This is a genomic window from Pseudoduganella sp. OTU4001 (assembly GCF_038440195.1).
Classification (GTDB): Bacteria; Pseudomonadota; Gammaproteobacteria; order Burkholderiales; family Burkholderiaceae_D; genus Rugamonas.
Window position 1 is genome coordinate 1 of record NZ_JASATG010000019.1, and the last position, 57671, is coordinate 57671.

At 63.9% G+C, this 57671-nt stretch carries 50 protein-coding genes and 1 tRNA gene (1 of these 51 running past the window's edge); 17 read left to right on the forward strand and 34 right to left on the reverse strand.

The genetic code is table 11. The annotated features are described in order from the left end of the window. On the forward strand, positions 1-2867 hold a 2867-nt coding region (locus tag AAHE99_RS17165), incomplete at its 5' end, for a DUF2339 domain-containing protein (protein WP_342118573.1). Beyond that, positions 2864-4204, forward strand: coding sequence for a DUF3999 family protein (locus AAHE99_RS17170; protein ID WP_342118574.1), 1341 nt, complete (start codon positions 2864-2866; stop codon positions 4202-4204). The genes AAHE99_RS17165 and AAHE99_RS17170, both read left to right, overlap by 4 nt. Here the strand turns inward: AAHE99_RS17170 and AAHE99_RS17175 are convergent. The 3 genes from AAHE99_RS17175 to AAHE99_RS17185 are packed head-to-tail and all read right to left on the reverse strand — an operon-like array spanning position 4197 to position 8307. After that, positions 4197-5252 (reverse strand): saccharopine dehydrogenase family protein, encoded by a 1056-nt coding sequence (locus AAHE99_RS17175; protein WP_342118575.1) that lies wholly within the window; start codon positions 5250-5252, stop codon positions 4197-4199. The genes AAHE99_RS17170 and AAHE99_RS17175 overlap by 8 nt on opposite strands. Further along, a complete protein-coding gene (locus AAHE99_RS17180) occupies positions 5252-6841 on the reverse strand; it encodes a GMC family oxidoreductase (protein WP_342118576.1) in 1590 nt (529 codons plus the stop codon). Before AAHE99_RS17180 ends, AAHE99_RS17175 begins: the two co-directional genes overlap by 1 nt. Next, positions 6841-8307 carry a flavin-containing monooxygenase gene (locus AAHE99_RS17185; protein WP_342118577.1) on the reverse strand — a complete coding sequence of 489 codons (1467 nt, stop codon included), beginning with the start codon at positions 8305-8307 and terminating at the stop codon, positions 6841-6843. The genes AAHE99_RS17180 and AAHE99_RS17185 overlap by 1 nt, the downstream gene beginning before the upstream one ends. An 81-nt stretch (positions 8308-8388) precedes the next feature. Between AAHE99_RS17185 and AAHE99_RS17190 the strand changes: the two genes are divergently transcribed. Together AAHE99_RS17190 and AAHE99_RS17195 are read left to right on the forward strand one after the other, a co-directional pair. Then, the gene (locus AAHE99_RS17190; RefSeq protein ID WP_342118578.1) at positions 8389-9027 is read left to right on the forward strand and encodes a TetR/AcrR family transcriptional regulator; all 639 of its coding nucleotides are present in this window, start codon (positions 8389-8391) and stop codon (positions 9025-9027) included. After that, positions 9024-9917, forward strand: coding sequence for an alpha/beta fold hydrolase (locus AAHE99_RS17195; RefSeq protein ID WP_342118579.1), 894 nt, complete (start codon positions 9024-9026; stop codon positions 9915-9917). Before AAHE99_RS17190 ends, AAHE99_RS17195 begins: the two co-directional genes overlap by 4 nt. Here AAHE99_RS17195 and AAHE99_RS17200 read toward each other — a convergent pair whose 3' ends face one another. Both AAHE99_RS17200 and AAHE99_RS17205 read right to left on the reverse strand, forming a co-directional pair. Continuing rightward, positions 9918-11309, reverse strand: a complete 1392-nt coding sequence (locus tag AAHE99_RS17200; RefSeq protein ID WP_342118580.1) for a DUF1254 domain-containing protein — start codon at positions 11307-11309, stop codon at positions 9918-9920. A 22-nt stretch (positions 11310-11331) separates the two neighbouring features. Then, positions 11332-12132: an SDR family NAD(P)-dependent oxidoreductase gene (locus tag AAHE99_RS17205; protein WP_342118581.1), complete on the reverse strand. Its 801-nt coding sequence runs from the start codon at positions 12130-12132 to the stop codon at positions 11332-11334. A 117-nt stretch (positions 12133-12249) separates the two neighbouring features. On the opposite strand from AAHE99_RS17205, the gene AAHE99_RS17210 reads away from it, so the two are divergent. Then, complete coding sequence (locus AAHE99_RS17210; protein ID WP_342118582.1) at positions 12250-13311, forward strand: AraC family transcriptional regulator; 1062 nt, start codon at positions 12250-12252, stop codon at positions 13309-13311. Here the strand turns inward: AAHE99_RS17210 and pth are convergent. From pth to AAHE99_RS17230, 4 genes are all read right to left on the reverse strand, one after another. After that, entirely contained in the window at positions 13277-13861 is a 585-nt protein-coding gene (gene pth, locus AAHE99_RS17215) for an aminoacyl-tRNA hydrolase (protein WP_342118583.1), read from the reverse strand. The genes AAHE99_RS17210 and pth overlap by 35 nt on opposite strands. 45 nt (positions 13862-13906) lie before the next feature. Then, complete coding sequence (locus tag AAHE99_RS17220) at positions 13907-14314, reverse strand: hypothetical protein (RefSeq protein ID WP_342118584.1); 408 nt, start codon at positions 14312-14314, stop codon at positions 13907-13909. An 84-nt stretch (positions 14315-14398) separates the two neighbouring features. After that, positions 14399-14863 carry a YybH family protein gene (locus tag AAHE99_RS17225; protein WP_342118585.1) on the reverse strand — a complete coding sequence of 155 codons (465 nt, stop codon included), beginning with the start codon at positions 14861-14863 and terminating at the stop codon, positions 14399-14401. 58 nt (positions 14864-14921) lie between these two features. After that, entirely contained in the window at positions 14922-15227 is a 306-nt protein-coding gene (locus AAHE99_RS17230; protein ID WP_342118587.1) for a DUF1272 domain-containing protein, read from the reverse strand. Between the two features lie 123 nt (positions 15228-15350). On the opposite strand from AAHE99_RS17230, the gene AAHE99_RS17235 reads away from it, so the two are divergent. Genes AAHE99_RS17235 through AAHE99_RS17250 form a run of 4 tightly spaced genes read left to right on the forward strand, consistent with a single transcriptional unit; the run spans position 15351 to position 17041 of the window. Then, positions 15351-15620, forward strand: a complete 270-nt coding sequence (locus tag AAHE99_RS17235) for a hypothetical protein (RefSeq protein ID WP_342118588.1) — start codon at positions 15351-15353, stop codon at positions 15618-15620. Between the two features lie 5 nt (positions 15621-15625). Next, positions 15626-15928 (forward strand): ArsR/SmtB family transcription factor, encoded by a 303-nt coding sequence (locus AAHE99_RS17240; RefSeq protein WP_342118589.1) that lies wholly within the window; start codon positions 15626-15628, stop codon positions 15926-15928. A 4-nt stretch (positions 15929-15932) separates the two neighbouring features. Further along, the gene (locus tag AAHE99_RS17245; protein ID WP_342118590.1) at positions 15933-16190 is read left to right on the forward strand and encodes a hypothetical protein; all 258 of its coding nucleotides are present in this window, start codon (positions 15933-15935) and stop codon (positions 16188-16190) included. Beyond that, positions 16190-17041 carry an N-acetylmuramoyl-L-alanine amidase-like domain-containing protein gene (locus tag AAHE99_RS17250; RefSeq protein ID WP_342118591.1) on the forward strand — a complete coding sequence of 284 codons (852 nt, stop codon included), beginning with the start codon at positions 16190-16192 and terminating at the stop codon, positions 17039-17041. Before AAHE99_RS17245 ends, AAHE99_RS17250 begins: the two co-directional genes overlap by 1 nt. A 49-nt stretch (positions 17042-17090) precedes the next feature. On the opposite strand, the gene AAHE99_RS17255 is transcribed toward AAHE99_RS17250, so the two are convergent. From AAHE99_RS17255 to AAHE99_RS17280, 6 genes are all read right to left on the reverse strand, one after another. Next, on the reverse strand, positions 17091-17678 hold the full coding sequence (locus AAHE99_RS17255; RefSeq protein ID WP_342118592.1) for a 50S ribosomal protein L25/general stress protein Ctc: 588 nt from the start codon (positions 17676-17678) through the stop codon (positions 17091-17093). A 110-nt stretch (positions 17679-17788) separates the two neighbouring features. Next, positions 17789-18739, reverse strand: coding sequence for a ribose-phosphate pyrophosphokinase (locus tag AAHE99_RS17260; protein ID WP_342118593.1), 951 nt, complete (start codon positions 18737-18739; stop codon positions 17789-17791). Between the two features lie 111 nt (positions 18740-18850). After that, positions 18851-18927, reverse strand: a tRNA-Gln gene (locus AAHE99_RS17265). A gap of 78 nt (positions 18928-19005) precedes the next feature. Then, the gene (ispE, locus tag AAHE99_RS17270; RefSeq protein WP_342118594.1) at positions 19006-19884 is read right to left on the reverse strand and encodes a 4-(cytidine 5'-diphospho)-2-C-methyl-D-erythritol kinase; all 879 of its coding nucleotides are present in this window, start codon (positions 19882-19884) and stop codon (positions 19006-19008) included. Next, the gene (locus AAHE99_RS17275) at positions 19881-20492 is read right to left on the reverse strand and encodes an outer membrane lipoprotein LolB (protein WP_342118595.1); all 612 of its coding nucleotides are present in this window, start codon (positions 20490-20492) and stop codon (positions 19881-19883) included. The genes ispE and AAHE99_RS17275 overlap by 4 nt, the downstream gene beginning before the upstream one ends. Beyond that, positions 20492-22273 (reverse strand): tetratricopeptide repeat protein, encoded by a 1782-nt coding sequence (locus AAHE99_RS17280; protein ID WP_342118597.1) that lies wholly within the window; start codon positions 22271-22273, stop codon positions 20492-20494. The genes AAHE99_RS17275 and AAHE99_RS17280 overlap by 1 nt, the downstream gene beginning before the upstream one ends. 63 nt (positions 22274-22336) lie before the next feature. Here AAHE99_RS17280 and mutM point away from each other — a divergent pair, with 63 nt between their 5' ends. From mutM to mutY, 3 genes are read left to right on the forward strand one after another with little or no spacing between them, the layout of a single operon-like run. After that, on the forward strand, positions 22337-23170 hold the full coding sequence (gene mutM, locus AAHE99_RS17285) for a bifunctional DNA-formamidopyrimidine glycosylase/DNA-(apurinic or apyrimidinic site) lyase (RefSeq protein ID WP_342118598.1): 834 nt from the start codon (positions 22337-22339) through the stop codon (positions 23168-23170). Between the two features lie 14 nt (positions 23171-23184). Further along, positions 23185-25113 (forward strand): dynamin family protein, encoded by a 1929-nt coding sequence (locus AAHE99_RS17290; RefSeq protein WP_342118599.1) that lies wholly within the window; start codon positions 23185-23187, stop codon positions 25111-25113. Beyond that, positions 25114-26229 carry an A/G-specific adenine glycosylase gene (mutY, locus tag AAHE99_RS17295; RefSeq protein ID WP_342118600.1) on the forward strand — a complete coding sequence of 372 codons (1116 nt, stop codon included), beginning with the start codon at positions 25114-25116 and terminating at the stop codon, positions 26227-26229. It abuts the gene before it with no gap. Between the two features lie 6 nt (positions 26230-26235). Here the strand turns inward: mutY and AAHE99_RS17300 are convergent, their stop codons facing one another. From AAHE99_RS17300 to AAHE99_RS17340, 9 genes are all read right to left on the reverse strand, one after another. After that, positions 26236-26472, reverse strand: coding sequence for a hypothetical protein (locus AAHE99_RS17300; protein WP_342118601.1), 237 nt, complete (start codon positions 26470-26472; stop codon positions 26236-26238). A 95-nt stretch (positions 26473-26567) separates the two neighbouring features. Further along, positions 26568-27698 carry a deoxyguanosinetriphosphate triphosphohydrolase gene (locus AAHE99_RS17305; protein ID WP_342118602.1) on the reverse strand — a complete coding sequence of 377 codons (1131 nt, stop codon included), beginning with the start codon at positions 27696-27698 and terminating at the stop codon, positions 26568-26570. A 3-nt stretch (positions 27699-27701) separates the two neighbouring features. Next, positions 27702-29342, reverse strand: coding sequence for a bifunctional shikimate kinase/3-dehydroquinate synthase AroKB (gene aroKB, locus AAHE99_RS17310; RefSeq protein ID WP_342118603.1), 1641 nt, complete (start codon positions 29340-29342; stop codon positions 27702-27704). 14 nt (positions 29343-29356) lie between these two features. Beyond that, the gene (locus AAHE99_RS17315; RefSeq protein ID WP_342118604.1) at positions 29357-31624 is read right to left on the reverse strand and encodes an Ig-like domain-containing protein; all 2268 of its coding nucleotides are present in this window, start codon (positions 31622-31624) and stop codon (positions 29357-29359) included. Between the two features lie 38 nt (positions 31625-31662). After that, positions 31663-33819 (reverse strand): type IV pilus secretin PilQ, encoded by a 2157-nt coding sequence (gene pilQ / locus AAHE99_RS17320; protein WP_342118605.1) that lies wholly within the window; start codon positions 33817-33819, stop codon positions 31663-31665. Further along, positions 33816-34343, reverse strand: a complete 528-nt coding sequence (locus tag AAHE99_RS17325) for a pilus assembly protein PilP (RefSeq protein WP_342118606.1) — start codon at positions 34341-34343, stop codon at positions 33816-33818. Before AAHE99_RS17325 ends, pilQ begins: the two co-directional genes overlap by 4 nt. Then, positions 34343-35026, reverse strand: a complete 684-nt coding sequence (locus AAHE99_RS17330) for a type 4a pilus biogenesis protein PilO (RefSeq protein ID WP_342118607.1) — start codon at positions 35024-35026, stop codon at positions 34343-34345. Before AAHE99_RS17330 ends, AAHE99_RS17325 begins: the two co-directional genes overlap by 1 nt. A gap of 10 nt (positions 35027-35036) precedes the next feature. Continuing rightward, the gene (locus AAHE99_RS17335; RefSeq protein WP_342118608.1) at positions 35037-35672 is read right to left on the reverse strand and encodes a PilN domain-containing protein; all 636 of its coding nucleotides are present in this window, start codon (positions 35670-35672) and stop codon (positions 35037-35039) included. Beyond that, on the reverse strand, positions 35672-36751 hold the full coding sequence (locus AAHE99_RS17340) for a pilus assembly protein PilM (RefSeq protein ID WP_342118609.1): 1080 nt from the start codon (positions 36749-36751) through the stop codon (positions 35672-35674). Before AAHE99_RS17340 ends, AAHE99_RS17335 begins: the two co-directional genes overlap by 1 nt. A 305-nt stretch (positions 36752-37056) precedes the next feature. Between AAHE99_RS17340 and AAHE99_RS17345 the strand changes: the two genes are divergently transcribed. Beyond that, entirely contained in the window at positions 37057-39381 is a 2325-nt protein-coding gene (locus AAHE99_RS17345; RefSeq protein ID WP_342118610.1) for a penicillin-binding protein 1A, read from the forward strand. Positions 39382-39396: 15 nt separating this feature from the next. Here AAHE99_RS17345 and cyaY read toward each other — a convergent pair whose 3' ends face one another. Next, a complete protein-coding gene (gene cyaY / locus AAHE99_RS17350) occupies positions 39397-39729 on the reverse strand; it encodes an iron donor protein CyaY (protein WP_342118611.1) in 333 nt (110 codons plus the stop codon). Between the two features lie 39 nt (positions 39730-39768). On the opposite strand from cyaY, the gene lptM reads away from it, so the two are divergent. Both lptM and lysA read left to right on the forward strand, forming a co-directional pair. Further along, entirely contained in the window at positions 39769-39945 is a 177-nt protein-coding gene (gene lptM / locus AAHE99_RS17355; protein ID WP_342118612.1) for an LPS translocon maturation chaperone LptM, read from the forward strand. A gap of 4 nt (positions 39946-39949) precedes the next feature. Further along, a complete protein-coding gene (gene lysA, locus AAHE99_RS17360) occupies positions 39950-41218 on the forward strand; it encodes a diaminopimelate decarboxylase (protein ID WP_342118613.1) in 1269 nt (422 codons plus the stop codon). Here lysA and AAHE99_RS17365 read toward each other — a convergent pair. From AAHE99_RS17365 to AAHE99_RS17390, 6 genes are all read right to left on the reverse strand, one after another. Further along, entirely contained in the window at positions 41211-41828 is a 618-nt protein-coding gene (locus AAHE99_RS17365) for a sulfite oxidase heme-binding subunit YedZ (protein ID WP_342118614.1), read from the reverse strand. The two genes, lysA and AAHE99_RS17365, sit on opposite strands and share 8 nt — an antisense overlap. Continuing rightward, the gene (msrP, locus tag AAHE99_RS17370) at positions 41828-42757 is read right to left on the reverse strand and encodes a protein-methionine-sulfoxide reductase catalytic subunit MsrP (protein ID WP_342118615.1); all 930 of its coding nucleotides are present in this window, start codon (positions 42755-42757) and stop codon (positions 41828-41830) included. The genes AAHE99_RS17365 and msrP overlap by 1 nt, the downstream gene beginning before the upstream one ends. A 114-nt stretch (positions 42758-42871) precedes the next feature. Further along, positions 42872-45817: a TonB-dependent receptor gene (locus tag AAHE99_RS17375; RefSeq protein WP_342118616.1), complete on the reverse strand. Its 2946-nt coding sequence runs from the start codon at positions 45815-45817 to the stop codon at positions 42872-42874. A 279-nt stretch (positions 45818-46096) separates the two neighbouring features. Next, positions 46097-47416: a c-type cytochrome biogenesis protein CcsB gene (ccsB, locus tag AAHE99_RS17380; protein ID WP_342118617.1), complete on the reverse strand. Its 1320-nt coding sequence runs from the start codon at positions 47414-47416 to the stop codon at positions 46097-46099. 26 nt (positions 47417-47442) lie between these two features. Continuing rightward, positions 47443-49533: a cytochrome c biogenesis protein ResB gene (locus AAHE99_RS17385; RefSeq protein WP_342118618.1), complete on the reverse strand. Its 2091-nt coding sequence runs from the start codon at positions 49531-49533 to the stop codon at positions 47443-47445. 109 nt (positions 49534-49642) lie between these two features. Next, positions 49643-50305 carry a c-type cytochrome gene (locus tag AAHE99_RS17390; protein WP_342118619.1) on the reverse strand — a complete coding sequence of 221 codons (663 nt, stop codon included), beginning with the start codon at positions 50303-50305 and terminating at the stop codon, positions 49643-49645. A 156-nt stretch (positions 50306-50461) separates the two neighbouring features. Between AAHE99_RS17390 and yihA the strand changes: the two genes are divergently transcribed. Continuing rightward, positions 50462-51163: a ribosome biogenesis GTP-binding protein YihA/YsxC gene (yihA, locus tag AAHE99_RS17395; RefSeq protein WP_342118620.1), complete on the forward strand. Its 702-nt coding sequence runs from the start codon at positions 50462-50464 to the stop codon at positions 51161-51163. Beyond that, positions 51160-52158: a porphobilinogen synthase gene (hemB, locus tag AAHE99_RS17400; protein WP_342118621.1), complete on the forward strand. Its 999-nt coding sequence runs from the start codon at positions 51160-51162 to the stop codon at positions 52156-52158. The genes yihA and hemB overlap by 4 nt, the downstream gene beginning before the upstream one ends. A gap of 40 nt (positions 52159-52198) precedes the next feature. Here the strand turns inward: hemB and AAHE99_RS17405 are convergent, their stop codons facing one another. From AAHE99_RS17405 to AAHE99_RS17415, 3 genes are all read right to left on the reverse strand, one after another. Next, positions 52199-53659 (reverse strand): sodium:solute symporter family protein, encoded by a 1461-nt coding sequence (locus AAHE99_RS17405; RefSeq protein ID WP_342118622.1) that lies wholly within the window; start codon positions 53657-53659, stop codon positions 52199-52201. 179 nt (positions 53660-53838) lie between these two features. Continuing rightward, on the reverse strand, positions 53839-54732 hold the full coding sequence (locus AAHE99_RS17410) for a hypothetical protein (protein ID WP_342118623.1): 894 nt from the start codon (positions 54730-54732) through the stop codon (positions 53839-53841). A 94-nt stretch (positions 54733-54826) separates the two neighbouring features. After that, a protein-coding gene (locus AAHE99_RS17415; protein ID WP_342118624.1) for an efflux RND transporter permease subunit crosses the window boundary here: on the reverse strand, positions 54827-57671 show its 3' portion. Its footprint extends 293 nt past the window's final position; 2845 of the gene's 3138 nt are visible here — the last part of the coding sequence; the start codon falls outside the window, past its right edge — the gene reads right to left on this strand; its stop codon occupies positions 54827-54829.

The window sequence follows — 57671 nt, forward strand, 5'->3', positions numbered from 1 at the left end:
TGGCCGCAGCAGCGGAACAGCCTGCCGAGCGCCCCCTGCCCCCCAGTTCCGCCTGGCCCGAGCCGATGCCGGAACCAGCGTCGCCGCCACGGCCGCCGCAGCCGGCCGACGAGCCGGCCGAACCGCCTGCCTGGTTCACCGCCGCCCGCAACTGGCTGTTCGAGGGCAACCTGGTGGCCAAGATTGGCCTGCTGATCCTGTTCATCGGCGTCAGCTTCCTGTTGAAATACGCCGCCGCCCGCGTCACCGTCCCGATCGAACTGCGCCTGGCTGGCATCGTGCTGGTCGACCTGGCCGCGCTGGCCTGGGCCTGGCGCATCCGCGACAGCAATAAGGGCGTCAGCCTGCCGCTGCAGGGCACCTGCATGGCCGTGCTGATGCTGGTGACTTTTGGCGCCTTCCGCCTCTACCACCTGATCCCCGGCGGCATGGCCTTCGGCCTGCTGTTCCTGCTCACGCTCGGCACCTGCCTGCTGGCCGTGCTGCAGAACGCCCAATGGCTGGCCATCTTCGGCATCGTTGGCGGCTTCGCCGCGCCGATCCTGGCCTCCACCGGCCAGGGCAACCACATCGCCCTGTTCAGCTATTACGCCCTGCTCAACGCCGGCATCCTCGCGATTGCCATCAAGCGCTCCTGGCGCGCCCTGAACCTGCTCGGCTTCGCCTTCACTTTCGCCATCGGCACTGCCTGGGGCGTGCTGCGCTACGAGCCGCAAAACTACGCCTCGGCGCAAACCTTCCTGGCCCTGTTCTTCCTGTACTACGTCGGCATTGCCCTCGCCTACGCCCATCTCGAAGCACCCAAGCTGAAAAGCTATGTGGACGGCACCCTGGTGTTCGGCACACCGATGCTGGCCGCCAGCCTGCAATTCGGGCTGGTGAAGGAATACGAATTCGGCATGGCCTACTCTGCCCTGGTGCTTGGCCTGTTCTACGGCGTGCTGGCCACCGTCATGGCGCGCCGCCGCGGCACCTACGGCCTGCTGGTGGAAACCTTCACCGCGCTGGCCGTGGTATTCGGCACCATCGCGATCCCAATGGCGCTGGATGGCCGCTGGACTTCCGCCGCCTGGGCGCTGGAAGGCGCCGGCATCGTCTGGATCGGCTTGCGCCAGCGCCAGCCGCTGGCCTGGGCCTTCGGCCTGCTGGTGCAGCTGGGCGCATGGTTCAGCTTTATCGGCTCCATGTTCGGCCTGACCGAACAAGCCGCGCTCGACTCCAACCTGTGGCTTGGCTTCCTGCTGCTGGCCATCAGTGCCTGCCTGATGGCGATGCGCTTCCGCAGCCATGCCGCCGAAGAAGGCAAATCCCTGCAAGTGCTGGGCGCCCTGTTCCTGGCCGGCGCCGCGTTCTGGCTGATGGGCGGCGCCTGGACCGAGATCGTGCTGCGCACCAGCGGCAAGCTGCAGGCCGACCTGCTGGCCGCCAGCGCGCTGGGTGTGGCCGTGGTCATGGCGCTGATTGCACGCCGCCTGGCTTGGCCGATGGCGCGCGGCCTGGCGCTGGCAGCGCAATTGCTGGCCGGCCTGGTGCTGGCCTTCCTGCTGGCCCTGAACTGGCAAGTCGCGCCAGTCTCGCCGGATTTGTTCGCCACGCCGTTCCTGGGCAGCGCGATGCTGCTGGCCGGCGCCATGTTCAGCGCCTGGGCCTTGCACCGCCACGGCGCCGAGGCGCCTACCGTGCTGCCGCGCGCGGTGCTCGGCTATGCCGGCATGTGGTGGCTGCTGGTGGTCGCACCCACGCTGGCGAACTGGCTGCTGGCGCACTACGAGATCGCCACCAGCGGCGGCTTTGAAGCGCTAAGCCCATTGCGCCCCAGCGCCTACGCGCTGATGGTCGCCGCCACCACGCCGCTGTTCCTCAAGCTGTCGCAGCGCCTGGCGTGGCCGGCCCTGCGCGCAGCGGCAGTCCCCGCGTGGCTGCTGTTTGCCGCATCGACCGTCAGCATGCTCGGCGTGCTGTACGCACGGGGCACCATGCCGGTGGCTGAAGAATGGACCGCCTTCGCCGCGCTCTGGCTGCTCAGCGAATGGCTGATGCGCAGCATGGCCTTGCGCGAAGCCGCGCTGCTGCTGCTGCATACGCTGCGCAGCACCGGGCCATGGCTGATGATCTGGCCGGTGGGCGCCTGGTGGATCACGCGCGCGCTGCAAGGCAGCGGCGCCGATCCGGCCTGGGCCAACTTCCTGCCGGCCTGGCTGATGATGGGCGGGCTGGCCTGGGTGATGCGCCGCGTGCGCGCCGACGGCTGGCCGGTCAAGCCGGTCGCCGCCTGGTACCGCGACCTGCTGCTGCCGCTGGGCTGCGCCTGGTCGCTGGTGCTGGTGGCGGTATGGAACCTGTCGCAGGATGGCGCCATGGCGCCGCTGCCCTACGTCCCGCTGGCCAACCCGCTCGACCTGACCAGCATCTTCGCGCTGCTGCTGTGCGCGGCCGGCTACCGCCTGTGCCAGGAACGGCTGGCGCGCTACCGCCCGCAGCTGCTCGCCATCGGCGCGCTGGCCGCCTATGCCTGGTTCAACCTGGCGCTGCTGCGCACCGTGTCGCATTACCTCGGCGTGCCCTACCAGTTCGACGCCATGTTTGAATCGCAGTTCGTGCAGGCCATGCTGTCGCTGGTGTGGAGCATCACCGCGCTGCTGCTGATGCGCCATGCGGCGCGCCGCCAGGAGCGGCCGCTGTGGATCGTCGGCGCAGTGCTGCTGGGCGTGGTGGTGGCCAAGCTGTTCCTGGTCGACCTGTCCAATGTCGGCGGCGTGGAACGCATTGTCTCCTTCCTCGGCGTCGGCGCGCTGATGGTCGGTATCGGCTATATCGCCCCTTACCCGTCCGCGCGCGACGGCGAGACCCGCCAGGAGGCAGCATGATCGCCGATGTCCCGTACGACTACACCCATGTCATACCGCTGGCTGTGGCAGGCAAGCCAAGCGTGGTGCAGCTGCAGCTGCCGCGCGCGGCCTACCTGAACGCGCGCACCGCCGGCCTGCATGACATCCGCATATTCGACGCCAGCGGCGCGCCGCAGCCTTTCGCACTGCGCCCGCCGGAAAGCGTCGCCAGCACGGCGCACCGCGCGCTGCCGGTGCGCGTATTCCCTTTGATGGCCGAACGCGCCGATGCGCCGCTGGCCGGGCTCGAGGTCAGCACGGCGACGGACGGCCGCGTACTGTCGGTACGGCTGCCGGCGGCGTCTGCCGCAGCGACCGCAGCGGCGGCAGGACGGGAACGCCTGGCCGCCCTGGTGCTGGACTTGCGGCAGGACGACGCGGCCGAGCCGCCCCTGGTCGACGCCCTGCACTTCAGCTTGCCCGCCCAGCGCAGCACCTACAACGGCCAGGTCCTGCTGGAAGCCAGCGACGACCTGAAACGGTGGGAAACCGTCGGCGTGGCGGAACTGAGCTGGCTGTCCAACGCCAGCGAGGAAACGCTGGCCAACGACAAGCTGGATTTCCCGGCGCGCCCGATGCGCTATGCGCGCCTGAGCTGGCGCAGCGGCGAGCCGCTGCAGTTCGGCGCCATCTCCGCCCAGTCGCCGGTGCGCGGCCTGGCGGAGCGCGCGACCGAATCCATCCTGCTGCAGCCGCAGCCGGGCAAGGACGCGCGCGACCTGCTGTACACCAAGCCGATTGGCGTCACGCCCCTGCGCATCGGGTTGCAGGTCGACAGCGGCAACGTGGTCCTGCCGGCCACCCTAGGCAGCTACCGCGAACAGCGCCGTTCAGCGCAAGCGCGCTTCGAACCGGCGCTGCGCACCACATTCTTCCGGCTGGAGCAGAACGGCAAGCCGCGCCAGTCCGGCGATGTCGCGGTGCCGGGCTGGTTGGGCCAGCAATGGGTGCTGCGCTTCGACCAGCCGCCGGCCGTCAGGCCCGCCATGCGCATGGTCTGGGAACCGGCCACCCTGGTGTTTGTCGCGGGCGGCACGCCGCCCTATACGCTGGCCGTGGGCCGCGACAAGGCGCCGCCGGCCGCGCGCGATATCGCCGAAGTGGCGCCGGGCTTCACGCCGTCCGAGCTGCGCGCGCTGGAGCGGGCTTCGGCCGGCGCCCCGCGCGAACAGGCGGAAGCGCTGGCCAGCTTGGCGCGCCAGGCAGTCGCCGCCAACAGCACGGCGCAGCAGCGCCTGATTATTCTGTGGGGCGTGCTGGTGCTCGGCGTGGCCGTCGTGGCGGGAATGGTGTGGCGCCTGCTGCGCCCTAAGTAATCAGGATGGCGCCGGAGCCTGGCAGGCGTTCGACCAGGCCGGCGCCGCACAGCAGCGCTGGCGTGGTAAAGCCGCCTGGCAGGCCATCCTTGCGCGCCAGCACATGGCGCGTAATTTCCAGCGCCGCATCCACTGTCAGCCCGTAACCATTGGCGACGCGCACCCGCGCCGTGCGCACCTCGCCGCGCGCATTGCGCGCCTCGCCCCAGACGTGGGTGCCCAGCGTTGCGATCTGCTGCGCGTCCGGCCCATGCACCTTGCGTTCGATCACGCCGGTCAGCCAGCGCCGCACCCAGCCCCAACCCAGCGCGCCGCGCGACCAGTTGCTCCAGCGCGTCAAGCGCCCCAGCAGCGGCAGCATTGGCAGATAGCAGGCTATATTGGGAATGCCGGTCGTGCGGAAAGCGGTCGACACATCGCCCCAAGGAATGGTGACAGCGTGGCGCTCGCCGCGCCCGAAGTCGATGCGGCGTTGGTGATAGCCGAGGGGGACGTCGATGATGCTGCCATTGCGCCGCACCTTGCCGCCTAGCGGCGCGCCTTCCAGCAAAGTCTTGGCAGTGCCGGGGCTGAGCGGCGAGTCGGTGTCGAAGCCCAGCGCCAGCTCGCTGGCGTCGGGCAGCGCGGCTTTCAGCGCGGCGGCGATGCAATCGGTCGGCACCACGTCGAATCCCACGCCGGGGCATAGCAGCACACCGCGTGCGCGCGCGGCTGCGTCGCGGCTGAAGACCATTTCGAAGACATTGATTTCGCCCGTGATGTCGAGGTAGTGCGCGCCTGCCTGCATGCAGGCCTCCACCATCGGCGCGGCCGTGGCCGAGAACGGGCCGGCGCAGTTCAGCACCAGCCGCAGGCCTTGCAGCGCCTGCCGCGTCCCCGCCGCATCGCCCAGGGCAAAGGTACGTACCGGCAGACCGAGTTCCGCCGCCAGGCGGCGCACATTCTCGCCACGCCCAGCCAGCACCGGACGCATGCCCAGCGCCACCGCCTTGCGGGCGATCTTTTCGCCCGTATAGCCGGTGGCGCCGTAAATCATCCAATCATCCATCAAGCCTCCCGTATCAGGTCCACCGCCTTCTCCGCAATGGCAATCGTGGGTGCATTGGTGTTGCCGCCCACCAGCGTCGGCATGATCGACGCGTCCACCACCCGCAAGCCTTGCAGCCCATGCACCCGCAGCTTGTCGTCCACCACGGCCATGCCGTCGCTGCCCATCTTGCAGGTGCCGACCGGATGATAGACGGTGTCGGTGCGTTGCCGCAGGATAGCGCGAATCTGCTCGTCCGTCTCCACCCCTTGCGTGTACAGCTCACGGTGGCGCACAGCGGCCAGCGCCGGCGCATCCATCAGCTTGCGCGTCATGCGGAAGCCTTTGACCATGGCCTCCACGTCTTCCTGCGCGCCGAAGAAATTCGGGTCGATCAGCGGCGCATCGGCCGCGTCCAGGCTGCGCAGCGTGACCGAACCCCGGCTGGCGGGACGCAGCAGGCAGACGTGGCAGGAGTAGCCGTGGCGCGCATGCAGCTTGCGTGCGTGGTCGTCGACGATGGCGACCACGAAATGCAGCTGGATGTCCGGCGCCGCCAGCGCTTCATCGGTGCGCAGGAAACCGCCGCCCTCGGCGAAATTGGTGCCGAACATGCCGCGCCGGCTGCGCGCGTACCGCAGCAGGTTGCCGCCGCCGCGCAGCAGGCCGCTGGGCGAGAAGCCGAGCAGGTCCAGGCTCTTGGCGTAATAGGCGAACACAAAGTCCGGATGGTCCTGCAGGTTCTGCCCCACGCCGGGTAAGTCGTGCAGCACGCGCACGCCCTGCTGCTGCAAGTGCGCGCCGGGACCGACGCCGGACAGCATCAGCAGCTGCGGCGAGCCGAAGGCGCCGGCGCTGACAATCACCTCGCGGCGGGCACGGATGGTGCGCAGGCCGCCGCCCTGCACCGCCTCCACGCCAATGGCGCGGCGCCCCTCGAACAGCACGCGCTGCACGCTGGCGCCGGTTTCCACCGTCAGGTTGCTGCGCACGCCCATGTGCGGGTGCAGGAAGCCGCGCGCGGCGCTCCAGCGCTCGCCGTCCTTTTGCGTCACCTGGTAGATGCCGATGCCTTCCTGCACCGCGCCGTTGAAGTCATCGTTGATCGGATAGCCGGCCTGGCGCGCTGCCTTCAGGTACAGGTGATGGAAGGGATTGTCGGTCTGCAGCTCGCCCACGTGCAGCGGGCCGCCCTTGCCGTGGTAATGGCCGCCATGCGTGCTGTTGTGCTCCGAGCGTTTGAAGTAGGGCAGCATATCCGCGTAGCTCCAGCCCCGGTTGCCCAGCGCCTCCCAGTGGTCGTAGTCGACCTGGTGGCCACGGATGTAGACCATGGCGTTGATGGCGGACGAACCGCCCAGCGCACGGCCGCGCGGCTGGTAGCCGCGCCGGCCATTCAACCCCGGCTGCGGCGCTGTCTCGAACGCATAGTTGTTGATCGTGGTCGGCATCATCGCCACACAGCCGATCGGCGCCTTGACCACCCAGCTGTCGCCCTTGCCGCCCGATTCGAGCAGGCACACGCTGACAGCGGCATCTTCCGACAAGCGTCCCGCCAGCACGCTGCCGGCGGAACCGCCGCCGACGATCACGTAGTCAAATTCCTGCATTAGCGGTTCCCCTGCACGATGTAGTTCTGGATGTCGAAGCGTTTGGTGATGCTGCGGTAGTGGAAGGTAAAGCCGGGCCACAGCAGCAGGTTGCGCCCGCGCGAATCGAGGTACCAGCTCTTGCAGCCGGAACTCCACACCGTTCCCTTCAGCTTGCCCTGCAAGCCGTGGTTGTAGTCGCGCTGCACCTGCTCCTTCACTTCGACCGAATGCAGGTCCTCCTTCAGCAGCCGGGAGATCGCATCCACCACATAGCGCGTGCCGGATTCGATCATGTACACCATGGAGTTGTGTCCCAGGCCGGTGTTGGGGCCGGTGATCATGAAGAAATTGGGGAAGCCCGCCACCGTGCTGCCCTTGTAGGCGCCGGCGCCGTCCTCGAACACCTTGAGGAAGTTCTTGCCGCCACGGCCGCGGATGTCGATCGGGCCAAAAGCATGCTCGGTATCGAAGCCGGTGGCGTAGATGATCACATCCACAGGACGTTCCTCGCCCTTGCCGTTGACGATGCTGTGCGCGCGCACTTCGCGGATGCCGTCGGTCTGCACCGAGACATTCGGCTGCATCAGCGCGGGATAGTAGTTGCTGGTCAACAGGACCCGCTTGCAGCCGATCGTGTAGCGCGGCGTGAGCTTCTCGCGCAGCGCAGGGTCGGGCACCTGGCGCTTCAGGTGGCGCAGCGACTCCCGCTGCGCAAAGCGGGTCAGCGCCGGCGCGAAAACGAACATGACCACGCGCGACTCGTAGCGCACGTAATGCATGGCGCGGTACAGCAGCTGTAGAGGCTTCACCCTATCCAGCAGCCATTTCTCGATGCGGCTCACGGCGCGGTCGGGACGCGGCAGCACCCAGTGCGCGGTGCGCTGGTAGCTGTCCAGTTGCGCGGCCAGCGGCTGGATCTCGGGGATGAACTGCACGGCGCTGGCGCCGGTGCCGATCACCGCCACGCGCTTGCCGCGCAAGTCCACGCTGTGGTCCCAGGTGGCGGAATGGAAAGCCTTGCCCTGGAAATTCTCGAGACCGGGAAATTTCGGCGTGCTGGGGCGGCCCAGGAAACCCATGGCGGAAATCACGGTGCGCGTCGTCATCTCGCCCTGGCTGGTGCGGATGCGCCAGAAGCCGCCCGCCTCGTCGTAGTGCGCCGCCTGCAGCGCGCTCCCCAAACGCAGGTGCGGCAGCAGGCCGTGCTGCTCCACCACGCGCTTGGTGTACTCCAGCAGTTCGTCCTGGCGCGGGAACAGCCGGCTCCAGCTCGCATTCTGGGCAAAGGAGAAGGAATACAGGTGGCTCGGAATATCGCAGGCGGCGCCGGGATAGTTGTTGACGCGCCACGTTCCGCCGAACACCGGGTCCTTCTCCAGCATGACGAAATTGTCGATGCCCGCTTCCTTCAGCTTGATGGCGCTGCAAATCCCGCCAAAGCCGCTCCCTATGATGACCACGTCGTGGTCGACCTTGATGCCCATGTCCGTCTCCTGATGATTTTTGTGGCAGTGACGCCTGTTTTCGACTATATTTCTGACATTAGCCATTGTCAACATGTCGTCATGTCAGATTTAAAGGACCGCCCCTACCGGGGCATCAACAAGGAAGACCGCATCGCGCAGCGCCGCGACAAGCTGGTCGAATCGGCCATCGAACTGTTTGGCGGGCAGGGTTTCGCCAACACCAGCATCAAGGCGCTGTGCGTCAATGCAGGGCTGACCGAGCGCTCGTTCTACGAATCCTTCGGAGTCAAGGAGGACCTGCTGCAGGCGGCCTACCTGCACGCGCGCAGCGAGGTGCTGGCGGCCGTGCGCGCCGCCATCGCCAGCGCCGAGCAAAATCCGGCGGCGCGCAGCCTGGCCGGCGTGGCGGAATACCTGCGCCAGCTGGAAGATCGTCCGGCCGTGGCGCGTTTGCTGCTATTTGAACTGGAAGGCGTCAGCGAAGCCACCAATGCCGTGGTGCGCCAGGTGCTGCGCGAATCGTCGGACCTGATCCTGCACGAAATGGGCGCCGGACTGCCGGCCAAACCGGGCGGAAAGCTGGATGGCGAACTGCTGGCCATCGGCATGATGGGCGCGATCTACCAGCTGGCCAAAGTCTGGGTGCACGGCGGCTACCAGCTGCCGCGCGAGCAAGTACTGCGCAACGCACACGGCCTGTATCTGGGCATGCTGACTCTTTGGAAGGACAACAAATGATCCTGATGACCGCCGGCACCGTGCTGGCTTTCGTAATGTTCAACCGGCTGATGCCGGCGCGTGCCGCCCACATTGGCATGGCCCTTGAACGCAAGCGTTCACGCCTGGTGCGCAAGCACGCATCCCTGCCCTACCTGGAAGGCGGCAGCGGTGAAGAAGTGCTGGTACTGGTGCACGGCTTCGGCGGCGACAAGGACAACTTCACACGCATTGCCGCCTGGCTGACGCCGCACTACCGCGTCATCATCCCCGACCTGCCGGGCTTTGGCGAGGCACGGCGCGATACCGATGCAAAGCACGATATGGCCACGCAGGTGGAGAACCTGCGCAGCTTCCTGGCGGAGCTTGGCGTGCAGCGCTGCCACCTGGGCGGCAACTCGATGGGCGGCTTCATCGCCAGCGAATATGCGGCGCGCCATCCGCAGCAAGTAGCTTCGCTCTGGCTGCTCGACCCAGCCGGGACCGATGCCGCGCTGGACCTGCCGGTGTTCCGCGACTACCAGGCCAGCGGCCAGATGCCGCTGCTGGTGCGCGAGCCCAAAGACATGGAGCGCTTGCTCGATCACTGCATGTCGAAGCGGCCCTTCTTCCCCTACTGCGTCAAGCACCAGCTGGCGCGACGTGCGGTGGCGGATTACCCGCTGCATGTGCAGATCATGAAGGAACTGGTGGGATCGCCGCGCCTGGCCGGGCCGATTGAAATTCCCGCGCTGATCGTGTGGGGTACGGAAGACCGCATCCTGAGCCCGCAGGGCGCCGCCGCCATGCAGGGACTGATGCCACGCAGCGAAGTGCTCATGATGGAAGGTATCGGACACTTGCCGATGCTGGAGGCGCCGCGCCGTACCGCGCGCGACTTCCTCGCCTTCCAGCGCCGTCTCAGCGCCTGATTACGGTTGCCGCCGCACTTGCGGTGGCTTCCACTGTCCTTCCAGCGCTGCCGGCTTGGGCCAGTATAGGCGCAGGTTGAGCGAGAAGGCGCCGCTGGCCGGCGCCGGCAGCCAGTTCGATTGCAGCTCCGCCGCTGGCGCTTCGCGCTGCAGGTACAGATCGAGCGAGCCGTCGGCGTTGTAGCTCAAGGTGTCGCGGTCACCAATCGAATAGCGGCCAATCGGGTTGGCGGCGAAGAACTGGCGCTCGTTATACATGGCCAGCGACCAGAAGGCGCGCACCGGCGGCAGCTGTTCCTGGTCGAAATGGATCACGTAGCGTGCGCTGCTGTCGAAAGGCTTGCCGTCGGCGTCAGTGAAAGCGGCCGGGTAGATCGAATCCTCCACCACGTTGGCGCCCAGGCCGAATTGTGCAATGACAGCGCGCCGCAGGTAATCGGTGCCGTAAGTGCCAATCGGCGTGAGCGGAACGCGCCAGCCATTGGCGGGGATGCCGGCCGTGCGTGCGGCGGCAGCAATTTTCTTCAGCGCCAATCCGGGCGCGGCTTCGAACGCACCGCGCACAGCATCGGGCTGCGCCGCCAGCTCGAATGCTTTGCCGGGCGCCAGGCCGGCGCGCGCCAGCCGGTCCAGCATCGGCGCGTCATGCTGGTGCGGCGCGTTCTGTGCCATAAGCGCCGCAAAGCGCTTGAAGAAGGTGCCCGCGTCCATGCGCGCCACCTGCTCCACCGGGGCCGACATATCCTGCTCCGGATCGACGCGGCCAGGCGGCAGCTTGTAGCCCGGCTTGCCCCAGGCGCTGAGCGGCACCGCCTTGATGCCGACCTGGAATCGCTGCACGGCGGCGTAATCGGCGCTGCCATTGGTCTGCGTGCGCCCGATCATCCAGCCGCTGGCGGTGGGCGCACGGTAGGCGGTTACGCCGGCCGGCAGCTTGCCCTGCCAGGACGGGCCGACGATGGCCACAGTCTGCGCGTGGTTCCCAGTGGTGCGGCTGCCGGGCGACATGAAGACATCGGTCCACATGTCCAGCGCCGGCAGCAGGTAGTAGCGGCCACCCGAGTCGGGCACGCTGATCACCAGCGGCTCCTTGGCGACATCGAACCACAGCGAGGAATACAGCGTATCGGCATTCGGCCGCACTACGGCAGTGAAGTTGGCATCCGGGAAGGCCGCCATGTGCACGAACTGGTTGACCGGCGCACCCAGGCGGGCTCCGGCCTGCGGCGCCGCGACATTGGTGGTGACACGGCGCGTGACGTCCATCAGCACCAGCGGATAGGCATAGACGTAGGCTTCGACGGCGATCTCGCGCAGCTCCTCCGGCGCAGGTGCGGCCGGGGTGGTGCCGGCGGCGGCCGCGGTCATGACCATCGCGGCCAGAGTAGTCAAGATACAGGTCATTCGTTTCATCTCACATCCCCATCTTTTCCATCAGGTTCACATACTGGCGCGGGAACAGGCGCGGCAGCCAGGAGGCAAGGCGTGCCAGATGCCCGGTGACGATACGCTGGCGCCCGCGCTCCACGCCATCCAGGATGGCGCGCGCGCAGTCTTCCGGCGGCGTCACCAGCAGTTGGTCAAGCCCGGACAACATGCGCCGCTCCACCTCGCCCGCATTGCGCCCCAGTACCGGACCATGCCCGATATTGGTCTTGATACCGCCCGGGTGCACCGATACGGCCTTGACGCCCGTGCCTTTCAGCTCGCGCCACAGGCATTCGTTCAGCCCGCGCACGCCGAATTTCGCTGCGTTATAGGCCGCCTGCGCCGGGAAGCCGACAAAGCCGAAGATGCTGGAAATGTTCACGATATGGCCCTCGCGCTGGGCCAGCATCATCGGCAGGAAGGCCTTGCTGCCCCAGATCACGCCATACAGGTCGATGCCGATGACGCGCTCAATCTCCTCGGGCGTCGAATTGTGGAAGGTGGCCGCCACCGTAATGCCGGCATTGTTGAAGATGAAGTGCGCCGTGCCGAAATCCTGCTGCACCTGGGCCGCGTGGTCGAACATCTGCTCGCGCTGCGACACATCCAGCCTGTAGCAGCGCACCTCGGCGCCGTCGCACAGGGCGGCCGTCTCGCGCAGTCCCGCCTCGTTCACGTCCGACAGCGCCAGGCGCGCACCGCCCTGCGCCAGCTGCACCGCCAGGCAGCGCCCGATGCCCGAGCCGGCGCCTGTAATAACAGCAATCTTGTTCGAATAAAAAGCCATGGTCCCCCTCCTTGGAGCATCCATTGTGCGCAGTCCCGCGCCCGGCGGCTGGTGGTTTTCCGACATTTCCCTGCTTTTTCTGGACAGCCTGCGCGGCCCGGTGCGAGTATGGTCCGCATGAGGAAATCCGCCCTGCCCACCGTGCCGGCGCGCTACCTGGTATGGGCCATGCAGTTGGCCGAAGCGCGCGCTACCGATTGCTCCGCACTGCCCGCTGTGGGCGGTTTGACGCGCGCCCAGCTGGAGGCCCCCGATGCCATGGTAAGCCAGCGCCAGTTCGACGCCATGCTGCACCGCCTGGTGCTCTCGGGCGCGCACAGCGAGCTGGGTTTCGAACTGGGCATGCAATTGAACCTGAGTTCCCACGACCTGCTCGGCTACGCCCTGCTAAGCAGCACCACGCTCGATGTTTGCCTCCGGCTCACGCAGCGCTACTACCGCCTGATCACGCCCAGCTTCCGCTTGCAATACCAGCGCCTTGGCGAAGAGGCGGAACTGCTGTTCACGCCCGTGCAGCCGATGATGCCGGAGACGCTCTACTTCCACGAGGAAGCCATCGCCGTGGCGACCTATCGCCATCTATGCAGCCTGCTGCAGCGGCCCCTGGCCCGAGGCCGCATCTTTCTTTCGATGCCGCAGCCGCGCCATGCCGCGCGCTATCGCGAGCTGGGCGGGGTGCCGGTGCAATTCCAGGCTTCCGCTTTGCCCGGCGTGCGCATTGTGCTGGCGGCCAGCGAACTGGATTTGCGCCTGCCGCTGGCCAACGAGCGCGCACGCGCCACGGCGGAGCATCACTGCCGCCAGCTGATGCAGCATGTGAAGCAGCAAAGCAGCTGGAAGGATTGGGTGGCGATGATGCTGAATGCGGCCGTCGATTGCCAGCCCAAACTGGATGAGCTGGCAGGCCTGTTGAATATTGCGGGACGCACGCTGGACCGCTACCTGCGCAAGGAAGGTACGACCTTCCGCGTCCTGGCGCTGGAAATCCGCAACCGCCGCGCGCAAGCCCTGCTTGGCGATGACAGCCTGCCGGTGTCGCAGATCGCCTATCGCCTGGGCTATACCGACGTGGCCAATTTCGGCCACGCCTTCCGCGCGATGAACGGCTGTTCGCCCAGCGACTACCGCCGGGCGCGCGCTGCACTCAAGGAGTGTGCAGCTCCATCGTCGCCTTCGTGAAGTCGCCAGCGACGGCGGTGGGGATGATGCGCAGCGCTTTCTCGATCGCCTCGTCGATCAGCAGCTGCTCTTCGCGGCGCGGACGATGCAGCACGAAGTCGGCCACCGGCTGGTTCAGGTTCAGGGTGCGCGGGTGGCCGATGCCGATGCGCAGGCGCCAGTAGTCCTGGGTGCCGAGGGCGGAAGTGATGTCCTTCAAGCCGTTATGGCCGCCGGAGGAGCCGCCTTTTTTCAGCTTGGCCGCACCGGGCGGCAGGTCCAGTTCATCGTGCACCACCAGCACTTCGTCCGGCTGGATCTTGTAGAAGCGCGCGATGGCGCCGACCGACTGGCCGGAACGGTTCATATAGGTTTGCGGTTCGAGCAGCCAAAGCTGGTTGCCGCCGATGATGGTTTTCGCCACCAGCGCATTGAAGCCCGACTCGCGCTGCAGGCGCGCGTTCGGCAGCGAGTTCGCGAGGTTATCCACCAGCCAGAAGCCGGCGTTGTGGCGGGTTTGTTCGTAGTCGGGGCCGGGGTTGCCGAGGCCGACGATCAGGCGGATGGGCATGGTCTTGCGGTTGCGAGTGCAAAACCGCAGATTATACCCGCGCAATCAGATCAGACCGCGTCCCAGCACGGCGAGCACAGCTACCAGCGTCGTGAACTGCAGGCCAATGCACCAGTGATAGTTGCGGTCGGCTTGCGCCTTTACGGCATCGATCTTTTCGGTGAGTTGCGCAACTGCCTTGGTAATTTCTTGTTGCACATAAAGCTGCATTTCGAGCTTCAACTGCACCAGGCCGCTATCCACATACTGGCGCATGGCGGCGAACTGGGCGTCCGTGGACTCTCGCATCGCGACGAACTGGGCGTCGGTGGACTCTCGCATCGCGACGAACTGAGCGTCGACCCCCACAAAGCGGGCATCCATATGCTGCCTAAGCAGCGCCAGTTCGCAATTCACTGCATCCAAAGCTTTCTCCTGTGCGGCAATCCGTTCATCCGGGGTCAGCTGTTCCATGGCGGCCTCCTTTGGCAGGTAGACCACCATGCTCCCCCATTTTCACGCAGCGCACTTTGAGGTGGCGCACAGGATGCAGCGGAACTATTTGGGCGGTGCGGTGTCAGCGTTCCAGGTGTCGCGCAGGTACATCCACTTGCCGTTGACCTTCTTGTTCACGGAGAGGAATTTGCCGGTTTCGACGACCTTGCCGTCCTTATCCTTCACCGTATAGGTGCCTGAGGACCAGCCCAGGTTGCCGCTGGAGCCGCCTTCGCGCTTGTCGCCGAAGCTGAACACCATGCCGGCTTTGGCGGCGCCTTGCGCCTCCTTCAGCAGGAAGTCGCGGATCGCGGCGCGGCCCATGACGGCGGGAGCGTTGGGCGGCAGCAGTACCGCGTTCTCGTCATACAGCCTGCCAAGGCCTTCGCCGTCGGCCGCCGAGAACGCTTTCAGCCAGCCATTGTCAACGGCCTGGATCGCCGTCAAATCCGCCTTCGAATCGGCCGCCCAAGCCGGGGCCGCGCACACGGCGGCCAAGAACATCACACCTGCAAGTTGCGCTTTCATTTGACAGCCCTCCCCGTGGTGAGTCGTTCAACCAGCATAGACCTCGGCGGCCAGGGAATCAACGCTCGTGCGGCGCCTTGCCTGCCTGCGCCGCCACCAGCTTGGCGTGCTCTTCCAGGTTCACAGGGCGATACTTGACGATCGTGCTGGCCGGATTGGCGCCGAGGTAGTTATTGTTTTTCCAGTTGTGCGCCGGGCGGACAGGACGTGGCATGAAGCCGCCACCACAGTTCGGGCAGGTGTTGGACAGCATATCGACACAGTCAGCACAGAAGGTGCATTCGTAGGTGCAAATGCGCGCTTCCAGCGATTCCGGTGGCAGGGCTTTGTTGCAATGTTCACAGCTTGGGCGCAGTTCCAGCATGGCAGATCTCTCCGGCGGTTTCAAAAAAAAGAAATGCTATATGAATTTTTTACTTGACGCAGGGCGCCACCTGTCAGATATTTATTACACGTGTCTTTAATTTAAAACAGAAAGGAACGTGCCATGAAATACCTGACCACCCTGCTGCTCGCAGCAAGCCTCGCCGCCCCTGCCATCGCCGCCGACGCCCCAATGGCGGATAAGGAACGCATCGACCAGCTGATCCAGCAAAACAAGGCCCTGATCGCCCAAAACACCCTGCTGCTGGAGCAGTGCGACCGCCCCAAGACCAAGGAAGAAGCCTTCGCCCAATGCATGCAAGCCGCGCGCGGCGAGAAAGGCGCCATGGCGACGGAATCGGTCAGCGCGAATTGCCGCATGCTGCTGAAGTAAGCCGGATGCAAAACCTGCTTCAAGTGCTGGAAGCGCTGGCCAACCCGCACCGCCTGCGCATCCTCGCTTCCCTGCGGAAGGACGGCCGTAACTACGTCAGCCAGCTGGCGCGCGACGTGGGGATCAGCCGTCCTCTCCTGCACCTGCACCTTGCCAAGCTGGAGGCGGCCGGCCTGGTGCGCAGCCAGCACGAGCTGTCCAGCGACGGCAAGGCGCTGAACTACTTCGAAGTGGCCGACTTCTGCCTGCAACTCGATCCCTCCGCGATCGTAGAAGCCGCCAAACACATCAAACTTGAGAAGGAATGAGCGTATGTCCGAGCACATCTACCTGCTGACGCTGAGTCTGCCGCTGCTGACCGTACTGGCCGTTTTCGGCATGAAGTACTGGTCCAACGCCCACAAGGCGCGCGCGGAAGCCGCCAGCGTCGAGGCCTACCGCGAGCTGGCCAGCAAGTCCGCCGCGGCGCTGGCCGAAAACGCCGCCACTTTGGCCGCAATGCATGCCACATTGTCTGATATGAAAGGCCGCCTGGCCTCCGTCGAAACCATGCTGAAAGAGGTTGGCTGATGCTGGCAAGCCTGCTGATTGCCGCCGCAGCCCTGACTGCGAGCGCCGAACCGAAACAGATCTACCAGATGACGCCGCAAGAAGCCGGCGCCTTCATCGCCGACGTGCGGCGCAGCGAGCCCGACCTGCGCAAACGGATCGCCACCATCGCCCGCCGCAATATCGGCCAGCCCTACAAGCTGAACCTGCTGGGCGAGTTCCCCTACGAACTGCACGACACCCTGCCGATGTACAGCCTGACCGCCAGCGACTGCCTGGTGTTCGCCGAGCACACGTACGCGATGGCGCTCAGCGCCTCCTGGGAAGAATTCTTCTGGACCCTGCAGCGCATCCGCTACAAGGACGGCGTGATCGGCGTCGCCAGCCGCAACCACTACATGGAAGTGGACTGGAACATCAACAACCAATGGCTGTTAGCCGACGCCAGCGCCCAGCCCGGCGCGCCCAGCTACGCCATGCGCATCGACCGCGCCCAATTCCTGAAGACCCAGCACCGCGTGCAGCGCGACATCCCCGTGCAGGACACGGTGCAAGCCTACCTGCCGGTCGAACGCGCGCAGCAGGAGTTCGCCACGCTGGGCGAAGGCGATATGGTGGAAGTGGTCTCGGTGCGCAAGGGCCAGCACATGGTGACCCACGTCGGCCTGGTGGTGCTGGACGCCCAGGGCGGACGGCGCTTCCTGCACTCGTCCGAACCGGCCGTACGCGAAGAGCCGCTGGAAACCTTCATCGCCCGCACCCAGGCGCGCCCCAACAACGGCCTGGCCGGCTTCAAGTTCATGCGGCTGCGCGAAGCGATTGCCGTCCCGCCAGCCGCCCCGCAGCCGCGCCCGACCGCCGGCGGCGCCTGAAAACAAAAAACCCCGCCGAGGCGGGGTTTCTTATCGCTGCGAAAACAGATTACTCTGCTTTGGCTTCTGCGGACACAGCACCAGCTGGTACCGAAGCGGTAGCGATGGTAGCGTCGGAACCGTGGGTCACGATGGTCACGCCTTTTGGCAGCTTCAGGTCGGAAGCGTGCACGGACTGGCCTACGTCCATCTTGGACAGGTCAACAGCGATGAACTCTGGCAGGTCAGCTGGCAGGCAGGAGATTTCGATCTCGTTGGCTACGTGGCTGATGGTTGCGGAGTGCAGTTTCACAGCTGGGGACACTTCAGCGTTTTCGAAGTGCAGGGCAACTTTCACGTGCAGTGGCTTGTTGGCGTCAACGCGCTGGAAGTCAGCGTGCAGAACCAGTTGCTTGAACGCGTGCATCTGGAAGTCACGCAGCAGCACTTTCTGTACCGAGCCGTCGATTTCCATGTCCAGGATGGACGAGTGGAAAGCTTCTTTCTTCAGCGCGTGGAACAGTGCGTTGTGGTCCAGGGCGATGGTCACAGGGGCTTCGGTGCCACCGTAGATGATGCCAGGGGTCTGGCCGGAATTACGCAGGCGGCGGCTCGCACCCGTACCTTGCAGATCACGTTTGAATGCTACAACTTTCATGGAATACTCCAAAAATAAAAACAAGGCTCGCGCCTTGTCGGTAAATGAAATGCCCCGCGACCAGGGCACTTCGGAAAACGGCCGCAGCTCGCGCCACGGCCGGAAATTCTTTAGTCGACGAACAGGGAGATCACCGAATCGCCCTTGATGATGCGCTTGAAGGTCTCTGCCAGCAGCGGTGCGCAGGTGACCTGGCGGATCTTGCCGCATGCCTTGGCTGCCTCGGACAGCGGGATGGTGTCGGTCACCACCAGCTCGTCCAGCGAGGAGCCGGAGATGCGTTCGATTGCCGGACCGGACAGCACTGGGTGCGTGCAGTAAGCGATCACTTTCTTGGCGCCGCGCTCTTTCAGCACTTCGGCAGCCTTCACCAGGGTGCCTGCGGTGTCGACCATGTCGTCCATGATCACGCAGTTACGGCCTTCCACTTCACCGATGATGTTCATCACTTCGGAGACGTTGGCTTTTGGACGGCGCTTGTCGATGATGGCCAGGTCGCAGTTCAGGCGCTTGGCCAGTGCACGGGCACGTACCACGCCGCCGACGTCCGGCGATACCACCAGCAGGTTTTCTTCGGCCTTCTTCTGCAGGTCGCCCAGCAGGATTGGCGAAGCGTAAATATTGTCTACAGGGATATCGAAGAAACCCTGGATCTGGTCAGCGTGCAGATCCATGATGATCACACGGTCAACGCCCGCTTCTTCCAGCATGTTGGCGATGACTTTGGCCGAAATTGCCACACGCGCGGAACGCGGACGGCGATCCTGGCGGGCATAGCCAAAGTAAGGAATTGCAGCGGTGATACGGCCAGCGGACGCACGTTTCAGGGCATCGACCATCAGGATCAGTTCCATCAGGTTGTCATTGGTCGGTGCGCAGGTCGATTGCAGCACGAAGACGTCTTTACCACGAACGTTTTCGTTGATTTCGACCATTACTTCGCCGTCGGAGAATTTCGATACGACAGCTTTGCCGAGTGGGATGCCGAGATTTTTTGCGACCCCTTCTGCCAGAGCAGGATTAGCGTTGCCGGTAAAAACCATCAGGTTTTCGTAAGCCATTGGGAGTCCCGAGAGGTAGTGTTGAATTCTATGAGGCACTCCCGCGGGGCAGGAGCTTTGTTTTCACCCCTGGCTGGAGACTGATGCCTCGACAGAACCAGGGAAAAACGGTGGCAGGGGAACAAGGATTCGAACCTTGGTATGCCGGAATCAAAATCCGGTGCCTTAACCAGCTTGGCGATTCCCCTACTCTTAACTGACTGTCTTCCGTCAGTAGGCCGACATTATATAGCCTATTTCACGAAAAACCAAATCTTTTTTACGCTTCACAACTTTGCGATGAGCGGATGCTGTTTCAGTGCCTTCGCTTTCCATCCGGTCCAGGCGGCTGGCACTTTCGCAAGTACCGCATCGGCCTGTTCTTCGCTATGGAGGGCGACGAACACACAAGCTCCGGAGCCAGTCATCCTGGCATCACCGAAAACGCCCAGCCATTCTACCGCTTCTGCTACTTGCGGGAACAACCGGCACGCCACTTGTTGCAAATCGTTCTTTCCAAACTGCCGCAGATCATGACGATTTGCGTGGTAGCTGGAAAAGTCCGACATCTTAACGGGCGGTGTATCCCTTGTCAAATGCTCGGAAGTAAAAATCTGGGCCGTCGGGCACTGCACGCCGGGCTCGATAACCACATACCAACAGTCCGGCGCATCGACCGGCTGCAAGTCCTCGCCCACCCCTTCAGCAAAGCCGGTCTGGCCGAAGATAAAGAAGGGCACGTCGGCGCCCAGCGGCAGGGCCATGGCCATCAGCTCCTGCCTGGTCAGGCCGGCATGCCACAGTTTGTTTAGGGCCATGAAGGTGGTGGCGGCGTCGGAAGAGCCGCCACCCAGGCCGCCGCCCATCGGCAGGATCTTGTCGACCGTGATATTGACGCCGGGCGGCAGCGCGCCGGTGCGGCGCAGCACTTCCGCCTGCAGCAGGCGGGCGGCGCGGATGACCAGGTCCTGCTCTTGCGGCACGCCGGGGATGTCGTTGGTGCGGTGCAGTTCCGTGTCTTCACGCAAGGTGAAATGCAGGGTGTCGTTGCGGTCGACGATCTGGAATACCGATTGCAGCAAGTGATAGCCGTCGTCGCGGCGGCCATTGACGTGCAGGAACAGGTTCAACTTGGCCGGAGCCGGGCAATTCAACAAACTCTTCATTGTTCCACCGGGTCGATGACGATGCGCAGGGCCATTTCCTGGATGTCGCCGCTGCCAGGATGCTCGGCCTCGAAGCGCTTGGGCCGCGGCTGCACCCCGCCCTCCTGCCAGCCGGTGTATTTCAGGCGCCAGCCTTCGCGCGTGGTCACTTCGCTGTGGGCCGGGCTGGCCGACCAGGGCTTGCCTGCCGCATCGGTCGCGTGGCCTTGCAGCCAGCCGCGCATGCCGGAAACCGGCAGCGTCCAGCCCAGCACGCGCGCGCTCAGGGAATCGATGCTGGCTGCGGTGACAGGCGGCTTGCTGCCGCCTTCGCGCAGCGTGGCGCCCTGCGGCGTGACTTCGATGGTGGCAACCGTGTTGCCGAACTGCGTGGATAGCGCCACATCGGTACGCTGCGCATCCTGCTTCCAGGTGAAATTAACCGTGAGCGATTCCTGCTTGCCATCTTTCAGGTAGCGGGCGTTCAGGCGCCCGGTCAGGGACAGCGCTTCGGCATAGGGCGCCACGGTGGCGGTGGCAGCGGCGCCGGTTGGCGCGGTGGGTGCGCTGGCGCAGCCGCACAGGATGGCGGCCGCGCCGGCGATGGCGGCGAGGGTTTTGAAGCTCATTAAATTCCAGCGTTGAGACGCGTCAGCGTGGAGCGCAGCGCATCGTTTTTCGGATCCTTGGCGCGTGCTTCGCGCCACAGTTTGGTGGCGCCGGCCTTGTCGCCCTGCATCCACAGCACTTCGCCCAGGTGGACGGCGATTTCCGCATCGCCGCGCAGGGAGTAGGCCTGGCGCAGCGATTGCTCGGCCTCTTTCAGCTTACCCATGCGGAACAGGACCCAGCCCATGCTGTCCATGATGTAAGGGTCGCCGGGCGCCATCTTCATCGCCTTGTCGATCAGCTCAAAGGCTTCGTCCAGGCGGATATTGCGGTCGGCCAGCGAGTAGCCCAGCGCATTGTAGGCGTGGTGGTTGTCCGGCACCGCCTCCATGACTTTGCGCAGCGCGGTTTCCATCGCTTCCACTTTGCCCAGCTTTTCGGCGGCCAGGGCGTAGTCGTACATCAGGTCCGGGCTGTTGGGGAAGCGCAGCACGCCATCTTCCAGCGTCTTGAAGGCTTCGATGGCGCGGCCGGCGTCGCGCAGCAGCTGGCCTTCGGTCTGCACGATCTGAACCTGTTCGGCAGTGTCGGCCGGGGTGATTTCCTTCAGCTGCTTGCGCGCGCCATCCAGGTCGCCCTTGCGCGCCGTGATGTGGACGCGCTTCAGGCGCGCCGACATGAGGGCGCGGGCATCTTCGGAATCGATCTTGTCCAGCCAGGCCAGGGCGCCATCGAGGTCGCCCTTTTCTTCCGCGATCTGGGCCAGCAGCATCAGCGCCTTGTTCGGGTCGCGTTCAGGATCGGGCTGGCTTTCCAGCACGGCGATGTAACGCTTGAAGTAGTCTTCCGCGGATTTCACGTCCTGGCCTTGCAGCGACATGATGCCCAGCGCGTACAGCGTGCCCGGGTTGTCCGGCTGGTCTTTCAGCAGGATCTGGAACTGTTCGCGCGCCTTGTCGTACTGCTTCTGCTCCACCAGCAGGCGGGCATAGGCTGAACGCACTTCGCGCGCGGCGGGATACTTCTGCAGGAAGCCGGCGAACAGCGCCTGCGCGCCATCCAGGTCCTGCAGCATCTGCGCCATGGTCAGCGTGGCCAGTTCCGAGTCGGGCTTGATGTCCACCGCCCGCTTCGCTTCGGCGCGCGCGCGCTCGGCGTTGCCGGCGGCATTGGCGCCCTGCGCCAGCACCAGGTGCGATTCCTGGGTATTCAGGTAAGGCTTGAGCACGCGCTCCATCAGGGCGAAGGCGGCCGGCTTGTCCTTGGCGCGCAGCAGGAATTGCTGCATCTGGAACATCAGCAGCGGGCGGCCGGTTGGCGGCGCGGCTTTCAGGCGCTGGGCGAACAGGGTTTCCGCTTCGGCCAGGTCGTCGCCCAGCACGGCGAAGCCGAGGAAGTATTGCGCGGCTTCGTCGGATTCCGGCGCCAGTTCGCGCCACAGGCGGATTGCCGCCAGCGCTTCGTTGCCCTGCTTGGCCGACAGCGCCATTTCCGACGCGCGGCGCGCCAGGCGCGGGTCGCGCGTCTGCTGCGCCAGCACCATCATGGTCACATAGGCGCTTTGCCACTGGCCGCGCTTGAAATCCAGTTCGGCCTTGGTCAGCTTGTAAAACAAATCGCTGGTCAGCTCGACGTTGGGCAGCTTTTCGCCTGGCGGCGCGGCCTTGGCGATGGCTTCGGCGGCCGGCGTCGGCGTGGCAGGTGCAGGGGCTGCCGCTTCCGGCGCAGCCGGCTCTTGCGGCATGACTGCACAAGCGGACACGAGGGCCGACAGGGTTACAATGGCGAATGCGTTTTTCAAAGGAAGATCCTGCAAATCGGGCTCAAGTCTTGATTCTACGCCAACCTGCAGAAAACCACCCCCATGCCTGAATTACCAGAAGTTGAAGTCACCCGGCGCGGTGTCGCGCCGCATATCGAGGGCCGCATTGTGCGCGAGGTCGTACTGCGCCGCGAAGGCTTGCGCTGGCCCTTCCCGGATGACTTGCCTGCCGTCCTGGCCGGGCGCCGCGTGGCCGCCACCGACCGCCGCGGCAAGTACCTGCTGGTGCAGTTCGAACATGGCACATTGATCATCCATTTGGGCATGAGTGGCCACCTGCGCGTGCTGCCGACCGGCATCCCACCGGAAAAGCATGATCATTTCGACATGACCGTGGAAGGCGTGGATGGCGTACACGTGCTGCGCATGACCGACCCGCGCCGCTTCGGCGCCGTGCTATGGCACCCGGCCGCAGATGGCGACCTGGAGGAACATAGCCTGCTGCGCGGCCTGGGCGTAGAGCCGCTGGGCCCGGCGTTTTCGGGCAAGCTGCTGTTCGAGCAGACCCGCACCCGCAGCGCCGCCATCAAGCAGGTGCTGATCGCGGGCGATATCGTGGTGGGCGTTGGCAATATCTACTGTTCGGAAAGCCTGTTCCGCGCCGGCATCAACCCGAAGACGGCGGCCAACCGCATCAGCGCGGCCCGCTACGACCGCCTGGCGCAGGCGATCCGCGACGTGCTGGCCGAGGCAATTGTTCAGGGTGGCAGCACTTTGCGCGACTTTATCAGCGTAAATGGACAATCTGGGTATTTCCAGCAGTCATATTTCGTCTATGATCGTGCTGGTGTGCCCTGCCGCCTGTGCGGCGCGCCTGTACGCCAGATCAAGCAGGGCCAGCGTTCCACTTTTTATTGTGTAAACTGCCAGAAATAACGAGATAAACAGAAATGGTAAGGGACCTCGAACAATACAGCGCATGGCGCCAGGGCGTGATCGGCGCTGTTGCAAACTACCGCGACTGGGTCGTGCAGGCCGACCTGGCCGACGCGGCGACCGAGCAGCGCCTGGCGCGCACGCTGTCCAAGCTGTCCGACGACAAGCTGTCGGTGGCGTTTGTGGCGGAATTCTCGCGCGGTAAATCTGAGCTCATCAATTCCATTTTCTTTGCCGACTTCGGCCAACGCATCCTGCCTTCGGCGGCCGGCCGCACCACCATGTGCCCGACCGAGCTGATGTACGACCCGGCCTACCCCGCCTGCATCCGCCTGCTGCCGATCGAAACGCGCGCGGAGAACCTGTCCACCAGCGATTACCGCGACGATCCGCACGCCTGGACCGTGCTGCCGCTGCAGCTCGATTCGCCGGAGCATATGCAGGAAGTATTCAAGCAGGTCAGCCTGACCCGCCACGTGCCGGTGGAAGAGGCCAAGCGCTACGGCCTGTACGACGAGAACGATCCCGATATGCCGGTCACGCTCGATAGCGATGGCCTGGTCGAGATTTCGCGCTGGCGCCACGCCATCATCAACTTCCCGCACCCGCTGCTGAAACAGGGCCTGGTGATCCTCGATACGCCGGGCCTGAATGCGATTGGTACCGAGCCGGAACTGACGCTGAACCTGATCCCGCACGCGCATGCGGTGCTGTTCATCCTGGCCGCCGATACCGGCGTGACCAAGAGCGATATCGAAGTGTGGCGCACGCATATCGGCAACGGCGCCGGCCGCATGGTGGTGCTGAACAAGATCGATTCGATGTGGGACCCGCTGCGCACCGAGGCGGAAATCGATGCCGAGATCCTGCGCCAGCAGGACCATGCGGCGCACATGCTGGGCCTTGATGCGCGCCAGGTGTTCCCGGTGTCTGCGCAGAAGGCGCTGGTGGGCAAGATCACCGGCGACCACGACCTGGTGCACAAGAGCCGCATGAAGCAGCTGGAAAGCGCTTTGTTCAACGAGCTGATCCCGGCCAAGAAGGACATCATCCGCCGCCGCCTGGGCGACGAACTGACGGCGCTGAGCGGGGCGCAGTATGCGGCGCTGTCGGCCAGGACGCGCGGCATCGTCGAACAACTGCTGGAGCTGAAAGGCCTGCGCGGCAAGAACCAGACCGTGATCGCGCACATGGCGCGCCGGGTGGAAGCGGAGAAGAAGGAATTCGACGAGAGCCTGTTCAAGCTGCAGGCCACGCGCGCGGTGTTCACGCGCCTGTCCACCGAGCTGTATTCCAGCCTGGGCATGGATGTGCTGCGCGACAGCCTGGTGAAGGCACGTGCGGGCATGCAGTCGAGCCGCTTCACCACCGGCCTGCGCGATGCGATCGCCGGCTACTTCGACAGCATCCACGCCAACCTGGACGAGTCGGAGCGCAAGATCGAAGAGATCCGCAGCATGATGGAAACCATGTACAAGAAGTTCTCCGCCGAGCACGGCCTGGCGCTGGCCCTGCCGATGGCCTTCTCGCTGGCCAAGTACCGCGATGAGATCAACGAGGCGTACGGCATCTATGAGAAGCAGTTCGGCACCGCCACCATGCTGACCACCTCGCGCGTGGTGCTGATGGAGCGCTTCTTCGATTCCGTGGCGTCGGCTGTGAAGCGCTGTTTCAAGGCGGCCAATGCGGACACCGATGCCTGGCTGAAGGTGATCATGGCGCCGCTGGAGGCGCAGATCCGCCAGCACAAGGAGCAGCTGAAGCACCGCCAGGCGTCGATCGCGCGCATCCATGATGCGACCGATACGCTGGAACAGAAGATCGAGGCCTTCGAAGCCTCGCAAGCCTCGCTGGAGGCGCAGAAAGCCAAGCTGGCGGCGCTGGCGGCGGCCATCAACGATGCGATCGCGGCCGAACCTGTTGTATTGGAGGCGGCGGCGTAAGTGCAGTACGAAGATCCAAGCTTCGCGGCCGACCTGGTCGCGTGGCAGAAACAGCATGGGCGCCACGACCTGCCTTGGCAAAACACCCGCGATGCCTACCTGGTGTGGCTGTCAGAAATCATGCTGCAGCAGACGCAGGTTTCGGCGGTGCTGGGTTATTACGCGCGCTTCCTGGAGCGCTTCCCTACCCTGGCCTCCCTTGCCGCCGCTCCTGTTGAAGACGTGATGGCGCAGTGGGCGGGCCTGGGTTATTACACCCGTGCGCGCAACCTGCATAAGTGCGCGCAGCGCGTGGTGGCCGAGTATGGCGGCGTGTTCCCTTCCGATCCGGCCTTGCTGGCCGAGCTGCCGGGCATCGGCCGCTCCACCGCGGCTGCGATTGCCGCCTTTTCCGCCGGGCGCCGCGCGGCGATCATGGACGGCAATGTGAAGCGCGTTTTCGCGCGCGTATTCGGCATCGACACTTATCCCGGCGAACGCAAAACGGAGGAAGCGATGTGGGCGCGCGCTGAGGCGCTGGCGCCTGCCGAGGGCATCGAGGCTTATACGCAGGGCCTGATGGACATGGGGGCCACGCTGTGCACGCGCAGCAGCCCGTCCTGCGAGCGCTGCCCGATGCAGGCGCGCTGCGTCGCCTTCGCTACCGGGCGCACGGCCGAACTGCCGATCCGCAAACCGAAGAAAGCCACGCCGGAAAAGAATGCGCACATGCTGCTGCTGGTCGACCGCGGCCAGGTGCTGCTCGAACAGCGTCCCGCCACCGGCATCTGGGGCGGCCTGCTATCGCTGCCCGAGCTGGCCGGCCACCAGGCCCTCGCCACGGACGCCGATGCGCACGCCGGCGCGCCGTCCGATGCGGCCGTGGCCGCTGCTGCGAGCGCCTTTGGCGTCATGGAATCGCTGGAACGCCTGCTGCCGGTGGTGCACGTCTTCACCCACTACAAGCTGCACATCCACCCGTTGCTGGTCACGCTCTCCAGCCGCGCCGCTTTGGCCGGCGAAGACCGCTACCAATGGCTCGACGCCGCCGCCCTGCCCGACGCAGCACTGCCGGCGCCGATCAAGAAGCTGCTGCTCGACCTGCTGGGCGAGCGCAGCCAGGCGCGCATGTTTTGATGGCGCTTATCCGGAAAATAGCTTTGCCATATTAATGGCCGTACCAATTGCGGCCACAAGACTGCCGGCCAGCGCGGCACTCATCCATTTGACCATGCGCGTTTCCATGCGCGCTATCTGCGTCTCGAGGCGGGCGATATCTTCCTTCGTTGCGTAGTTGGACTTGATGACTGCGACATCGCATTCAATTGCGGCCATCCTGCGCTCATTGTTTATCCTGGCATCTTCTTGCTCATCGACCATAATGCCTCCGCCGGGTTGAGGGACCTTACGTTTTATGGTCACTCATTCCCGGGCGAAGTTCAAGCAAGCCCATGCACGATTCAACTTGAGACATGTCAAAGGTCCTCGAGGGAATAGATGCGGCGGTGTTCGGCGATGGCGTAGCGGTCGGTCATGCCGGCGATGTAGTCGGCGATGCGGCGCGCCTGGGCGGTGGCGTCGCCGCGTTCGGTGCGGTAGTCGAGCGGCAGCAGCTCGGGCGCGGCGGTGAAGGCGTCGTACAGCTCGCGCACCATGCGGCTGGCCTTCAGGCGCATGCGGTTGACCTTGTAGTGCCGGTACAGGTTCTCGTGCAGGAAGCGTTTCAGCTCCGTGGCGTCCTTGCGCATCTGGTCGGAAAAGCGGATCAGCGGCGGCGCGGCGCGCACGTCGTCCATGCTCTGCGGCGCGTGCTGCGCGATGCGCTCGAGCGAGGTGGCGATCAGGTTGTCGGCCAGGGCGGTGATCAGGCGGCGCAGCGTTTCATAGATCGCACGGCGGCCGGACAGGCCGGGATGCGCGCCCTGCACTTCGCGCCACAGGCGGCCGAAGAATTCCACTTCCTCCAGCTGGGCGATGGTGATCAGGCCGGAACGCAGGCCGTCGTCGATATCGTGGCTGTTGTAGGCGATTTCGTCGGCCAGGTTGGTCAGCTGCGCTTCCAGCGAGGGTTGCGTCTTGTCGAGGAAGCGCTGCGCCACGTCGCCCAGCAGGCGCGCATTGTTCAGCGAGCAGTGCTTCAGGATGCCTTCGCGCGTTTCGAACATCAGGTTCAGGCCATCGAAGGCGCCGTACTGCTCTTCCAGCACATCCACCACGCGCAGGCTTTGCAGGTTGTGCTCGAAGCCGCCATGCTCCTTCATGCATTCGTGCAGCACGTCCTGGCCCACGTGGCCGAACGGCGTGTGGCCCAGGTCGTGCGCCAGGGCGATGGCTTCCACCAGGTCTTCGTTCAGGCGCAGGTTGCGCGCCAGCGAGCGGCCGATCTGCGCCACTTCCAGGCTGTGCGTGAGGCGGGTGCGGAACAGGTCTCCCTCGTGGTTGAGGAAGACCTGGGTCTTGTATTCGAGCCGGCGGAAGGCGGTCGAATGGATGATGCGGTCGCGGTCGCGCTGGAACTGCGAGCGCGAGGCGTGCGGGGTTTCGGGGAAGCGGCGGCCGCGCCCCTTGTCAGAATGTGCTGCGTAGGGGGCGAGCGTCTCTTCCAATGTTTACTCCGTGCAGGCTTCCAGGGTTTGCAGCAGCACGTCCTGCGGGGCGGTCGTGATGCGCGCTTTGCCGAGCGGGTCGAGCAGGATGAACTTGATCGCCCCGCCCTCGTTCTTCTTGTCCACCTCCATCAGCTCCAGCCAGCGCTCGGTGCCGAGGTCCGGCGCCACGACCGGCAGGCCGGCAGCGGCCACCAGGTCGCGGATGCGCTCCACCGCCGCTGCATCGATAAAGCCCAGGCGCTGCGACAGGTCGGCCGCCATCACCATGCCGCAACCGACCGCCTCGCCGTGCAGCCAGGCGCCGTAGCCCATGCCGGCCTCGATGGCGTGGCCAAAGGTGTGGCCGAAATTCAGGATCGCACGCAGGCCGCCTTCGCGTTCATCCTGGCGCACCACGTCGGCCTTGATTTCGCAGGAGCGCGCAATGGCGTAGGCCAGCGCACCCTTGTCGCGCGCCATCAGCAGGCCGATATTGGCTTCGATCCATTCGAAGAACGGCACGTCGATGATGCAGCCATACTTGATCACTTCCGCCAGGCCGGCCGACAGCTCGCGCGCCGGCAGGGTTTCCAGCGTGGCGGTATCGGCGATCACCGCTTTCGGCTGGTAGAAGGCGCCGATCATGTTCTTGCCCAGCGGGTGGTTGATGCCGGTCTTGCCGCCCACCGAGGAATCGACCTGGGACAGCAGGGTGGTCGGCACCTGCACAAAATCCACGCCGCGCATATAGGACGCCGCCGCGTAACCGGTCATGTCGCCGATCACGCCGCCGCCCAGGGCCACCAGGGTGGTCTTGCGGTCGGCCTTGTTGGCCAGCAGCGCATCGAACACCTTCATCAGCGATTCCCAGTGCTTGTGCTGTTCGCCGTCCGGCAGCACCACCTCGATCACTTCCTTGCCGGCGGCAGCCAGCGGCGCGCGCACCCGCTCCATGTAGAGCGGAGCCACGGTTTCGTTGGAAATGATGGCGACCTTCTTGCCGCCGACGTATTTGGGCAGCAGGCTGGCGTCGTCCAGCAGGGACGGGCCAATGGCGATCGGGTAGCTGCGTTCCTCCAGATCGACGTTGAGCAGGATCTTTTCAATCATGACGGCTTGTGCGGTGGTGGCGCAGTTGGGCGCAGCCTGGCAGGCCAGGGCGTCCAGCTGGTTGATGATGGTCTGCACCATCGATTGTACGTTGGGACGGCCGGTGTCGATGACCAGGTCGGCCATCTCCATGTACAGCGGCTCGCGCTGCGCCAGCAGTTCTTCCAGTTTCTTGCGGGGATCGGCCGTTTGCAACAGGGGCCGGTTCTTGTCGTGCGCCGTGCGGGCCAGGATCGAATTGATCGATGCACGCAGGTAGATGACGGTGCCGCGCTCTTTGAGCAGTGCGCGGCTGCCTTCGTTGAGGATGGCGCCGCCGCCGGTGGCCAGCACCAGGCCTTGCTGGTTGGTCAGGTCGCGGATGACGTCCGCTTCGCGCCGGCGGAAGGCAGCTTCGCCTTCAATTTCGAAGATCCACGGGATGGAGGCGCCGGTGCGGCTTTCGATTTCGTGGTCGGAATCTACGAATCGAAGCCCCAGCTTGCGGGCGAGCTGACGACCGATGGTCGTCTTGCCCGCCCCCATCAACCCAACTAAGTAAACATTTTGCATTCACGCATGATAGCTCAATTCGCGATATTGCAGTCCGAGGCCGAGAAGGTGTTGGTTTCGCCATATGGGCTGATGGCGCCTGGCGGTGCAGACGTGGCAGCGGTGTAATCAGGCGAAGCGCCCGGCAGGATCGGGATATAGGAAACGTAGGTGGCCTCGGAGCCGGACACCTGGCCGCGGATGGTCAGGTCCACGCCGGTCCACAGGGCACGGTCGCGGGCATAGGTCAGCGTCACGGTGGCGCGGCCCTCGGCATTGGTGGTGCCGCTCGAGGTGACCGCGACCGGGATGCCCGGATCGAGCCTGCCGTTGCCGTTCCTGTCTTCGCCGCTATCCAAGACGCCATTCCTGTTGGCGTCTTCGTTCGGGCAGGCGAAAGGCAGCGTCAGGGTGGTCACGCCATTGACGGTGTCGGCACGGAACGGCAGCGTCCATGGACCATCCGGCAATGGGAACACCAGGGATCCCTTGCGGAAGTGGCGCGGCCACACGGAGGCGGTGACGTTGACGCCCGGTACCGCGTTGCCGCTGGCGTCGACCACCAGCACCGTGTATTCCTTGGAATAGGTGGTGACGCTCGGGGTGGCGACTTCGCGGCCGGTGCCGGCCGAAATGAACAGCGATTTCTTCGACACGGTCAGGCGGGTGGTGGCCGACGCGGTCGAAGCGCCTTGCAATTGGGCGCTGATCACCACGCCATCGAGCGCGGTGGCGGAGGTGCCGGCGATATAGCTCACGCTGGCCGAGCCGTCGCTGCCGGTGGCAACCTGTGCCGGCTGGGTCAGCGAACCGCCGCTGGCGTCGCTGACGATGCTGAAGGTCACCACGGCATTCTTGACCAGGTTGTTGGCTGCCGTGCCATCGCGCACCACGGCGCGGATGGTGGCTTGCTGCGACGTGCTGCCGACGGTATTGGCGCCCACTACGGCAGGATCGGACTGCACCGTGATGGTGGAAGAAGCCAGCAGCGGCGCCACGAATTCCAGCGCGCCCTGGGCGGTGCCGCCGCCGACGATATTGGCGGTCAGGGTCGCGATGCCCGGGCTGGTGGCGCGCACATACAGTACGGCGTCGCCGCCCGACAGCGGCACGCCAACGCTTTGCGGGCTGGTGCAGGCGGCATCGGTGTACACCGTGCCGCGCGAGGACGCCACCATCACCGAGCCGCTGGTCGGCGCGCCGGCATTGTCGCTGTGCACGCGCAGCGGGATGCAGGTGTTGATGTTGGCCACCGCGGCGCCGCTGACGGTCGCGACGGTGAAGTTGGCCGAGCTGACCAGCACTTCAGTCGACGCGCTTTCGCCCATCGAACGCACGGTAATGACGTCCTTGCCGCCGGCCGGGACGGCGGTTGCGGTATAGCGCAGCGTGAGCTGGCCGCCCGCATCGGTCACGGCCGTGCCGCCGCCCTTGACTGCCAGCGTATTGGCGGTCGAGCTGAAGGTGACCGGCTTGTTGGCCAGCGCGTTGCCGGCGCTGTCGGTCAGCTTCACGGTGACGTCGGTGCTGCTGCCGACGTTGACGGTCGGGTTGGCGGTCACCTTGACGGTGGTGCCGACCACCGCCACGGTGGTGGTCACCGGCGCCAGGCCGGCCAGGGTGCCGGTAATGCGGATCACGCGCGAGGTGGCGTCATTGCCGGTGGAGAGCTTCTCGGTGACCACGCCCTTGCTGTCGGTGATGCGGGTGCCGGCGGTCAGGCTGCCGCTATCGACCGCCAGGTCGACGCGCACGCCCGGCATCACGGAATTGTTGGAGTCGCGCACCAGCGCGGTCACCGTCACTTCCGAACCGGCCGCGCCGGACGAAGTCAGGGTGCCGGAATCGGTGGTCAGGGTCAGCGACTGCGTCGCCTGCACCACCTTGACCACGATTTCATTGGAGGTAACGCTGCCCACGCTGGCCGAGATCTTGATGTCGCGCAGCGTCGCATCGCCCTTGGTGCTCAGTTTTTCAGTGACCAGGCCATTGGAGTCGGTCACGCCGCCGCTGGTGCTGATGCTGCCGGAGCTGGCCTTGAACACCACGGTGGCGCCGGGCACGGCGCGGTTGTTGGCGTCCTTGACCTGGGCGGTCAAAGTGACTTCGGTGCCGTCCTGGCCGGACGAAGCGATAGTGCCGGCGCTGGCGCTCACCACGATGGTGGCGGCCTTCGGCGCGGTCGGATCGGGATTGTTCGGCGTCGCCCCCGGCGAGCCGCCACCGCCGCCGCAGGCGGCCAGCAGGCTGGCGCAGGCGAATGCCCCCACCCAGCCCGACAGTTTTCGTAACACGTTCGTCATTTCTCTTACCCTTTTTCTGATGACACTGGAGCTTCGTCTCAACGCGCGGACAGGCGGTCGGTAACGATCTTTGGCGTAATGAAGACCAGCAGCTCGGTCTTGTCATTGGTACGCGAATTCGATTTGAACAGGTTGCCCAGCACCGGCACATCACCCAGCAGCGGCACCTTGGCCGTGGTGTTGCGCTCGATCTGCTGGTAGATACCGCCCAGCACCACGGTGCCGCCGTTCTCCACCATCACCTGGGTTTTCACGTGCTTGTTGTCGATCGCGAAGCCGGCGCGGGTCTCCTGCGCCACGGAATCCTTGGTCACGTCCACGTCCAGCACCACATTGCCGTCCGGGGTAATCTGCGGCACCACGTCCAGCTTCAGGTTGGCCTTGCGGAACACGATCGAGGTCGCGCCGCTGGAGGTGGCCACCTGGTACGGCAGTTCGATACCCTGCTCGATGATGGCGGCCGTCTTGTCAGCGGTCACCACGCGCGGGCTGGAAATCACCTTGCCGGCGCCATCGGCTTCCAGCGCCGACAGTTCCAGGTTCAGGAAGCGGTTGGCGGCCGAGTTGAACAGGCTGATCGCCAGGCTGCCGGCCTGCGCGCCGCCGATGCCGGCCGCCGGCAGGTTGATGAACTGGGTATTGCCGAAGGCGGAGGCGTCGTCCACGCGCACCACACCGGTGGCCTGGCCTACGCCGTTCTGGTTGCCGGAAATGGCCAGGCGGTTGTTGCCGTTGCCCAGCTGCCAGCCGGCGTCGCCGCCGCGGATGCCGCGCATGTCGGCGAAGCCCAGCTTGGCGCCCAGGGTGCGGGTGAAGGTGTCGGACGCTTCCACGATGCGCGCTTCGATCAGCACCTGCTTGGTAGCGACGTCGGTCTTCTGGATCAGTTTGCGCACTTCTTCCAGCTTGGAGGCGATGTCGGTCACGAACAGCTGGTTGGTGCGCGGTTCGATGATGGCGCTGCCGCGCTTGGACAGGATGCGGTTCTTGGCGTCGCCGCCGTCGATGCCGAACACGGTCTTGAACGCTTCCGCTTTCTGGTAGTTCAGCTGGAAGATCTCAGACTTGAGCGGCTCCAGGTCGGCGATCTGGGCGCGCTGCTCCAGCTCCAGCTTTTCCTTGGTCAGCAGCTCTTCCTTCGGCGCGATCCACAGCACGTTGCCGTTCTTGCGCATGTCCAGGCCCTTGGCCTGCAGCACCACGTCCAGCGCGTGGTCCCACGGCACTTCCTTCAGGCGCAGGGTCAGGTTGCCGCCCACGCTGTCGCTGGTGATGATGTTCAGGCCGGAGATGTCGGCAATGGCCTGCAGCGCGGCGCGCACTTCCACGTTCTGGAAGTTGAACGACAGCTTCTCGCCGCGGTAGCCTTGCGAGCCTTGCACCAGCTTGTTCGGGTCTTCCTTGATCGGCTTGACGTCGACCACCAGCTGGGTGTCGCTCTGGTACACGCTCTGTTCCCACAGGCCGTGCGCTTCCACGGTCATGCGCACATTGTCGCCCTGCGGCACGGTGGTGACGCGGCTGACCGGGGTGCCGAAATCGGTCACGTCCAGGCGGCGGCGCAGCGTTTCCGGCAGGCCGGTCTTGAGGAAGTCCACCACCACGCCGGTGGCGGTCTGGCGCACGTCGACCGCGACCTGGTTGTTCGGCAGGTCGATCACGACGCGGCCTTCACCATTGGTGCCGCGGCGGAAATCGATATCGCGCAGCTGTTGCTTGCCTTTCGGGGCCGGCGCCGCTTCGGCTGCCACCGGCAGGCCGCGCGCGTCAACCGCCTGCGCCACGCCGCCGGAAGAATCGATGGTCAGGATCACGGCCTTGCCGTCGATGGCGGTGGCATAGTTCAGCGTGCGTTTCAGGTTGAACACCAGGCGCGAACGGTCGCCCGCCTGCACCACGTTCACGCTGGCCAGGTCGCCCAGGTTGATTTCCTGGCTGGTCTTGCCGGTGCCGTTGCTGGTGGCGCCGAAGTCCAGCGCAATACGCGCGGGATTGGTGATGGCAAAGCCGATCGGCAGCTTTTCCGGCGCGTCCTTCATCTGGATCTTCACGATCACATTGCTGCCCTGCTGGTTGGCCGTGATCGATTCGATCGCGTTGCCTTGCTGGGCCTGCGCCACGGCTGCGCTGCCGGCCAGCGCCAGCACGACGCCTACCTGGCGGCAAAGGCGCTTCACGGTTCTGATGGCGATCATTTGGAGCTCTCCTTACTTTCCTGCAGTTCCAGCTTCGATATGCGCTCGACCCAATCGCCGGCCGCATCCTGAACAATTTCCCTCACCGTGATCGCGTCTTCGTCGACCCCGGTGATCAATCCGTAATTCTGTCCGGCGTACTGGCCGGTCCTGACCTGGTAGACGGTGCGGTCGATCTGCAGCAGTCCGTACATCACGCGGTTCTTTTCAATGGTGCCGACCATCTTCATCGCATCGAGCGGGAAGCTCTCCAGGAACTCCTTGCGGCGGTTCTGGTCGGGCGCCTGGGCGCCGCCGGGACGGGACTTGGCCAGTTCGGTCAGCAGCTTGCTGGCGTTGAACGGGTCGAGCGCATCATTGGCGGCATAGGCGAACGGCGTGAAGGTTTTCGGTTCCGGCAGCGGCTTGACGGTCGGCCGGGTTTGCGACTCGACTTCCTTCATCCAGGTGCGCACTTGCTGCACGTCGCTGTCGCCGCAAGCGCTCAGCAGGAGGGCGCAGGCCAGAGGGGCGAATTTTTTCATTATTTCGCTCCTTTTTTCTTCTTCTCGTTGGCAATCTTGCGCTGCTCGGCCACTTCTTCAGGGTCGAGGTAGCGGAAGGTCTTGGCGATCGCGTTCAGCTGCAGCTGGCCGCCGCCCAGTTCCCTGCCTTCGCGGCTCTTGGTGTCGAGCGAGACGTTGTTCAGGGTAACGATACGCGCCATGCCCGCCAGGTCGCCGGCAAAGGCGCCCAGGTCGTGGTAGCTGCCGGTGACGCGCAGTTCGATCGGCTGCTCGGCGTAGTACTCCTTGACGTCGACCCGGTTCGGCTTGAACAGGTCGAAGGTCAGGCCACGGCCGGTGCCGGCCTGGTTGATGTCGGACAGCAGGGCCGCCATTTCGGCTTTGCCCGGCAGCTGCTTCTCCATCTGCACCACGTATTTGTCGACTTGCTCTTTCTGGCGCTTGAGTTCTTCCAGGTTGACCGCCTGGCCCATCTTCATGCGGTATTCGTCGCGCAGCTTCACTTCCGCCTGCTCGCCCAGCTCCAGCTCCTCGTACTGCGATTCCCAGTAGCCGAAATAGCCGGCCAGCACCACCAGCGCGCCGACGCCAACGGCGCACAGCAAGCGCGGCACGATGGGCCACAAGCCCGGATGCACGCCGTTCAGGTTCCTGAACTGGGCGCTGAGCGATTCCCCGATTTGTTTCAGATCAGTTGCCATGGTTATGCTCTCAGGACTTGGCGGCGGCTGGCTTGGCGCCCTTGGCGCCCGGCTTGCCGTCCGGGTTTTCGTCCTTGTCGCGCGGACGCTTGATCATGACCGACAGCTGGAATTCGACAATCTTGCGGGCGCTGGCCTTGTTGTTGGGGTTGCCCAGCGTGCCGGATTTGACTTCGACCAGGTCGGGACGTTCCAGCCACGGCGAATTGCCCGACAGGTTGCGCAGCAGTTCGGAGACGCGCTCCTGCGACTGGGCATTGCCGGTCAGCGTGACTTTCAGGTTTTCCTGCTTGACGGTGCGCAGGTAGACGCCGGGCGGGGTTTGCTTGACCAGTTCGTCCATCAGGTAGACCGGCTGGTTGCGGTCGGCCTGCAAATCTTCCACCGCCTGCTGGCGCGCTTTCAGCGCATCGATTTCCTGGCGCAGGGTGGAGATTTCCGCGATCTTCTTATCCAGTTCGGCGATCGAGGACTTCAGCACGTCGTTGCGCTGGTTCTGGATCGAGATCGAGCGCGCGTTGTAGCCGCTGACCAGCAGCACGATGGCCGCGCCCACCACGCCGCCCAGCGTCAGCAAGGCCACGAAGGCCTTCTTGCGCAGCTTGCGTTTTTCCTCCCGGTGCGGGAGCAGGTTAATGCGTATCATCAGCCGAACCTCCGCATAGCAAGTCCGCAGGCCACCAGGTAAGCAGGCGCGTCGCCGCGCAGCGCCTGTTCACGCACGCCGGAAGCCAGCTGCATGCCCTTGAACGGCGAGACCACGGCGCTGGAAATTCGGGTACGGCCGGCGATTATTTCGAGCAGGCCTGGCAGCACGGCGCAGCCGCCGGCCAGGAAAATCTGGTCGATCTTGGTGAACGGCGTCGAGGTGAAGAAGAACTGGATAGCGCGCGTCACTTCCAGCGCCGCGCCTTCCAGCCAGGGGCCGAGCACGTCGGACTGGTAGTTCTCCGGCAGGTCGCCGGTCTTCTTGCGCGCCTCGGCTTCTTCGAAAGCCAGGCCGTAGGAACGCACGATGTCCTGGGTCAGCGAATTGCCGCCGAACGGCTGTTCGCGCTCGTACACGGTGACGCCGTCCAGCATGACGGAAATCTGGGTCGATACCGCGCCGATCTGGAACAGCGCGATCACCTGGCCGGCGCCGCCGTCGGGCATCTGGGCCGTGATGCGGTCCAGCGCGGCGCGCGCGGCGTAGGATTCGATATCCATCACCTGCGCCTTCATGCCGGCCGATTCGACGATCGCCACGCGGTCCTCGACTTTTTCGCGGCGCGCCGCCGCCAGCATGACTTCAATATCGTCGGTCGAGCTGGAGACCGGGCCGAGCACGTCGAAGTCCAGGCTCACCTCGTCGAGTGCAAACGGGATGTACTGGGCCGCTTCGGATTCGACCTGCACTTCCAGCTGCTCTTCGCTCATACCGGAGGGCAGCACGATTTTCTTGGTAATGACGGAAGCAGGCGGCATGCCCAGCGCCACATGCTTGGCGCGCGTGCCGCTTTTCTTGACCAGGCGGCGCACCGCCTCGACCACTTGCTCCATATTCTCGATATTGCCGTCGGCGACCGCGCCGCGCGGCAACGGTTCCGAGGCGCAGCGCTCAAGGCGCACCCCGTCCTTGCCCGCATCGGACAACTCCACCAGGCGCACGCTCGAGGTGCTGATATCAAGGCCAACCAGAGGCGCCTGGGCGCCGCCAAACAGGGCTTTCAGGTCCAATGACATGGATGCACTCCTGACAACTCCATAGACATTTACATATCCAAATTCGTTTAAAAACCCGTGTTTAGACGGCAAACATGAGACAGTACATTAGATGCTAGCAACATTGCACAAGCGATGTAAAGGTATTTCTCCTGTGCACGATTACCGTTTTGTGAGGGTTTCGCCACACTAAAACTTGCAATTTATGGCATATCAAATAACTAAGTTGTTTTGTTACTCACCGTAAATATTTCCGGAGATCAGGTGCGCGCTGGGGACAGGCCCCTCATTTATAATGCCTTGCATAAAACCTAGTGAAGCTGCGTATGACTGCAAATACCCCTGACGCCCCGGTGAAAAAATCGCCCAAGGGCTTTTTGCTGATGGCCCTGATTTCCCTGCTGGGCCTGATCCTGGCCGGCGTCTTGCTGGTGGTGTTCGGCCTGGCCATGGCCTACCCCAACCTGCCCTCGCTCGAGACCATTACCGACTACCGGCCGAAAATGCCGCTGCGCATCTACTCGGCCGACAATGTGCTGATCGGCGAGTTCGGCGAAGAGCGCCGCAACCTGGTGCATATCAAGGACATCCCCGACGTCATGAAGAAGTCGGTGCTGGCCGCCGAGGACAATAATTTCTACGAACACGGTGGCCTGGATTACTGGGGCATCCTGCGCGCCGCGCTGCACAATGCGACCAGCAGCAGCCGCCAGGGTGCCTCGACGATTACGCAACAGGTAGCGCGCAACTTCTTCCTCTCCAGCGAGCAGACGTTCAAACGCAAGGCGTACGAGGCGCTGCTGGCCTGGAAGATCGAACAGAACCTGACCAAGGACCAGATTCTGGAGGTCTATATGAACCAGATCTACCTGGGGCAGCGGGCCTACGGCTTTTCGTCGGCCGCCCAAATCTACTTCGGCAAGAACCTGAAAGACATTAGCGTGGCCGAAGCGGCCATGCTGGCGGGCCTGCCTAAAGCGCCTTCGGCCTACAACCCGGTGGTCAACCCGAAGCGCGCCAAGGTGCGCCAGCAGTACATCCTGCAGCGCATGGCTTCGCTTGGCTATATTACGCCTGCCCAGTACGAAGCGGCGAAAGTTGAACAACTAAAAGTGAAAACCGATAGCAGCGAATTTGGCGTGCATGCCGAATATGTTGCGGAAATGGCGCGCCAGCTGGTCTACGAGCAATTCAAGGAAGAGACCTATACGCGCGGCCTGAACGTGTTCACCACGATTACCAAGGCCGACCAGGATGCCGCCTACCTGGCGCTGCGCAGCGGCGTGATGGAATACGAACGCCGCCACCCTTACCGCGGCCCGGAAGCCTATGTCGACCTCCCGGCCAACAAGTCGGAGGCCGACGAGATCGTGGAAACCGAACTGGCCGAGCACCCGGACAGCGACAATATCGTCGCCGCCATGGTGCTGAGCGCGGCGGCCGACAAGGTGGTGGCGGTGACCGCTTCGGGCGAAGAGATCAGCATCACCGGCGCCGGCCTGGCCATGGGCAAGAACTGGCTGTCGGACAAGAACCCGCCGAACAAGCGCATCCGCCGCGGCGCCGTGATCCGCGTCATGCAGGAAGGCAAGGACTGGCAGATCACCCAGATGCCGGAAGTGGAATCGGCCTTCATCGCCGCCAACACCGAGGACGGCGCGATCAAGGCCATGGTGGGCGGCTTCGACTACAACCGCAACAAGTTCAACCACGTGACCCAGGCCTGGCGCCAGCCGGGCTCCTCCTTCAAGCCGTTCATCTACTCGGCTTCGCTGGAGCGCGGCCTGTCGCCGGCCACCCTGATCAATGACGCGCCGATTTCCTTCGACGCCGGCCAGACCGGCGGCCAGGCGTGGGAGCCGAAGAACTACGACGGCAAGTATGAGGGGCCGATGAGCATGCGGCGCGGCCTGACCAAGTCCAAGAACATGGTCTCGATCCGCATCCTGAACCGTATCGGCGCCAAGTACGGCCAGGAATACACCACCCGCTTCGGTTTCGATTCTGAGCGCAACCCGCCTTACCTGACCCTGGCGCTCGGCGCGGGCGGGGTGACGCCGATGCAGATGGCGGGCGCCTACGCGGTGTTTGCCAACGGCGGCTATAAGGTGTCGCCTTACCTGATCGCCAAGGTGACCGATGCCAACGGCAAGGTGCTGTCGCAGGCCAATCCGGACCGCGCCGGCGACGAGAAGAACCGCGTGATCGACGAGCGCAATGCCTTCCTGATGGACTCGATGATGAAGGATGTGGTGCGCTTCGGTACCGCGACCCGCGCGCTGTCTCTGAAGCGGCCGGATATCGCGGGCAAGACCGGCACCACCAACGATTCGATCGACGCCTGGTTTGCCGGCTACCAGCCGAAACTGGTGGGCGTGGCGTGGATCGGTTTCGACCAGCCGAAGAACCTGGGCAATAAGGAAACCGGCGGCGGCCTGGCCCTGCCGATCTGGATCGGCTATATGGCCAAGGCGCTCAAGTCTGTTCCGATTGAGGAACGCCCAGTACCGGAGGGCATCATCGCCCAGGATGGGGAGTATTACTATGCGGAGAATCCGCCGGGCGTCGGTGTCGACAGCCTGGAAGGCGCGACCCGCGGCACGCCGGCGGAGGAAAAGCAGAAGGATGCTGTGAAGAACGAGCTGTTCTGAACCGGTAAACCGGTCTTAAGGCGCCACAACCACCGGCGCACCACCCTGCTCGGTCACAATCTCCGACAACGCCGCGTACAGTTCCGTACCGCGGCGCGTATCGATCCACTTGCCATCCACCTGGCGGTAGTGGAAGCCGCCCGAGCGGGCCGCCACCCACAGCTCCTGCATCGGCGCCTGCGAGTTGATGATCACCTTCGATCCGTTCTCCACGAACTCGATCTCCAGCACATTGCCGCTGCGGCTGCACTCCACATCCACCATATCCTGCTCGCACAGGCGGTCGAGCGACGCTTCGATCGCTTCCAGCGTGGCGTCGGCCAGGTCCAAAAATTCCGATTCGGTCATGCTACACTCCAAGATTCCTATCAAGCCCCTATTTTAATCGTGAAGTCCCGAATCGCACTTGCTGCTGTAACAACGGCAGCCCTGCTGGCCGGATGTGGCCAAACCGGCCCACTCTACCTGCCAAAGCCACCCGCCAAGCCTGTCACCACGGGCAAACCTGGCGTGGCGCCACCGGCGGCTCCGGTTCCATCCACACCACCAGCGTCCCAACAGTAAGAATATGTCCCACTTCGAATACCAGAATGGCGTACTGCACGCCGAAGGCGTTGCGCTCGATTCCATCGCAGAACAGTACGGCACCCCGGCCTACGTCTATTCCAAATCGCAGCTGACCGATAACTTCGACTCATACGCCAATGCCTGCGCCGGCCGCGACGCGCTGGTGTGCTACGCGATGAAGGCCAACTCCAACCTGGCCATCCTGGACCTGCTGGCACGCCGCGGCGCCGGCTTCGACATCGTGTCGGGCGGCGAACTGCTGCGCGTGATCGCCGCCGGCGGCGATCCGAAGAAGGTGATCTTCTCCGGCGTCGGCAAGAGCGTGGAAGAGATGCGCCTGGCGCTGTCGCACGACATCCTGTGCTTCAACGTCGAGTCGATCCCGGAACTGCACCGCCTGAACGAAGTGGCAGGCAGCATGGGCAAGAAAGCGCGCATCTCGCTGCGCGTGAACCCGAACGTGGACGCCAAGACCCACCCTTACATCGCGACCGGCCTGAAAGCCAACAAGTTCGGCGTGGCCTTCGACGATGCGCTGGAAACCTACCGCACCGCCGCCGCCCTGCCGCACCTGGACGTCTCCGGCATCGACTGCCATATCGGCTCGCAGCTGCTGGACGACGCGCCGCTGCTGGAAGCGCTCGACAAGCTGATCGAACTGATCGACGCGCTGGGCGCGGAAGGCATCCACCTGCACCACCTCGACATCGGCGGCGGCCTGGGCATCGATTACGGCGACGGCGCCCCGGTGCCGGTGGGCGACTACCTGGGCCGCCTGTTCAAGCGCATCGACGCCTGGCGCGCCGAGAAGCATGGCGGCGCCCCGATCAAGGTGATCTTCGAGCCGGGCCGCTCCATCGTCGGCAATGCCGGCGTGCTGCTGACCCGCGTGGAATTCATCAAGCACGGCGAAGAGAAGAACTTCTGCATCGTCGATGCGGCCATGAACGATATGGCGCGTCCGGCCATGTACCAGGCCTGGATGGATATGCAGCCGGTGGTGCGCACCGATGCCGCCAAAGCCATGTTCGACGTGGTGGGCCCGATCTGCGAATCCGGCGACTGGCTGGCGCGCGACCGCGAACTGAACGTGGCGCCGGGCGACCTGCTGGTAATGAAGACCGCCGGCGCCTACGGCATGACCATGGCCTCCAACTACAACACCCGCGGCCGCGCCGTGGAGCTGATCGTGGACGGCGGCGTGGTGCACGTGGTGCGCAAGCGCGAGAATCCGGCCGACCTGTTCGCGCTGGAATCCACCATCAAGTAACAGCCTTCACCTTGCTGCGCGCCCACCAGGCGCGCAGCCCCAGCAACACCAGCACGATCAAGCCGAACAAGATCGGCTTGTTGAAGTCGTGCTTCCCCGCCCGCATCCACCAGAAGTGCAAGATCCCCAGCGGCGCGATCACATACACCAGCTTATGCAACAGCTGCCAGCGCTTGCCGCCCAGGCGGCGCACCATGCCGTTGGTGCTGGTCACGGCCAGCGGCACCAGCAGCACGAAAGCCGTAAAGCCGACGAAGATGAAGGGCCGCTTGGCCACATCCTTCAGCATCTCCTGCACGTCGAAGAAATGGTCGAACCACAGGAAGGTGGTGAAGTGCAGCAGCGCGTAGAAAAAGGCGTACAGCCCCATCATGCGGCGCAGCTTGAGCAACCAGTTCCAGCCGCTGAAGCGCCGCAGCGGCGTGACCGCCAGCGTGATGCACAGGAAATACAAGGTCCACGAGCCGGTATTGCGCGTGATGTACTGCAGCGGCTCCACCAGCTGGTCGGTCGCCACCAGGTAGACCAGTGCGAAGAACGGCACCAGCGCCAGCACGAAGGCGATAGCCTTGATCGCCGTCAGCTGGCGCGGGGTCGGGGTAAAGGCCATCAGTAGAACTTCTTCAGGTCCATGCCGGTGTACAGCGAGGCGACTTCCGGGTAGCCGTTGAACATCAAGGTCTTGCGCTTGCGGGTGAAGAAACCGTCTTCGCCGATGCGGCGCTCGGTGGCCTGCGACCAGCGCGGGTGGTCGACCGTCGGGTTCACGTTCGAGAAGAAGCCGTATTCGTTCGGCGCCGACAGGTTCCACGAGGTGCGCGGAATATCGCGTACGAAGCGGATCTTCACGATCGACTTGGCCGACTTGAAGCCGTACTTCCACGGCAGCACCATGCGCACCGGCGCGCCGTTCTGGTTCGGCAGCACCTCGCCGTACATGCCGAAGGTGAGCAGTGCCAGCGGATGGTTAGCTTCATCGATACGCAGGCCTTCCACATACGGCCAGTCCAGCACGCGGCTGCCGACGCCCGGCATCTGCTTGCGGTCGGCCAGGGTGATGAATTCAACGTATTTGGCGTTACCGGTCGGCTCGACCTTCTTGATCAACTCGGAGAACGAATAGCCGATCCACGGGATCACCATCGACCAGCCCTCTACACAACGCAGGCGGTAGATGCGCTCCTCCAGCGGCGCCAGCTTGAGCAGGCTGTCGATATCGAGCGTCATCGGCCTTTTCACCTCGCCCTCGATCTGCACCGTCCAGGGCCGCGTGCGCAGCGTATGGGCGTTCTCGGCCGGGTCGGACTTGTCGGTGCCGAACTCGTAGAAGTTGTTATAGCTGGTGGCGTCCTTGTATTCGGTCTGCTTTTCCATGACGGCAAAGGCCGGATTGCGCTTGGCCGCCAGCTTGGCGCCGCCACCGCCTTGCGCCAGCGCCAGCTCGGGGCCGAGGATGGCGCCCGCCGCCGCCAGCTTGATGAACTTGCGGCGCGACTCGAATACTTCGCGCGGAGTGATTTCGGAAGGGAGGATCAACATGGCAGCTCCAGTGCTGGTGCAAGGTAATAGCTAAACCTTACACCAGATTGCTGAAGCCCAAATTAAAAAAGCCGCCCGGCGAACCGGGCGGCTTTCAGGATACCAATCTATCGATTAGTACTCGTAGCGGGCGGTCAGGCGCACGCTGCGTGGTTCCTGATAGGAGGTTGGGCTCTTCCAGTTCAGGTTGACACGACCCTCGGTTGCCGAAGTGGTAGCGCGGCTGTAGTCCTTGCGCTCCTGGACTTCGTTTACGGTGTCGCGGTTCAGGATGTTAAACACGTCCAGCTGCACGGTCAGCTTGCTCTGGCCGAACTTGGCGATGTACGCCAGGTTCATGTCCAGGGTGGTGGTCCATGGCGTACGGCCAAAGGTACCACGCTGGTGCAGTTCGCTCTTGCCCTGGTCATTCACGCAGTAGTACGCGGAACCGGTGGTGTAGTTGCGGGCATCCGAGTAGTCAGCTGCGGTGGACGGTACGAAACCGATGCAGCTGATTGGACGGCCCGACGCGATCTGGGCGTTGTAGCCGATACGGAAGTTCTCGTTCAGCTGGTACAGGCCGTAGCTCTTCAGCACGTGGCGGCGGTCACCCGGCAGAGGACCATCGGCGCCGTGGGTCAGCGACGGGAAGTCGAAGTCCTGCGACACACCAGCATCTTCCTGGTTGATGATCGAGCTCACGTAGCCTTCCGCGGTACCCGTGGACTTGGACAGCACGTACGACGCATTCACGCCCCAGGTGCCGTTGAACGGACGTTCCAGGGTCAGCTCAAGCGCCTTGTAAGTACGGGTGTACTTGGCCAGGCCGATGTAGCTGTTCGGTACGGTGACTTCCTTCAGCTTGCCGTCGTTGTTGACGTCCATCTGCAGGGTCACGTCGCGGCCAGGGTTCACCATCAGACACTGGGCCATGGTGCCCGAGTCGAAGTTATGGTAGCCGTTGTCTTCTGCCCACTTCTCGAACGCCAGGTGCGAGCAGTAGTCGTCCATACCGTCATTGACCTTGCGGTAGATACCGCGCATACCGAAGTCCCAGCCCTTCACGATCTGCCATTGCGCGCCCAGGATGAATTCATCCTGCGACATTGGCTTCAGGCTGGTGCTGGCCACGGTTGCCGGGTTAGGCGGGGTCAGGCTGCCGTTGACAGTCGACACGCCGATCGGCGCCGACAGGCCGAGCGGGGCCTTGGTGACCGGATCCATACCGGTGAACTTGTAGAAGTCCTCGGTCGATACCTCACCGCGGGTGGCGCGGATGTTGGTGTTGACGGCCACCGGAATGAAGTAGCGGCCGGCGTTACCGAACACCTTCATGGTCGAATTGCCGTTCACGTCCCAGGCGAAGCCGATACGCGGTGCGAACTGGTTGTCGGCCTTCACGAACGACTTGCCATCCGAGTTCTTGTTGTCAAACGATTCCCAGCGCAGGCCACCGTACAGCAGCCAGTTCTTGTTCATCTTCCAGCTGTCTTCGATGTAGTATGCATCGTTATCCGCATCGAAGGTGCCGGAGGTGGACAGCGAGGTACGCTTACGCACGTAGGTGGTGCCCGGTGCAACCGCGTTCGCGACGCCGTTGATGGTGCCGCTGGCGGTGGTCAGGTAGCGCCAGTACACGCCGCCCGAGTAAGACGAGGAGCCGGCTGCGGTCGAGCTGAATTTCTGGCTGTCGATACCGCCGCGGATGGTGTGGTCGCCCCACACGTATTCGCCGTCGATACGGAAGGCTTTACGTTCGTCCTTGTCGTCCGGTGCAGCCGGGTCGCGCACGGCGGTGGCGAACGGCTCTTTCCAGCAGCCCATGAAGGCCACAGTCGGGCTGTATACGGTCGGGCAGGCTTCCGACGAGGTACGGGCGCCGGTGGTCTTGTCGCCCTTCTCGTCCACGGTACCGAACAATGCGGACAGGGTGAAGTTGTCGGTCAGGTAGCCGGTGTATTTACCGATCAGGGTATGGCCGCCGCCTTTACGCTCGCTGGCCTCTGGCGTACCGGTGTGGGTACTCAGGTACTGGCGCGCTTCGTCGTTGACCGGGTAGTCGGTGTATTCGATCTTGCGCTTGTGGGTCAGGCCGGTGAATTCGATACGGTGGCTGTCATTCGGCGTGTAATCCAGCTTGATCATGCCGTTCGGCTGGGTGTTCTTCGACTTGTAGCTCTTGTTCTGCTCAAAGACGTGGTTGACATTGTGCTTGCCTTCCACGATGGCGAACATGAACAGCTTGTCCTGCACCAGGGGGCCACCGGCGTATACGTCGAACTCGGTAGTGGAGGTCTTGTTGGCGCTGTTGAAGCCACCCGAGATGTAACGCGAGTCGGTACCGCCTGGAACGTAGTTCTTGTCCAGGATGTCCTTGGTGTGGCCGCGCAGGCTGTTTGGCTCGGTGTAGATCGCGCCGCCGGTCTTCCAGGTGTTGGTACCGCGCTTGGTCACCAGCGAAATCACGCCGCCCAGTGCACGGCCGTATTCGGCGCCGTAGCCGCCCGACTTGACCTGCTGTGCCGCGATGGCGTCGAACGGCAGGTTGGAGTAGGACAGGAAGTTACGGATATTGGTGACGTCAAAGCCGTTGATGTAGTAGCCGTTCTCTGCGACCGATGCACCGGCAAAGGCTGGCAGGCCGCCAGCGCCCAGGTCCGGGTCGCCTTTCAGCACGCCTGGGGCCAGGGTAGCAACCGCGTTTACGTCGCGGATCACTGGCAGGGCCGCCATCTGTTCGGCGCTGAACACGGTGTTGCTTTCAACGCTGGAGACGTCAATCGCGCTACGCGCGCGGGAAACCACCACGCGGCCGGCGATTTCCGGCTCGCTGGCAGCGGTCAGGTTGACGTTGGTACCGGAGCCGATGGCCACGGTGATTTCACGCGTCACGCCGTTCGAAACGACGCGATAGGTGCCTGGTTGCAGCTTGGCGGCCGTGTAGGAGCCGGAAGCGTCAACGGTGACGGTACGTTCAAAACCAGTCTCGGCGCTCGTGATTGTGACTTTGGCGCCTGGCTGGCCCTTACCGAAGATGGAACCTTCCGAGCTTTGCGCGTAGGCAACACTCGAAACCATCAGACCTACGGCCAACGCGACGGCTGTGCGACGCAACACCGTTGTTCGAATTTTCATAAACACTCCTGAAATTATATTTGGCTATTTCCCACCTTCGGCGAATATCATTTGCAAGCTACCCAGAACTTCGCCCGTAGCAAATTTATACAATTGCTTATAGTTCGGTCAATTAATTACATGCAATCCCGTAGGTTTGCATGGGCAAAAAACAACAGTAGCGGATTGAAAGTTAATGCCGGCAGACCCGGGCCGGCGGCCAGGGTCTGCGGAGGGAAAGGCTTAGAGCTTGCCGTAGGAATGCAGGCCGGAGAGGAACATGTTCACGCCCAGGAAGGCGAAGGTGGTGACCACCAGGCCGACCACGGCCCACCAGGCGGCAGCCTTGCCGCGCAGGCCGGACATCAGGCGCATGTGCAGCCAGGCGGCGTAATTCAGCCAGACGATCAGGGCCCAGGTCTCTTTCGGGTCCCACGACCAGTAGCCGCCCCAGGCTTCGGCCGCCCACAGGGCGCCCAGGATGGTGGCGATGGTGAAGAAGGCGAAGCCGATCGAGATCGCCTTGTACATCACGTCTTCCAGCACCTCGCCGCTCGGCAGGCGGTCGGCGAACTTGCCGCGCACCAGGTTGACCACGGCGAACAGGACGACCAGGCCGCCGACCTTGCTGCTCATCTGGCCCAGGGCGGCCTTGGTGCTGTCCTGCGCGCCGCCGATGAAGGCGATCAGCCAGCAGGCGGCGATGATGGCGATCGGCGCCAGCACCAGGGAGATCCACAGGGTGCGCGCGTCTTCGTACTTGAGCAGGTAGGCCCAAGCCACCATCGAGGCCAGGGCGAAGGTGCCGTAGCCGATGAAGTTGGCCGGTACGTGGATCTTCATCCACCAGCTTTGCAGGGCCGGCACCAGCGGCTGGATTTCCGAGGCGCCGCGCGCCACGGTGTACCACAGCAGGAAGCCGACCGCAGCCGAAATCACCAGCAGCACGAAGGGGCCCAGCGCGCGGGTGGCGTAGTGCTCTTCGTAGTACAGGTAGAACATGGCGGTGATCAGCGAGAACAGGATGAATACTTCATACAGGTTCGAGATCGGGATGTGGCCGACGTCGCTGCCGATCAGGTAGGACTCGTACCAGCGCACCAGCATGCCGGTCACGCCCAGCACCACGGCCGCCCAGCACAGCAGCGAACCGGCTGCGCCGCCCACGGTCGAACGGGTGAACAGGCCGCCCCAGTAGAACAGGGTGGACAGGAAGAACAGCGTGCTCATCCACAGGATGGCGGACTGGCTCGACAGCATGTACTTGAGCCAGAAGCGGCTGTCGGCCGCTGCCAGCTGTCCGCCGTACAGGGCGATGCCGCCCAGCGCCAGCGCGAAGGACAGCGGCATCAGCCAGCGCAGCGGCTTCCAGTACCAGCCGAGGGCGGCGAAGCACGGCGCCGAGGCCAGCAGGATCACCTGTTCATAGCCGTCCATATACGCGCCGAAGCGGTTGAACGCATACAGCGCGCCGGCGCACAGGGCCAGGGCGAACAGCCAGTCGAACGCGCCCAGGCGCTTGAAATAGCCCGGCTGCTGGGCGTAGATTTGTGTTGCTTCCATATATTTCTCCAAAACCTGGCAACAGCTTACGCCGATTGCGGCAGCTTTTCCTTCAGTTCCTTAAATTCCTTTTCGAAGTCCAGCGTCTTGCGCTGGGTGCTCATGGCCATCAAGGCCTCGCTGCCGGCTTCGCCCGGCTTGATCCAGACCCACACGCGGCGCTCGCGAATGTAGAACATGGCAAACACGCCCAGCACCAGCAACAGGCAACCAAGATACACGATGGTCTTGCCCGGCGAGCGGGTCACCTGGAATACCGATGCTTTGATTTGCGTGAACTCGTCCAGCGCCAGGTAAACCGGGGCGCCGTAGAAGAAGCTGTCCGACAGCGCATTGGTGGCCAGCTGCAGGAAGCGGCCATGCGTTTCGTCGGCGGCGGCCGGCGCCAGGCCCGCCTGTTCGCGCGCGGCCTGCCACAGCTCCCACATGCTGCCGTTCAGGATCTTCAGGAAGATCTCGGCGGCCTTGGTCTGTTCGGCTTGCGGCACTTTTTCCAGGAAGCGGCTGATGGCGAAGAAGCCGGCGCCATTGGCGTCGCCGGCGAAGATCTCCAGGCCCTTGGTGGCGGATTGCTCGAGCTGGGTGCGCAGCGGGTCGCCGGCCTTCGATTGCGGCATGGCGCGCGCGGCGTAGCGCTCGGCGGCCTTCTTGCGCAGGGCCGGGTCTTGCAGCGCGGCGCGCAGGCGCATCCATTCGCGCACGCTGTGCTCGTCGTCGGCCGGGATGCGCAGGTAGCTGAACGGGTCGGACGGGTTGGCGCGCACGCCGGCCAGGAACACGGTATCGCCTTCCATGGTGACCGGCTGCATATAGTTCTGGTACTCGCGCGCCTGGCCGGTCTTGTCGCGCAGCTTGTAGGAGACCGATGGACCGACGTTCTTCAGGTCCTTGTTGTGGGCGGTCTTGGCGGCCGAGCCCAGCTGCTTGTCCAGGCTGCGGGCGAAGGATTCGTTCAGGTTCTCGCCCTTGGTCACGGCGCGCGCGTCCTGCGCACCGATGTTCTCGACGTTGAATGGGCGGAAGTCGCTCCACTCCACGGTGTATTCGTCGCTCAGCTTGGTGGTGCCGTTGACTTCGCCTTCCATATTGAAGGTGGTGGTGCCGGTGCCCTTCATCGGGTGGCCCACCAGCTTCAGCTTGCTGCCGCCGTCTTCAAAGCTGGACTGGTAGATCGCGATGCCGTCAAAGATCAGCGGCTTGTTCACTTCGATCACCGCATCGACGGTCTTGCCGGTGTCGTTCGAGCGCACGCTGACGTGGCTGGCGAACAGCTTGGGCATGCCGGTGCTGTAGAAGTCGATATCGAACTTCTTGAGCTGGATGGTGAATGGCAGGTCCTGCAGCAGCACGCCGTCCGGGCGCGGCAGGATGGCGGTATTGCCCGCCGTGCCTTCCGGCAGCGCGATGCTGCCGCGGTAGGTCGGGTTGTGCACGCCGAGGCGGTGCTGGGCCGGGATATCGGCGATCAGGCCGCTGCCGCCGAAGGCGGTCTTACCCAGCAGCCATTGCTGGAAGCGGATCGGCAGGTCGGAGTCGAGCATGCCGCCGACCAGGATGATGACGATCGCGCTGTGTGCGAAGATGTAGCCGAACTTGTTGCCGGCGCCGCGCTTGGCCGACACCAGGATGGCGCCGTCTTTCTCGATGATCTTGGTGGCGTAGCCGGCATGGCCCAGGCGCTGCGCGGTCTGGCCCGCCAGCTCGGCGCCCGACTTGGACGATTGCCAGTGCGTCTTGTGGTGGAAGTTGTTGAGCGAAGCCTCGCGCACCTTCTCGCGCCAGCTGCGCATATCCTTCAGCATCTTTGGCGTATTGTGCACGATGCACAGCGAAGTCGATACGACCAGCAAGCCGCACATGGCGACGAACCACCAGGTCGAGTAAATCGCATACAGCCCCAGTTTGCGGAACACTTCGAACCAGAACGGGCCAAACTGGTTGACGTAGTTCGGCATCGGCTGGGCCTGCTGCACGATGGTGCCGATGATCGATGCAAAAATGATCACGACAAACAGCGCGATCGCAAAGCGCATCGAGGACAGCAGCTCGACAGTCTCAGCCACAGGGCCGCGCCGGTTGCGCAGCTGGATTCCGGAAGTGCTTGGGGCGTCGCTCATTACTACTCAGGGGAAAAAGTCAGGAGAATAACAACAAAAAGGGCAGCCTGCTTGCGCGGCCGCCCTTTTCATGTCCAGAACCGCCCAGCGATGGGGCGGCACATTGCAATTACTTCAAGCCGGCCATGTAGTCGGCAACCGCTTCGATTTCCTTGTCGGACATACGGTAAGCGATGGCTTGCATTTCGGCGCTGGACTTGCGGGTGCCGGCCTTGAAGGCTTTCAGGGTGGCAGCCGAGTAGTCCTGGTGCTGGCCGCCTACGCGTGGGTAGGCGGCTGGCATGCCGGCGCCGGCTGGGCCGTGGCAGGATGCGCAGGCTGGCACGCGGTTTTCAGCGATACCGCCGCGGTAGATCTTCTTGCCCAGTTCGATGGTGTCCTTGTTCTTGGCAGCGCCGGCCTTGGTCGGCTCGGTGGCCAGGTAGGCAGCGATGTTCTTCTTTTCTTCGTCGGTCAGCGCCTTGGCGAAAGCGGTCATCACGGTGCCTGGACGGCCGGCATCGGTGAAGGCCACCAGTTGCTTGTAGATGTAGGCTTCACCCTGGCCACCCAGCTTCGGGTTGACGGTGATGGTGGAAGCACCCTTGGCGCCGTGGCAGGATACGCAGGCAGCGATACCGCGTGCGTTATCGCCTTCAGCGTACAGGGTTGCGCCTTTGGCTGGATCAACCTTGGCTGCTGGAGCGTGGGCTTCGGAAGCGGAGGCCGCACCGGAAACAGCCAGCAGTGCAACGAACAAGGATTTTACAAATGGCGAAAACGCACGATTCATTCAGACACCCTGAGAGACAAGTAAATAATTAGTGGTAATGAATTGTTTTGTTTGGCATTGCCTCATAAATAGGCAACCTGGCGCATAACAACAATTCGTAACCCCTTATTGTACAATAGCTTTCCTGCTTTATTACCCCCTTTTTGTTGCTCCTCCATGTCTAAACTCTGGCAAGCCCGTTTTTTCACCACTGTTAACCACCTGCGCGACCTGCCGCGCACGACGGTGCCAGAGATCGCCTTCGCGGGTCGTTCCAACGCTGGCAAATCCACTGCGATCAATATCCTGTGCAACCAGAAGGGCCTGGCTTTCGCCTCCAAAACCCCGGGCCGCACCCAGCACATCAACTTCTTCTCGATCGGCGGCGCCCACGTGGCGATGCATCGCCATGATCCGATCAATATGGACGAGCTGGAGTGCCTGGTGGCCGACTTGCCGGGCTACGGCTATGCGGAAGTGTCGGGCGACGCCAAGAACCACTGGCAGCGCCTGCTGGGCGATTATGTCCAGCGCCGCGACCAGCTGGCGGCCCTGATCCTGATGATGGATGCGCGCCGCCCGTTCACCGACCTGGACGTGCAGATGATCGAATGGTTCGCCCCGACCGGCAAGCCGATCCACTGCATCCTGACCAAGGCAGACAAGCTGAACCGCAACGAGTCCATCAATGTGCTGCGCCAGGCGAAAGCCAAGCTGGACAGCTACGTCGATGAAGACGGCGAAGGCTTCCCCTTCACCGTGCAACTGTTTTCCGCGCTGAAGCGCATCGGCATCGAGGAAGCGACGGCCAAGATCGAAGAACTGGCCGGCCTCACCGGTGGCGACGCAGCGCCTACCACTGACGAAAGCGAAGCATGATCACTCCTGATTTCCCAGCCATCCGCATGCGCCGCATGCGCCGCGACCCGTTCTCGCGCGCGCTGATGCGCGAGAACACCATCACGGTCGATGACCTGATCTACCCGGTCTTCGTGGTGGAAGGCCAGAACCGCCGCGACCCGGTGGCCACCATGCCGGGCGTGGACCGCATCTCGATCGACAACCTGCTGAAGGTGGCCGAGGAGTGCGTCAAGCTGGGCATTCCGGTGCTGTCGCTGTTCCCGAACATCGACCCGTCGCTGAAGACCAATGACGGTATCGAAGCGACCAACCCGCAAGGCCTGATTCCGCGCGCCGTGCGCGAGCTGAAGAAGAATTTCCCTGAGCTGGGCATCATGACCGACGTGGCGCTGGATCCGTACACCAGCCACGGCCAGGACGGCACCGTCGATGAGAAGGGTTCGATCCTGAACGACGAAACCACCGAGATGCTGGTGCGCCAGGCGCTGTGCCAGGCGGAAGCCGGCGTGGACGTGGTCGGTCCGTCCGACATGATGGATGGCCGTATCGGCGTGATGCGCAAGGCGCTGGAAGAGAAGGGTTTCATCCACACCCGCATCATGGCTTACTCGGCCAAGTACGCCTCGGCTTTCTACGGCCCGTTCCGCGACGCGGTCGGTTCGGCGGCGGCGCTGGGCAAGGCGGACAAGTTCACCTACCAGATGGATCCGGCCAATACCGATGAAGCGCTGCGCGAAGTGGCGCTGGATATCGCCGAGGGCGCCGATATGGTGATGGTCAAGCCGGGCATGCCGTACCTGGACATCGTGCGCCGCGTGAAGGATGAGTTCAAGGTGCCGACTTATGCCTACCAGGTGTCGGGCGAATACGCCATGCTGAAGGCCGCCGCGCAGAACGGCTGGCTGGACCACGACAAGGTGATGATGGAATCGATGATGGCCTTCAAGCGCGCCGGTGCGGATGGCGTGCTCACCTACTTCGCGCTGGATATTGCGCGCAAGCTGAAAGCGTAAAAAAAAGGGGCCAGCGGCCCCTTTTTTATTGCCATGCCAATCAGGCTGGCATGTGGTGAACCGCATCATGGCGGTTCTTCAGCACCTGCGGCGCCAGCGAGCCGACGAACATGCCTACAAACGCCGCCAGCAAGCCCGCCAGCTGCCCCGGGAACGCCGCCGCCAGCTCCTCCCCGCCAATCTGCGGGAAGAACACAATCCAGGTGGCGATGCCAAAGGCCACCGACAGGATCGCACCCTGCGTGGTCGCACGCTTCCAGTACAGCCCCATCAGCAGCGGCACAAAGGCCGCCACCAGGGTCACCTGGTAAGCCGTGGACACCAGCTCATAAATCGAAGTGCCCTTCATCGCAATCGCATACGCCAGCACGGTCGCCGCGAACACCACGATGGTGATACGCATGGCGCGCAGCTGCTGCTTGTCGCTCATGCCCGGACGCAGGTTCTTCAGGATGTTCTCGGTGAAACTGGTCGAAGGCGCCAGCAGCGTCGCCGAAGAAGTCGACTTGATCGCCGACAGCAGCGCGCCGAAGAACAGAATCTGCATCACCAGCGGCATCTTGGTCAGCACGAAGGTCGGCAGCAGGCGCTGGTAGTCATTCTTGGCCATCTCCAGGCCGCCCTGCCCCATCACGATCACCGCGCAGGCCACGATGAACATCGGCACGGCGGCAAAGACGATATAGCTGGCGCCACCGATCACGGCGCCGGTGCGCGCGGTCGGCGCATCCTTGGCCGACATCACGCGCTGGAACACGTCCTGTTGCGGAATCGAGCCCAGCATCATGGTGACGGCCGCGCCGACGAAGAAGGCGACGTCGGTGAAGTTAGGCGCCGGCAGGAAAGTCCACAGCTTCTCTTCGCCGATCATGGTCAGCACCTTGTCGCTGCCGCCGGCCAGGTCGGCCGAGAACACGGCGATGATGGACAGGCCCACCACCAGCACGATCATCTGGATAAAGTCGGTCCACGCCACCGCCAGGAAGCCGCCGATCACCACATAGATCAGCACCGCCAGGGTGCCGACGATCATGCCGGCGGTTTCCGACATGGCGCCATTGGTCAGCACGGAGAACACCAGGCCGAGCGCGGTAATCTGCGCCGCCACCCAGCCCAGGTAGGAAATGATAATGGCGACCGAGCAGAACACCTCGATGCCCTTGCCGTAGCGCTGGCGGTAGAAGTCGCCAATGGTCAGCAGGTTGAGCTTGTACAGGCGGGCTGCGAAGAACATGCCGACCAGGATCAGGCAGGTGCCGGCGCCGAACGGGTCTTCCACGATGGCGTTCATGCCGCCCTGGACGAACTTGGCCGGGATACCCATCACGGTTTCCGCGCCAAACCAGGTGGCGAAGGTGGTGGTGATCACCATGATCAGCGGCAGGCTGCGGCCAGCCACTGCGAAGTCGGTCGTATTTTTGATGCGGGTGCCGGCCCAGGCGCCGAGCGCCAGCGTGCCCAGCAGGTACAGGACCACAAAGGAAATCAGGGTGATGTTCATCGCGACTTAAACTCCGGCTCCAATCGGCAAATTTCGCGATTATAGCGGCAAGATGGCGGCGGGTTTTAAGAAATTTTGTGACGCTTGCTGCAAAACCAACAAACCGGCAAGGCGGGGTCTGACCCAAGGGTCAGACCCCGGTGTATCGAAGCCGCAGGCCGCAGCGCGGTTTACCGGTTTTAGCGCACCTTCCCGTAATTCGGGAAGAACTCCAGCAGCAAGAAGGCTTCCAGCTCCTTCTCATGCTCCTTGCGCGCGCTCATCGGCACGTTGCGGCCCAGGCGGTGCGATTCCCAGATAAAGTCGCCCGGCTTCTCCTTGCGGATCATCTCGATCATGCGCTTGACGATTGCCGTTTCAATATCTTTTTCCGAGCCCTGGTCCACCCTCACCTGCTGCAGCCACTGGCGCTTGAAGTTGGTGCTGAAACCGCGGAACTTGATTTCCGCGCTATTGAAGGTCTGGTTCACGATCTGGAACACGCCACCCGTATCATTGCGGTCGCCACTGGCGCTGCGCCCCTGGGCCCCCATGATATTGGCCATGGCGCGCGCCTTGCCCACCGCCCCGGCATCCTGCTCGGTTTCAGGCTGCGGCGACACGCCACGCGCACGGCGCCGCATTTCGATCAGGGTCGCCATATCCGGCGCATCCGGCGGTGGCGGCGTCAGCTTGGCCTCCTCCGGTGGGACGATGCGCTCCTGCGGCTTAACGATCTCAGTGATCGCGGTCTTGCTCGGCGGCAGATAGGCGCGCGTCGAGCGCGGCGTATCCTTGGACGGCTTGGGATCCGCCTTCGGCTTTGGCTTCGGTTTCGGCGCCGGCTTGCCCGGGTTGATGTAGACCATCTCGCCTTCCTTGGCAGGCGGCGTCAGGACGATCTTTTCCGAGGGTTTGAACAGGTAAATCGCCACCACCAGCAAGTGCACGAACACCGTGGCGGCAATACCCCAACGATTGGGCTTATTACTGCCATACTCGAGCACCTTGTCTTCCGGCCAAGGCTGGCCGCAAGTCGGGCAAAGCCCGTCGTGGGCCGCTAGTTCGGCGTGGGAATGCGTGTACTGATGCAAGATAATGGCTTTTTACTGAAGATACTGGGGTGGCAGCTTACCGACTTTCGCCCTTGACGGATGTTACAGCTTGTAAGCGCCGCCCCGCATCTTATCAGTGTTTGGCGGCCTTGAACGCCCTGAGTTCAACTGGTTGCACTGCATCTGTTGCAGTTTCGTCAACCATGTCCTCGTCCTTCATCGGGCCGGTGCCGGAGTATTTGTCCAGGAACAGGTAGATCACCGGCGTGATGTACAGGGTAATCACCTGCGAGAAGATCAGGCCACCGATCACGGCCAGACCCAGCGGCTGGCGCAGCTCGGCGCCCGCGCCCAGGCCCAAGGCAATCGGCAGCGCGCCCATCAGGGCCGCCAGCGTGGTCATCATGATCGGGCGGAAGCGCAGGATACACGCCTCGCGGATCGCATCCATCGGCGCCTTGCCCTCCTCGCGCTGGGCTACCAGGGCGAAGTCGATCATCATGATCGCGTTCTTCTTCACGATACCGATCAGCATCAGGATACCGATGATGGCGATCATGGTCAGGTCCATCTTGAAGATCCACAGGGTCAGCAGCGCGCCCACGGCCGCAGACGGCAGGCCGGCCAGGATGGTCAGCGGGTGGATATAGCTCTCGTACAGCACGCCCAGCAGCACGTAAATCACGCCCAGTGCCGCCACGATCAGGATCAGCTGGCTGCTCTGGGAGTCCTGGAACACCGCCGCATCGCCGCCGTAGCTGGTGATGATGGAAGCTGGCAGGCCCATCTGCATGCCCATCTTCTCGATCTTGGCGGTGGCATTGCCCAGCGGGACGTCCGGCGCCAGGTTGAAGGAAATGGTGATCGCCTGCAGCTGGCCCTGGTGGTTGACCGAGGTCGGGCCCACGGTGCGCTCCACGCTGGCAAAGCTGGACAGCTGCACCAGCTGGCCGGCGCTGTTACGCACCGACAGCTTGGTCAGCGAATCGTCGAACTGGCGGTCTTCGGTGGCCGCTTCCAGGATCACGAAATAGCTGGCGGCCGAAGAGTAGATGGTCGATACCTGGCGCTCGCCGAAAGCCAGGTACAGCGCAGTGCGCACATCGGACAGCTTCACGCCCAGCATGTTCGCCTTGTCGCGGTCGATCTTCAGCGAAGCCTGCAAGCCCTTGTTCTGCGAATCGCTGGTCACGTCGCGGAAGTCGGTATCCGCGCGCATCGCTTCCTGGAACTTGGAAGCCCAGTCGTTGAGCGCATCCGGGCTCACCGACTGCAAGGTGTACTGGTAGCGGCTCTTGGATGGACGGCCACCCAGCTGCAGGTTCTGCACCGGGCTCAGGTAGACCTGGATGCCGGCGATCTTCTTGGTTTCCTTGCGCAGGCTGTCGAGCACTTTGGACATCTTCTCGCGCTCGCCGCGTGGCTTCAGCACCATGAACATGCGGCCGGTGTTGCCGCCGCCAGTGAACGAGGTCAGGTCCTTTACGGCGGGGTTGGCCTGGATCACGGCCGCGACTTTCTCCTGCAGCTCCAGCATGGCGGAAGTGGAAATGTCTTCCGACGCTTCGGTGTTGACGCGGATCTGGCCCAGGTCTTCCTCAGGGAAGAAGCCTTTCGGAATCGCGATGTACAGCCAGGCCGTCAGTGCGAAGGTGCCGATCGCGATGGCCAGCACCACGAAGCGGTGGTGCAGCGCCAGGTCCAGCGTGCGCGCATAGCCGTTGCGCACGGCATTGAAGCCGCGCTCGAAGTGGCGGCCGATAAAGCTGTCGTCGCCCGAAGTTTCGTGCGAGTCGGCAGGCATGAAGCGCGAGGCCAGCATCGGCACCAGGGTCAGCGACACGATCGCCGACACCAGCACGGACAGGCCCACCACTACGGCGAATTCATGGAACATCAGGCCCATCACGCCAGGCATGAAGAAGATCGGAATAAATACCGCCACCAGCGAGACCGAAATCGAGACGATGGTGAAGCCCATTTCCTTCGAGCCGACCAGCGCAGCCTGCAGCGGCTTCTTGCCCATCTCGATATGGCGCACGATGTTTTCCAGCACCACGATCGCATCGTCCACCACCAGCCCCACCGCCAGCGTGATACCGAGCAGGGACACGTTGTCCAGGCTGTAGCCCAGGGCGTACAGCAGCGACAGCGCGCCGAGCAGCGAGATCGGCATGGTGATGGCCGGGATGAAGGTGGCTGCCAGGCGGCGCAGGAACAGGAAGATCACCAGCACCACCAGCACCACGGTCAGCGCCAGGGTCAGGTTGACGTCGTGGATCGCTTCGCGGATCGATACCGAGCGGTCGTTGACCAGGTTGATCGACACCGAATCCGGCAGCTGGGCGCGGAAGCGCGGCAGCAGCTTACGTACGCCATCCACCACCTGCACGGTATTGGCGTCCGGCTGGCGTTGCACCAGCAGCACAATGGCGCGTTCGCCGTTGTAGCTGCCGGCCGCCTTGATCGACTGGAAGCTGTCTTCCACCGTCGCCACTTCTTTCAGGCGCACCGGCTGGCCGTTGCGGGTGGCAATGATCAGGTCGGCGAAATCGGCGGCGCGCATCAGCTGCGCGCTGCCCTGGATGGTCAGGGTCTGGCTCGGGCCGTCGATGGTGCCGAGCGGGGTGTTGGCGTTGGCGGCGCGGATCGCTGCTTGCAGCTCGTCCATCGTCAGGTTGCGCGAATTCAGCAGGTCCGGCTTGGCGCGCACGCGCACCGCGAAACGCTTCTGGCCGTTGACCGAGACCTGGGCCACGCCAGGCAGGGTGGACAGGTTGGGCGCCACCAGGTTTTCCGCGTAGTCGTTCAGTTCGGACAGGCTGAGCGATGGCGAAGTCATGGTCATGAACAGCACCGGCGCATCGGCCGGGTTGACCTTGCGATAGGACGGCAGGTCCGTCATCTCCTGCGGCAGCGAACGCTGGGCGCGCAGCAGCGCGGCCTGCACATCGACCGCCGCTTCATTGACGTTGATC

Coding starts and splice junctions, on each gene's coding strand:
- AAHE99_RS17170 (WP_342118574.1), top strand. CDS start 2,864: ATGATCGCCGATGTCCCGTACGACTACACCCATGTCATACCGCTGGCT.
- AAHE99_RS17175 (WP_342118575.1), bottom strand. CDS start 5,252: ATGGATGATTGGATGATTTACGGCGCCACCGGCTATACGGGCGAAAAG.
- AAHE99_RS17180 (WP_342118576.1), bottom strand. CDS start 6,841: ATGCAGGAATTTGACTACGTGATCGTCGGCGGCGGTTCCGCCGGCAGC.
- AAHE99_RS17185 (WP_342118577.1), bottom strand. CDS start 8,307: ATGGGCATCAAGGTCGACCACGACGTGGTCATCATAGGGAGCGGCTTT.
- AAHE99_RS17190 (WP_342118578.1), top strand. CDS start 8,389: ATGTCAGATTTAAAGGACCGCCCCTACCGGGGCATCAACAAGGAAGAC.
- AAHE99_RS17195 (WP_342118579.1), top strand. CDS start 9,024: ATGATCCTGATGACCGCCGGCACCGTGCTGGCTTTCGTAATGTTCAAC.
- AAHE99_RS17205 (WP_342118581.1), bottom strand. CDS start 12,132: ATGGCTTTTTATTCGAACAAGATTGCTGTTATTACAGGCGCCGGCTCG.
- AAHE99_RS17210 (WP_342118582.1), top strand. CDS start 12,250: ATGAGGAAATCCGCCCTGCCCACCGTGCCGGCGCGCTACCTGGTATGG.
- pth (WP_342118583.1), bottom strand. CDS start 13,861: ATGCCCATCCGCCTGATCGTCGGCCTCGGCAACCCCGGCCCCGACTAC.
- AAHE99_RS17220 (WP_342118584.1), bottom strand. CDS start 14,314: ATGGAACAGCTGACCCCGGATGAACGGATTGCCGCACAGGAGAAAGCT.
- AAHE99_RS17225 (WP_342118585.1), bottom strand. CDS start 14,863: ATGAAAGCGCAACTTGCAGGTGTGATGTTCTTGGCCGCCGTGTGCGCG.
- AAHE99_RS17230 (WP_342118587.1), bottom strand. CDS start 15,227: ATGCTGGAACTGCGCCCAAGCTGTGAACATTGCAACAAAGCCCTGCCA.
- AAHE99_RS17235 (WP_342118588.1), top strand. CDS start 15,351: ATGAAATACCTGACCACCCTGCTGCTCGCAGCAAGCCTCGCCGCCCCT.
- AAHE99_RS17240 (WP_342118589.1), top strand. CDS start 15,626: ATGCAAAACCTGCTTCAAGTGCTGGAAGCGCTGGCCAACCCGCACCGC.
- AAHE99_RS17245 (WP_342118590.1), top strand. CDS start 15,933: ATGTCCGAGCACATCTACCTGCTGACGCTGAGTCTGCCGCTGCTGACC.
- AAHE99_RS17250 (WP_342118591.1), top strand. CDS start 16,190: ATGCTGGCAAGCCTGCTGATTGCCGCCGCAGCCCTGACTGCGAGCGCC.
- AAHE99_RS17255 (WP_342118592.1), bottom strand. CDS start 17,678: ATGAAAGTTGTAGCATTCAAACGTGATCTGCAAGGTACGGGTGCGAGC.
- AAHE99_RS17260 (WP_342118593.1), bottom strand. CDS start 18,739: ATGGCTTACGAAAACCTGATGGTTTTTACCGGCAACGCTAATCCTGCT.
- ispE (WP_342118594.1), bottom strand. CDS start 19,884: ATGAAGAGTTTGTTGAATTGCCCGGCTCCGGCCAAGTTGAACCTGTTC.
- AAHE99_RS17275 (WP_342118595.1), bottom strand. CDS start 20,492: ATGAGCTTCAAAACCCTCGCCGCCATCGCCGGCGCGGCCGCCATCCTG.
- mutM (WP_342118598.1), top strand. CDS start 22,337: ATGCCTGAATTACCAGAAGTTGAAGTCACCCGGCGCGGTGTCGCGCCG.
- AAHE99_RS17290 (WP_342118599.1), top strand. CDS start 23,185: ATGGTAAGGGACCTCGAACAATACAGCGCATGGCGCCAGGGCGTGATC.
- AAHE99_RS17300 (WP_342118601.1), bottom strand. CDS start 26,472: ATGGTCGATGAGCAAGAAGATGCCAGGATAAACAATGAGCGCAGGATG.
- aroKB (WP_342118603.1), bottom strand. CDS start 29,342: ATGCAAAATGTTTACTTAGTTGGGTTGATGGGGGCGGGCAAGACGACC.
- AAHE99_RS17315 (WP_342118604.1), bottom strand. CDS start 31,624: ATGACGAACGTGTTACGAAAACTGTCGGGCTGGGTGGGGGCATTCGCC.
- pilQ (WP_342118605.1), bottom strand. CDS start 33,819: ATGATCGCCATCAGAACCGTGAAGCGCCTTTGCCGCCAGGTAGGCGTC.
- AAHE99_RS17325 (WP_342118606.1), bottom strand. CDS start 34,343: ATGAAAAAATTCGCCCCTCTGGCCTGCGCCCTCCTGCTGAGCGCTTGC.
- AAHE99_RS17330 (WP_342118607.1), bottom strand. CDS start 35,026: ATGGCAACTGATCTGAAACAAATCGGGGAATCGCTCAGCGCCCAGTTC.
- AAHE99_RS17335 (WP_342118608.1), bottom strand. CDS start 35,672: ATGATACGCATTAACCTGCTCCCGCACCGGGAGGAAAAACGCAAGCTG.
- AAHE99_RS17340 (WP_342118609.1), bottom strand. CDS start 36,751: ATGTCATTGGACCTGAAAGCCCTGTTTGGCGGCGCCCAGGCGCCTCTG.
- AAHE99_RS17345 (WP_342118610.1), top strand. CDS start 37,057: ATGACTGCAAATACCCCTGACGCCCCGGTGAAAAAATCGCCCAAGGGC.
- cyaY (WP_342118611.1), bottom strand. CDS start 39,729: ATGACCGAATCGGAATTTTTGGACCTGGCCGACGCCACGCTGGAAGCG.
- lysA (WP_342118613.1), top strand. CDS start 39,950: ATGTCCCACTTCGAATACCAGAATGGCGTACTGCACGCCGAAGGCGTT.
- AAHE99_RS17365 (WP_342118614.1), bottom strand. CDS start 41,828: ATGGCCTTTACCCCGACCCCGCGCCAGCTGACGGCGATCAAGGCTATC.
- msrP (WP_342118615.1), bottom strand. CDS start 42,757: ATGTTGATCCTCCCTTCCGAAATCACTCCGCGCGAAGTATTCGAGTCG.
- AAHE99_RS17375 (WP_342118616.1), bottom strand. CDS start 45,817: ATGGTTTCGAGTGTTGCCTACGCGCAAAGCTCGGAAGGTTCCATCTTC.
- ccsB (WP_342118617.1), bottom strand. CDS start 47,416: ATGGAAGCAACACAAATCTACGCCCAGCAGCCGGGCTATTTCAAGCGC.
- AAHE99_RS17385 (WP_342118618.1), bottom strand. CDS start 49,533: ATGAGCGACGCCCCAAGCACTTCCGGAATCCAGCTGCGCAACCGGCGC.
- AAHE99_RS17390 (WP_342118619.1), bottom strand. CDS start 50,305: ATGAATCGTGCGTTTTCGCCATTTGTAAAATCCTTGTTCGTTGCACTG.
- yihA (WP_342118620.1), top strand. CDS start 50,462: ATGTCTAAACTCTGGCAAGCCCGTTTTTTCACCACTGTTAACCACCTG.
- hemB (WP_342118621.1), top strand. CDS start 51,160: ATGATCACTCCTGATTTCCCAGCCATCCGCATGCGCCGCATGCGCCGC.
- AAHE99_RS17405 (WP_342118622.1), bottom strand. CDS start 53,659: ATGAACATCACCCTGATTTCCTTTGTGGTCCTGTACCTGCTGGGCACG.